General features: G+C 69.4%; 50 protein-coding genes, 1 tRNA gene and 1 pseudogene (1 of these 52 only partly in view). 12 read left to right on the forward strand and 40 right to left on the reverse strand.

What is annotated here, in order from left to right:
- From DYS74_RS10960 to DYS74_RS10970, 3 genes are all read right to left on the reverse strand, one after another.
- On the reverse strand, positions 1-199 hold a 199-nt coding region (locus tag DYS74_RS10960), incomplete at its 3' end, for a CoA-transferase (protein WP_281272446.1).
- A complete protein-coding gene (locus DYS74_RS10965; RefSeq protein WP_121533741.1) occupies positions 196-1,485 on the reverse strand; it encodes an RNA polymerase factor sigma-54 in 1,290 nt (429 codons plus the stop codon). The genes DYS74_RS10960 and DYS74_RS10965, both read right to left, overlap by 4 nt.
- Before the next feature lie 60 nt (positions 1,486-1,545).
- On the reverse strand, positions 1,546-2,796 hold the full coding sequence (locus DYS74_RS10970) for a CobW family GTP-binding protein (RefSeq protein WP_220668842.1): 1,251 nt from the start codon (positions 2,794-2,796) through the stop codon (positions 1,546-1,548).
- 427 nt (positions 2,797-3,223) lie between these two features.
- On the opposite strand from DYS74_RS10970, the gene DYS74_RS10975 reads away from it, so the two are divergent.
- Positions 3,224-5,203, forward strand: coding sequence for a sigma-54-dependent Fis family transcriptional regulator (locus DYS74_RS10975; protein WP_121533743.1), 1,980 nt, complete (start codon positions 3,224-3,226; stop codon positions 5,201-5,203).
- A 91-nt stretch (positions 5,204-5,294) separates the two neighbouring features.
- On the opposite strand, the gene DYS74_RS10980 is transcribed toward DYS74_RS10975, so the two are convergent.
- The 8 genes from DYS74_RS10980 to DYS74_RS11015 all read right to left on the reverse strand — a co-directional run bounded on the left by DYS74_RS10980 (position 5,295) and on the right by DYS74_RS11015 (position 14,952).
- Positions 5,295-6,125 (reverse strand): hypothetical protein, encoded by an 831-nt coding sequence (locus DYS74_RS10980; protein WP_121533744.1) that lies wholly within the window; start codon positions 6,123-6,125, stop codon positions 5,295-5,297.
- Positions 6,122-8,392, reverse strand: a complete 2,271-nt coding sequence (locus DYS74_RS10985) for a hydantoinase B/oxoprolinase family protein (RefSeq protein WP_121533745.1) — start codon at positions 8,390-8,392, stop codon at positions 6,122-6,124. The genes DYS74_RS10980 and DYS74_RS10985 overlap by 4 nt, the downstream gene beginning before the upstream one ends.
- A gap of 55 nt (positions 8,393-8,447) precedes the next feature.
- Positions 8,448-10,604 (reverse strand): hydantoinase/oxoprolinase family protein, encoded by a 2,157-nt coding sequence (locus DYS74_RS10990; RefSeq protein ID WP_121533746.1) that lies wholly within the window; start codon positions 10,602-10,604, stop codon positions 8,448-8,450.
- 99 nt (positions 10,605-10,703) lie between these two features.
- Positions 10,704-11,108 (reverse strand): acetone carboxylase subunit gamma, encoded by a 405-nt coding sequence (locus DYS74_RS10995; protein ID WP_245965265.1) that lies wholly within the window; start codon positions 11,106-11,108, stop codon positions 10,704-10,706.
- 3 nt (positions 11,109-11,111) lie between these two features.
- Positions 11,112-13,046 (reverse strand): hydantoinase/oxoprolinase family protein, encoded by a 1,935-nt coding sequence (locus DYS74_RS11000; protein ID WP_121533747.1) that lies wholly within the window; start codon positions 13,044-13,046, stop codon positions 11,112-11,114.
- A 331-nt stretch (positions 13,047-13,377) separates the two neighbouring features.
- Positions 13,378-13,656 (reverse strand): SH3 domain-containing protein, encoded by a 279-nt coding sequence (locus tag DYS74_RS11005; protein ID WP_121533748.1) that lies wholly within the window; start codon positions 13,654-13,656, stop codon positions 13,378-13,380.
- 68 nt (positions 13,657-13,724) lie between these two features.
- Complete coding sequence (locus tag DYS74_RS11010) at positions 13,725-14,663, reverse strand: hypothetical protein (RefSeq protein ID WP_121533749.1); 939 nt, start codon at positions 14,661-14,663, stop codon at positions 13,725-13,727.
- 212 nt (positions 14,664-14,875) lie between these two features.
- Positions 14,876-14,952: transfer RNA gene (locus DYS74_RS11015), tRNA-Met, on the reverse strand.
- Positions 14,953-15,153: 201 nt separating this feature from the next.
- Between DYS74_RS11015 and DYS74_RS11020 the strand changes: the two genes are divergently transcribed.
- Complete coding sequence (locus DYS74_RS11020) at positions 15,154-15,861, forward strand: DUF1796 family putative cysteine peptidase (protein WP_183077511.1); 708 nt, start codon at positions 15,154-15,156, stop codon at positions 15,859-15,861.
- A gap of 19 nt (positions 15,862-15,880) precedes the next feature.
- Here the strand turns inward: DYS74_RS11020 and DYS74_RS11025 are convergent, their stop codons facing one another.
- Positions 15,881-16,498: a L,D-transpeptidase gene (locus DYS74_RS11025; protein WP_121533751.1), complete on the reverse strand. Its 618-nt coding sequence runs from the start codon at positions 16,496-16,498 to the stop codon at positions 15,881-15,883.
- A gap of 113 nt (positions 16,499-16,611) precedes the next feature.
- Positions 16,612-16,821 carry a YgaP family membrane protein gene (locus DYS74_RS11030; RefSeq protein ID WP_121533752.1) on the reverse strand — a complete coding sequence of 70 codons (210 nt, stop codon included), beginning with the start codon at positions 16,819-16,821 and terminating at the stop codon, positions 16,612-16,614.
- A gap of 147 nt (positions 16,822-16,968) precedes the next feature.
- Here DYS74_RS11030 and DYS74_RS11035 point away from each other — a divergent pair, with 147 nt between their 5' ends.
- Positions 16,969-19,401 (forward strand): heavy metal translocating P-type ATPase, encoded by a 2,433-nt coding sequence (locus DYS74_RS11035; RefSeq protein WP_121533753.1) that lies wholly within the window; start codon positions 16,969-16,971, stop codon positions 19,399-19,401.
- Positions 19,402-19,437: 36 nt separating this feature from the next.
- Here the strand turns inward: DYS74_RS11035 and DYS74_RS11040 are convergent, their stop codons facing one another.
- The 3 genes from DYS74_RS11040 to glpD all read right to left on the reverse strand — a co-directional run bounded on the left by DYS74_RS11040 (position 19,438) and on the right by glpD (position 23,040).
- Positions 19,438-19,827, reverse strand: coding sequence for a tautomerase family protein (locus tag DYS74_RS11040; RefSeq protein WP_121533754.1), 390 nt, complete (start codon positions 19,825-19,827; stop codon positions 19,438-19,440).
- Between the two features lie 136 nt (positions 19,828-19,963).
- A complete protein-coding gene (gene glpK, locus DYS74_RS11045) occupies positions 19,964-21,442 on the reverse strand; it encodes a glycerol kinase GlpK (protein ID WP_121533755.1) in 1,479 nt (492 codons plus the stop codon).
- 20 nt (positions 21,443-21,462) lie between these two features.
- Positions 21,463-23,040: a glycerol-3-phosphate dehydrogenase gene (gene glpD / locus DYS74_RS11050; protein WP_121533756.1), complete on the reverse strand. Its 1,578-nt coding sequence runs from the start codon at positions 23,038-23,040 to the stop codon at positions 21,463-21,465.
- A gap of 299 nt (positions 23,041-23,339) precedes the next feature.
- On the opposite strand from glpD, the gene DYS74_RS11055 reads away from it, so the two are divergent.
- Positions 23,340-23,684, forward strand: coding sequence for a lytic transglycosylase domain-containing protein (locus DYS74_RS11055; RefSeq protein ID WP_342769162.1), 345 nt, complete (start codon positions 23,340-23,342; stop codon positions 23,682-23,684).
- Between the two features lie 57 nt (positions 23,685-23,741).
- Here the strand turns inward: DYS74_RS11055 and DYS74_RS11060 are convergent, their stop codons facing one another.
- Both DYS74_RS11060 and DYS74_RS11065 read right to left on the reverse strand, forming a co-directional pair.
- Positions 23,742-26,240: an ABC transporter permease gene (locus DYS74_RS11060; RefSeq protein ID WP_121533757.1), complete on the reverse strand. Its 2,499-nt coding sequence runs from the start codon at positions 26,238-26,240 to the stop codon at positions 23,742-23,744.
- Positions 26,237-26,908 carry an ABC transporter ATP-binding protein gene (locus DYS74_RS11065; protein WP_121533758.1) on the reverse strand — a complete coding sequence of 224 codons (672 nt, stop codon included), beginning with the start codon at positions 26,906-26,908 and terminating at the stop codon, positions 26,237-26,239. The genes DYS74_RS11060 and DYS74_RS11065 overlap by 4 nt, the downstream gene beginning before the upstream one ends.
- Between DYS74_RS11065 and DYS74_RS11070 the strand changes: the two genes are divergently transcribed.
- The gene (locus DYS74_RS11070) at positions 26,907-27,599 is read left to right on the forward strand and encodes an arylesterase (RefSeq protein ID WP_121533759.1); all 693 of its coding nucleotides are present in this window, start codon (positions 26,907-26,909) and stop codon (positions 27,597-27,599) included. The genes DYS74_RS11065 and DYS74_RS11070 overlap by 2 nt on opposite strands.
- A 2-nt stretch (positions 27,600-27,601) precedes the next feature.
- Here DYS74_RS11070 and DYS74_RS11075 read toward each other — a convergent pair.
- The 3 genes and pseudogenes from DYS74_RS11075 to hemC form a co-directional block, all read right to left on the reverse strand.
- Positions 27,602-28,828 (reverse strand): annotated as a pseudogene (locus tag DYS74_RS11075) (MFS transporter); the annotation flags it as partial.
- 54 nt (positions 28,829-28,882) lie between these two features.
- Positions 28,883-30,259, reverse strand: coding sequence for an FAD-binding oxidoreductase (locus DYS74_RS11080; protein WP_121533761.1), 1,377 nt, complete (start codon positions 30,257-30,259; stop codon positions 28,883-28,885).
- Positions 30,260-30,353: 94 nt separating this feature from the next.
- Positions 30,354-31,298, reverse strand: a complete 945-nt coding sequence (gene hemC / locus DYS74_RS11085) for a hydroxymethylbilane synthase (protein ID WP_121533762.1) — start codon at positions 31,296-31,298, stop codon at positions 30,354-30,356.
- Positions 31,299-31,413: 115 nt separating this feature from the next.
- Between hemC and hemE the strand changes: the two genes are divergently transcribed.
- Positions 31,414-32,445: a uroporphyrinogen decarboxylase gene (gene hemE, locus DYS74_RS11090; RefSeq protein WP_121533763.1), complete on the forward strand. Its 1,032-nt coding sequence runs from the start codon at positions 31,414-31,416 to the stop codon at positions 32,443-32,445.
- 90 nt (positions 32,446-32,535) lie between these two features.
- Here the strand turns inward: hemE and DYS74_RS11095 are convergent, their stop codons facing one another.
- The 3 genes from DYS74_RS11095 to DYS74_RS11100 form a co-directional block, all read right to left on the reverse strand.
- Positions 32,536-34,563, reverse strand: a complete 2,028-nt coding sequence (locus tag DYS74_RS11095) for a DEAD/DEAH box helicase (protein WP_121533764.1) — start codon at positions 34,561-34,563, stop codon at positions 32,536-32,538.
- Positions 34,564-34,661: 98 nt separating this feature from the next.
- The gene (locus DYS74_RS18670) at positions 34,662-34,811 is read right to left on the reverse strand and encodes a hypothetical protein (protein ID WP_183077512.1); all 150 of its coding nucleotides are present in this window, start codon (positions 34,809-34,811) and stop codon (positions 34,662-34,664) included.
- A gap of 80 nt (positions 34,812-34,891) precedes the next feature.
- Positions 34,892-35,122, reverse strand: coding sequence for a MarR family transcriptional regulator (locus DYS74_RS11100; protein ID WP_147435492.1), 231 nt, complete (start codon positions 35,120-35,122; stop codon positions 34,892-34,894).
- Positions 35,123-35,132: 10 nt separating this feature from the next.
- On the opposite strand from DYS74_RS11100, the gene DYS74_RS11105 reads away from it, so the two are divergent.
- Positions 35,133-36,383 carry an MFS transporter gene (locus tag DYS74_RS11105; protein WP_245965267.1) on the forward strand — a complete coding sequence of 417 codons (1,251 nt, stop codon included), beginning with the start codon at positions 35,133-35,135 and terminating at the stop codon, positions 36,381-36,383.
- Between the two features lie 28 nt (positions 36,384-36,411).
- Here the strand turns inward: DYS74_RS11105 and hemF are convergent, their stop codons facing one another.
- Positions 36,412-37,296 carry an oxygen-dependent coproporphyrinogen oxidase gene (hemF, locus tag DYS74_RS11110; protein ID WP_121533767.1) on the reverse strand — a complete coding sequence of 295 codons (885 nt, stop codon included), beginning with the start codon at positions 37,294-37,296 and terminating at the stop codon, positions 36,412-36,414.
- Between the two features lie 102 nt (positions 37,297-37,398).
- Between hemF and DYS74_RS11115 the strand changes: the two genes are divergently transcribed.
- A complete protein-coding gene (locus DYS74_RS11115; protein WP_121533768.1) occupies positions 37,399-37,809 on the forward strand; it encodes a hypothetical protein in 411 nt (136 codons plus the stop codon).
- Positions 37,810-37,828: 19 nt separating this feature from the next.
- Here the strand turns inward: DYS74_RS11115 and DYS74_RS11120 are convergent, their stop codons facing one another.
- Genes DYS74_RS11120 through clpS form a run of 3 tightly spaced genes read right to left on the reverse strand, consistent with a single transcriptional unit; the run spans position 37,829 to position 40,106 of the window.
- Positions 37,829-38,638 (reverse strand): SDR family NAD(P)-dependent oxidoreductase, encoded by an 810-nt coding sequence (locus DYS74_RS11120; protein WP_121533769.1) that lies wholly within the window; start codon positions 38,636-38,638, stop codon positions 37,829-37,831.
- 42 nt (positions 38,639-38,680) lie between these two features.
- On the reverse strand, positions 38,681-39,742 hold the full coding sequence (locus DYS74_RS11125) for a methyltransferase (RefSeq protein ID WP_121533770.1): 1,062 nt from the start codon (positions 39,740-39,742) through the stop codon (positions 38,681-38,683).
- A gap of 22 nt (positions 39,743-39,764) precedes the next feature.
- Complete coding sequence (clpS, locus tag DYS74_RS11130; RefSeq protein ID WP_113899604.1) at positions 39,765-40,106, reverse strand: ATP-dependent Clp protease adapter ClpS; 342 nt, start codon at positions 40,104-40,106, stop codon at positions 39,765-39,767.
- Between the two features lie 121 nt (positions 40,107-40,227).
- Between clpS and DYS74_RS11135 the strand changes: the two genes are divergently transcribed.
- Together DYS74_RS11135 and DYS74_RS11140 are read left to right on the forward strand one after the other, a co-directional pair.
- Positions 40,228-40,923, forward strand: coding sequence for an HAD family hydrolase (locus DYS74_RS11135; protein WP_121533771.1), 696 nt, complete (start codon positions 40,228-40,230; stop codon positions 40,921-40,923).
- A gap of 260 nt (positions 40,924-41,183) precedes the next feature.
- Positions 41,184-42,836, forward strand: a complete 1,653-nt coding sequence (locus DYS74_RS11140) for a D-alanyl-D-alanine carboxypeptidase family protein (protein ID WP_245965268.1) — start codon at positions 41,184-41,186, stop codon at positions 42,834-42,836.
- 72 nt (positions 42,837-42,908) lie between these two features.
- Here the strand turns inward: DYS74_RS11140 and ccoS are convergent, their stop codons facing one another.
- The 8 genes from ccoS to ccoN all read right to left on the reverse strand — a co-directional run bounded on the left by ccoS (position 42,909) and on the right by ccoN (position 50,983).
- Positions 42,909-43,067 carry a cbb3-type cytochrome oxidase assembly protein CcoS gene (gene ccoS, locus DYS74_RS11145; protein ID WP_121533773.1) on the reverse strand — a complete coding sequence of 53 codons (159 nt, stop codon included), beginning with the start codon at positions 43,065-43,067 and terminating at the stop codon, positions 42,909-42,911.
- 12 nt (positions 43,068-43,079) lie between these two features.
- Positions 43,080-45,299 (reverse strand): heavy metal translocating P-type ATPase, encoded by a 2,220-nt coding sequence (locus DYS74_RS11150; protein WP_394342956.1) that lies wholly within the window; start codon positions 45,297-45,299, stop codon positions 43,080-43,082.
- Between the two features lie 31 nt (positions 45,300-45,330).
- Positions 45,331-45,786: a FixH family protein gene (locus tag DYS74_RS11155; protein ID WP_121533775.1), complete on the reverse strand. Its 456-nt coding sequence runs from the start codon at positions 45,784-45,786 to the stop codon at positions 45,331-45,333.
- A 10-nt stretch (positions 45,787-45,796) separates the two neighbouring features.
- A complete protein-coding gene (gene ccoG / locus DYS74_RS11160; protein ID WP_121533776.1) occupies positions 45,797-47,239 on the reverse strand; it encodes a cytochrome c oxidase accessory protein CcoG in 1,443 nt (480 codons plus the stop codon).
- A gap of 268 nt (positions 47,240-47,507) precedes the next feature.
- A complete protein-coding gene (gene ccoP / locus DYS74_RS11165) occupies positions 47,508-48,401 on the reverse strand; it encodes a cytochrome-c oxidase, cbb3-type subunit III (RefSeq protein ID WP_121533777.1) in 894 nt (297 codons plus the stop codon).
- A gap of 12 nt (positions 48,402-48,413) precedes the next feature.
- The gene (locus tag DYS74_RS11170) at positions 48,414-48,629 is read right to left on the reverse strand and encodes a cbb3-type cytochrome c oxidase subunit 3 (RefSeq protein ID WP_121533778.1); all 216 of its coding nucleotides are present in this window, start codon (positions 48,627-48,629) and stop codon (positions 48,414-48,416) included.
- An 11-nt stretch (positions 48,630-48,640) separates the two neighbouring features.
- Positions 48,641-49,369: a cytochrome-c oxidase, cbb3-type subunit II gene (gene ccoO / locus DYS74_RS11175; protein ID WP_121533779.1), complete on the reverse strand. Its 729-nt coding sequence runs from the start codon at positions 49,367-49,369 to the stop codon at positions 48,641-48,643.
- 12 nt (positions 49,370-49,381) lie between these two features.
- Positions 49,382-50,983 (reverse strand): cytochrome-c oxidase, cbb3-type subunit I, encoded by a 1,602-nt coding sequence (ccoN, locus tag DYS74_RS11180; RefSeq protein WP_121533780.1) that lies wholly within the window; start codon positions 50,981-50,983, stop codon positions 49,382-49,384.
- 253 nt (positions 50,984-51,236) lie between these two features.
- Between ccoN and DYS74_RS11185 the strand changes: the two genes are divergently transcribed.
- The gene (locus DYS74_RS11185; RefSeq protein ID WP_121533781.1) at positions 51,237-52,076 is read left to right on the forward strand and encodes a universal stress protein; all 840 of its coding nucleotides are present in this window, start codon (positions 51,237-51,239) and stop codon (positions 52,074-52,076) included.
- A 59-nt stretch (positions 52,077-52,135) separates the two neighbouring features.
- On the opposite strand, the gene DYS74_RS11190 is transcribed toward DYS74_RS11185, so the two are convergent.
- Together DYS74_RS11190 and fnrL are read right to left on the reverse strand one after the other, a co-directional pair.
- Entirely contained in the window at positions 52,136-52,462 is a 327-nt protein-coding gene (locus DYS74_RS11190; RefSeq protein WP_121533782.1) for a YnfA family protein, read from the reverse strand.
- A 31-nt stretch (positions 52,463-52,493) separates the two neighbouring features.
- Positions 52,494-53,240: a transcriptional regulator FnrL gene (gene fnrL / locus DYS74_RS11195; RefSeq protein WP_121533783.1), complete on the reverse strand. Its 747-nt coding sequence runs from the start codon at positions 53,238-53,240 to the stop codon at positions 52,494-52,496.
- 58 nt (positions 53,241-53,298) lie between these two features.
- On the opposite strand from fnrL, the gene hemN reads away from it, so the two are divergent.
- Positions 53,299-54,654 carry an oxygen-independent coproporphyrinogen III oxidase gene (gene hemN, locus DYS74_RS11200; protein WP_121533784.1) on the forward strand — a complete coding sequence of 452 codons (1,356 nt, stop codon included), beginning with the start codon at positions 53,299-53,301 and terminating at the stop codon, positions 54,652-54,654.
- 171 nt (positions 54,655-54,825) lie between these two features.
- Here the strand turns inward: hemN and DYS74_RS11205 are convergent, their stop codons facing one another.
- Positions 54,826-56,052, reverse strand: coding sequence for a glycosyltransferase (locus DYS74_RS11205; protein ID WP_121533785.1), 1,227 nt, complete (start codon positions 56,050-56,052; stop codon positions 54,826-54,828).
- On the reverse strand, positions 56,049-56,091 hold the end of the coding sequence (locus tag DYS74_RS11210) for an ABC transporter ATP-binding protein (RefSeq protein WP_121533786.1). It continues 1,550 nt past the right edge of the window; only the last 43 of its 1,593 coding nucleotides appear in the window; the start codon falls outside the window, past its right edge; its stop codon occupies positions 56,049-56,051. The genes DYS74_RS11205 and DYS74_RS11210 overlap by 4 nt, the downstream gene beginning before the upstream one ends.

Here is a 56,091-nt window from a genome sequence, read left to right on the forward strand (position 1 = left end):
CGAGCAGCTTGCCGAGGCCGAAGCCGTCGACGCCGCAATTGTTCGAGGCGATGGTCAGGTCCTTGACCCCGCTTGCGACCAGCGCGTCGATCAAGAGTTCCGGAATGCCGCACAGGCCGAACCCGCCCGCCGCAATCGTCATCCCGTCGACCAGAAGCCCGTCCAGGGCCTCCGACGCCGAGCCGTAGATCTTTCTCATGAGGTCCGTCCTCCCTTTCCTCTGTCGCGGGCCGGCGGAATGCCCGCCCGGGCCCGATGATTGGCGACCGCGCGGCGCGAGAGCGCGATGCCGCGCCCGGCCAGAACCGCGACGAGCGCGTCGTCGCCGAGTGGCGCCGCCGCCGGTTCGGCGGCAATGATCTCGGCCAGCAGGGCGCGCAGCGCCGGCGCCGGCACCCGCCCCTGCCCGCGCGAGCCGGTGCGCGCGAAGAAGGCCTCCATCGGCAGCATGCCGCGCGGCGTCTGCAGCAAGAGCCCGCTGCGCACCCGGCTGATCGTGCTGTCATGAAAGCCGAGCGCGCGCGCCACCTCGGCGCAGGTCAGCGGCACCAGCGCCGCCGGCCCGGTTTCCACAAACGCCTGCTGGCGCGCGACGACATGGGCCGCCACCTCGAGCACCATGCGGTTGCGGCGCGACAGCGTGCGCGCGATCCATTTCGCGGTGGCGAGCGCGCCGGGCGACGCGCCCTGATCGGTCACCGACACCGCCGGCAGCGCCTCGCGGTTCAGCGCGACCTGCCAGCCGCCGGCCGCGCGCGTGACGATCAGGTCGGGGGCGCGGCGCAGCTCGGGGGCATCGCCGAAATGCGCGCCGGGCTTCGGATCGAGCCGGCGCAACTGCGCGACGAGCGCGGCGAGGTCCTCGGCGCCGACACCGCAGCGCGCCTGCAAGCTGGCCGCCTCGCCGCGCGCGAGCAGCGGCAGGTTCTCGAGCAGGCGCTGCATCGGCGCGCTCAGCGCCTCGCGGTCGGCGAGCTGCAGCGCCAGGCATTCGGCGAGCGTGCGGGCGAAAAGCCCGGCGGGCTCCATCTGCTGCAGCCGGGCGAGCACCGCCTCGGCCTCGGCCAGCGTGCAGCCCGCCCGCGCCGCCAGGCCTGAAAGCGGCGCACCGAGCCAGCCGCTCGGCTCCAGCGCCTCGGCCAGCACGGCGGCAATCGCCGCCTCGCGCGGGGAGCGGACCAGAAGGCCGATCTGGCGCGCGACATGGGCATGCAGTCCGGGCGCGGCATCGGCCATCCGCTCGGCCTCGCCGCCATCGCCGCCCGCCTGCGGCCGCCAGCGCGGCGGCGCGCGGCCCGGGCGCGGCGCGTCAGGCTCGGGATCGGGCAGCGTGACCTGCAGGCAGGGGTTGTCGGCCGCCGCCGCGACCAGGGCCCCGCACAGCCCGGCACTGTCCATCTGCAGATACTCGAGCGCCTGCCGCATCGCCTGCGACATCTGCACCGACATCTTCTGCCCGAGCCCGAGGCCCGTCACTGCGCGCATCTGCCCCTCCGCCACCGCGGGCCACAGTAGCGCCCGACGCCGGCCGGGCAAGCTCCGGTCTCAGCCATGGCGGCGGATCTCGCCCAGGAACCGCGGCTGGACGATGAACGCCTCGGAGGCGAACCCCTGCCGCGGGGTGAGCGGGACGCGCTCGGCCAGCCAGCTGCGGGTGGGCAGGCCCGGGGTGGTCGCGGCGCGGCGCAGCGCCTCGCGGTCGCCGGGCGTCGCGGCCAGGCGGGTGCGGATCGCGGCCTCGTCGGCGGGGGCGAGATCCTCGCCGATGAAGACGAGGCGGCCGCGCCGGTCGGAGAGCGCCCCGCCGCGCGGCCAGGCCGGCAGGCGCACCGGCAGGCAGGCGGTACCGTCGACGCATTGCACCACCACCGGCACCTCGAGCCCGGGCACCGCCATCAGCCCCTTCACCCGCAGCAGCCGGCCGCTCCAGGCCTCGAGGATCTGGCCGAGCGCGAGGGCAAAGCCGCGCCAGCCCGGCGCCTCGTGGAACTCGACGACGAAGCTGCGCACCCGCCCCGAATGCGACGGCGCATGGCCCTGCCCCGGAGTGGGGAACGGCACGGGCTGCGGCGCGCGCAGCGCGGTCACCGCGCCAAGCCAGTCGGTCGCGTCGGCGGGCACCGCCTCGGCGGCATAGAGCCCCGCGCCGAAAATCGCGGCGGGATCGGCCTCGCCCTCGGTCAGCAGGATCTGCGGCGCACCGGGGTTCAGCGCCGCAAGTTCGCGGCGCACCGCGGCGGTCTCGACCTGCCCCGCCAGCGCCGATTTCGACAGCAGCAGCCGGTCTGCGAGGCTGACCTGCACCCGCGCCTCGCGGTGGCGCGGCAGCTGCATCCGCGCGCGCTCGCAATCGACGACGGTCAGCACCCCGTCACAGCGGAACCGCGCCGAGACCAGCCGGTCCTCCATCAGCGCGCGCAGGACCGGCGCCGGGTCGGCGAGCCCCGTCGTCTCGATCAGCACCCGCGTCACCGGTGCAATCTCGCGCCGCGACATGCGTTCGTGCAGGCGCATCAGCGCGCGCATCAGGTCGCCCTGCACGGTGCAGCACAGACAGCCCGAATCAAGGATGACGAGGCTGTCGTCGATTCGCTCGACGAGGTGGTGGTCGATGCCGATCTCGCCCAGCTCGTTGATGAAAACCGCCGCGCCGGCCATCTCGGGCCGGGCCGTCAGCGCGTTCAGAAGCGTCGTCTTGCCGGCACCGAGAAAGCCCGTGAGCACCGTCACCGGCACCCGTCCCCCCGCTTTTGCCGCAACCGCAAAGGGTGCAGAGCCGTTCTTGTCCATCGTCATTCCTCCCTCTCCCGAAGGAACAGGAAGCAGGTTTCTTGCCAGTTGACCAAGCGGCAACGAAGACCGGGACTTACTGCGGCGCGGAGGCCGCCCGCCCGCCCGGCACCGGACGAGGACCGGACGGCAGACGCGGCCGGGCGTCCGGTTTCCGGACGCGGCGATCGGCCCGGCGCATGCCGGGAACCGGACCCGCCCCTCTGGAATTGCCGCGCCGCAGCGTCGCGGACCCGGGCTGCGGACCCGCCCGGGGAGGGCGCCCCGCCCCCTTCGCGCAAGAGAATTTCCCTTTTCGCAAAGGGGAATGCTAAGCTGCGCGCGAGGAGAGGAGACAGGCCCGGCACGACCGGGCACCTGCCGCAGACGTCTCGGGGAGGAGACGGGCGCAGCAGGGGGCGACCGGCCCCTGTCTCCAGGGAGGAGAAGTCACATGCCACAGACGATGCTGCGTCAGCGGTTGTCGCGCCCCGAGAACGACACCCAGATCATGACCTCGTGGGAACGGTTCATGGAGGGGCAGGAACCGGGATCGGACGCGCTGCGCCGGCTGATCGACGATTCATGGCGGCGCTGTCACGGCGCGGTCGACCCGGGACGCCAGAGCGCGCCCCTGCCCGCCATGGGCGACGCGCTGCACGACCTGCTCGCCGACAGCGAGGACCTGATGCAGGCCGGCGCGCCGGTGATCGCCTCGGCCCGCGACTTCCTGTTCGAGACCGGCACGGTGATGGTGCTGACCGACTGCGCCGGCAAGGTGCTCAGCGTCGAGGGGGACAATGCCCTGCGCGACCCGAGCGAGGCGATTCACCTGATGCCCGGCGCCGACTGGAGCGAGACCGCCTGCGGCACCAACGCGATCGGCACCACGCTGCAGATCGGCCAGCCGATCCAGATCCACGCCGCCGAGCATTACTGCTCGGGGATCAAGCACTGGTCGTGCTCGGCCGCGGTGATCCGCGAGCCGGTGAGCGGCGCCACGCTCGGCGCGATCGACATCTCGGGGCTGAACGAAAGCTACAGCCGGCACAGCCTCGCGCTCGCCATCGCCGCGGCGGGGCGGATCGAGAACCGCCTGGTGCAGCGCGAGCTGAAGCTGCGCTATCAGCTGCTCGACCAGTGCCTCGAGCGGCTGCGCGGCCCGGGGCGGGACGGGCTGATCGTCTTCGACCGCTCGGGCCGGCCGATCAAGACGAACGAGCGGGCGGCGGCGCTGATGGCGGAACTGGCGAAGACCGGGGCGGAGGATGCGCAGTCGATCCGCAACCTGCTGCTGCCCTGGAAGAAGGGCCGCGTCGCCCCCGAGAACATGCCGGGCTGGATCGACCACGACTGGATCGAACCGGTGCATCAGGAGGGCGAGCGGCTCGGGGCGGTGCTGGTGCTGCCCGACCGCGCGGCAACGGTGCGGCGCGCCGGGCTGCGCACCGTCGCGCCCCGTCCGGGCGTCGATCCCTTCGACCGGCTGTCCGGAACGGCGCCGGCCTATCTCGAGGCAATCCGCCGCGCCCGGCTCCTGGCAAAAAGCCCCGCGCCCGTGCTGTTGCTGGGCGAGACCGGGGTCGGCAAGGACGCCTTCGCCCAGGCCCTGCACGAGGCGGGCCCGCAGGCCAGGGGCCCCTTCGTCGCGATCAATTGCGGCGGCTTCTCGCGCGAGCTGCTGACCTCGGAGCTGTTCGGCTATGCCGACGGCGCCTTCACCGGCGCGCGCCGCGGCGGCATGACCGGCAAGATCGAGGCGGCCGACGGCGGCACGCTGTTCCTCGACGAGATCGGGGAGATGCCGCTCGATCTGCAACCGCATCTGCTGCGCGTGCTGGAAACGGGCGAAGTCTACCGCATCGGCGAGAACCGGCCGCGCAAGGTGAAGCTGCGGCTGATCGCGGCGACCAACCGCGACCTGAAGACCGAGGCGGGCGAGGGCCGGTTCCGGCTCGACCTGTTCTACCGCATCGCCGTGACCTCGCTGAAGCTGCCGGCACTGCGCGAACGGATGTCGGACCTGCCGGCGCTTGCCGCGCATCTGGTGGCCCAGATCGCCGCGCGCTACGAAAGCCCGGTGCCGGCGATCGCGCCCGCGGTCCTCGTGGCGCTGGCGGGCCACGACTGGCCCGGCAACATCCGCGAGCTGCGCAATGTGCTCGAGGGGATGTTCCTTGAAAGCGAGGGCGCGATCCTGCGGCCCGAGGCGCTGCCGCCCGAGCTGCAGCTCACGCCCCGGCTGATCGGCCTGGCCGAGGCGCTGTCGCCGCTCGACCGGGCCGAGCGCGACGCGATCGCCGCCGCGATCCGGCGCCATCAGGGCAACATGACCTCGGCCGCGCGCGATCTCGGCATTGCCAAGAGCACGCTCTACGTCCGGCTCGACAAGCTCGGACTGAAGGACCACATCGCGCAGCTGCGCGAGGGCTGAAACGGGAAACGGCACCCGGGGTCCCGGGTGCCGTCCCTGCAGCGCGCCCCCTGGAGGAGGAATGGCAGGCGCCGCAAAGCGCGTGGGGCCCTCAGGCCGGAACGGTGCCGCGCAGGCGGGCGACGGCCTCGAGCACCGCCTCGGGCGCATGGGCGACCGGCACTTCGGCGAAAAGGAACTGCCCCGCACCGGTCTCGGGCAGCGGTTCGCCGGCGAAGAGCGCCGCCGTCACATCCCGCCCGGTCGCCGCCGGATCGGTGCCGATCACCGCATCGAAGCCGCCCTGCCCCGGCGCCGCGCCGCGCCCGACCACCGCCCAGCGGTAATGCCGCGCGGCGTTCAGGATCGGCGCATAGCGATCGGCCGGACCGGGCTCGGCCCCTTCCTCAAGAAGCAGCCCGCCCACCGGCCGGCTGGCGACACAGCGGATGAAATCGGCCATGTACATCGCCGCATCCTCGACCGCGTCGGCATCGACCTCGGCCTCGCGCCCGGCCGCGACCTGCGCCTCGGCCAGCCACGTCCCCGGCGCCGGCATCGCCAGAACCAAAGGCACCTGGCCCTGCAGATGGGCGCCGACCGCCACCGTCACCTCGTCGAGCAGCGCCCGCGGGCCCTCCTCCTCGAGCATCCGGCGCAGGGGATAGGGGACGCGCTTCTTCGCCCCCATCTCGGCCGCAAGCCCCGGGTGACGCGCCCGCCAGGAACGGAACATGTCGCCCACGTCGACCACCGCCACGTCGCCGCGCAGCAGGCCCCGGGCCTGGGTGAACCACGACAGGTATTTCGCCGCGCCCTCGGCCCAGGGGTCGCCCGCCTCGCCCAGCAGAAGCCGCCGGGCATAGCCCGACGACTCCAGCCAGACCCGCAGCGCCTTCGTGCCCGAACCCTTGGGCAGATCCTCTGCGAGAGACTGGCTCATTGCTTCTCGTCTCCCGGCACGCCCGCCGCCGCCAGACGCGCCTCGAGCTCGGCGATGCGCACGTCCTTCGGGTGGACCATGTAGTTCGGCTTCGGCTCGTCGCCGCGGCGGGTCTTGTCGGGCGAGCCCATGTAGAGCGTCTCGACATCGTCCCCCCAGCAGCCGAAATAGGGCAGATGCGCCGGGGGCTTGGGCTGGTTCCAGCCCTTGACGAACTCGGCATAGGGCACCGAGCGGGCGATGCGCGCCTTGCGCTCGTCGGCGCGCGCCTTCTCGGTCGCCTCGAAGTCGATCGCCAGCGTCGCCGGGTCGAACACCACCTTGTAGAGCCGCGCCGCCACCTCGGCCGACATCAGCCCCTCCTCGATGTCCTTCACCACGCCCACCGGGTCGCGTTCGAGCAGGTCGCCATAGCCCGCACCGGCGCCCTGGCTGATCATGTAGAGCTCGCCCCGCTTCGAGATGTCGAAGCCCATGCCCATGTGATGGGTGGTGTAGCGCGCGCCCTCGAAGGGCTGCTCGTTCATGATCTCCTCGATCGAGTGGCGGAATTTCTCCGGCTCGTTCAGCATCACGTCATAGACGTCGACGCCCTGCACCTTCGACAGCGGATAGGTGCCGCAGGCATAGCCGCCGAAGAGACCCTGGATCGGCGGGATCTTCGCCCCCTGAGCCGTGGTCATGAAGCCCCACTGCTCGCTGTCCTTCGTCGCCACCATCATCGTGTAGCCCTGGCCGCCGCGATACTTGCCCGGCGCGATGGCGTCGCGCGTCATCTTCTTCGAGACGAGCTGCAGGAACGGCACGTCTTCCTCGTTCACCTCCTGCTCGCCAATATCGGCCATGGTGGCGAAGATCGGCGCCAGCGCATGTTCGCCATCGCGGTTCGAGGTCGCCCCCGCCCCCATGCCGTTCAGGTCGGCGCAGAGGTTGCCGAGCGTCTCGCCATGCTGGCTGACCCCACCCCAGATGAAGGTGTTGATCATGTTGAAGGCCGGCGCGTGGACCTTGGTGAACTTCTCCGGGCAGGAGTAGAGGAACTTCGCCACCGCGTGCTGGCCCGCGGTGAAGCCGGTGAAGATCGACATCAGCGACTGCGAGTTCGGCGCGTCATAGGAACAGTTCAGGATCGAGTGCGGATCGGTGATCACCTCGATCGGCGCCATCGCCGCCTGACCGCGCGGCAGGTCGGGCCAGATGTAGCACAGGAAGAGCTGCGACAGCATCCCCTTGAGCCCGCCGAGGATGGTGTTCGTCGCCCGGTTGGTGAACTCGGGGCTCGAGCCGCGGAAGTCGAAGGTCAGCTGGTCGCCCTTCTTCGTCAGCGTGCAGTTCACCTTGACCACGCAGTTCTCGCGCAGGGTCGAGTCCTGGATGATGTAGGTGCGCACCGACATGTCCGGCCATTCCGAGACCCGGCGCTTCACCTCGGCGCGCACGTCCTCCATGGTCAGCCGCAGCGTCGAGATCAGCGCGTCGGCGCCGTCCGTCTTCAGCGTCTCCTCGATGCGCTGCTTGATGCGCAGGCAGGCGAAGAGCTTCACCTTCATGTCCTCGAGCTGCAGCTTCGGCTCGCGCACCGAGTTCTGCAGGAAGGTCAGCAGGTCGCGCTTGATCTGATAGTTCTCGACCACCTTGAAGGGCGACATCTTCAGACCCTCGTCCGAGGGGCTTTCCGCCATCGACGGCATGCCGCCCGGCTCGATCGCGCCGTTCTCGCCCTCGTGCACGGTCGAGGCGACCCAGCACACCAGCCGGCCCTCGTGGAAGATCGGCAGGATCATCGACTGGTCGGTGTTGTGCACGTTGCCATAGCGGCTGTCGTTGTGGATGAAGCCGTCGCCGTCGCGCACGCCCACGGTGGGCTCGTTCATCCAGTTCTTGACGATGAACTTGATCGGGTGGTGCACGACCGACGAGAACAGCAGCACGCCGCCCGCCGAGGCGATGGCGAGGTCGCCCGAGGCCGAATAGATGCCGGTGATGACATCGCCCCATTTCGCGCCGGGCGCCGCGCCCATCTGCTCGACCATCTCATAGCCCTCGTCGCAGCCGGCCTGCAGCCGGTCGCGGATCTTGGCGATGGTATGGGTGTCGGGGACATTGGCGATGGCGTGCTCCTCGTCGGCCGAGCGCGGCATCAGGTCGTGGTTTTGCATGATCTCGGGATCAGGACCAAGGAACAGCGTGGTGTCCTCGAGGAACTTCTTGATCAGCTTCATGTCTTCGGCAGAGGGCGCCGGCCCCCCGGTGGTCATGTCTTTCATGGGAACTCCTCCTGTTGGAATGGGCCCCGGCGCTCCTCTCGCCGGGGCACGCGTGTCAGTGCTTGGTGACCGGGGCCTCGTTGCGCAGGAACCAGGTCGCGCCCTGCTTTGCCGCGACCAGCGTCCAGCCCGGATTGACGAGGAAGGTCGTCACTTCCGAGGCGACGATCGCCGGACCTGCGATCTCGACGCCGGGGTCGAGGTCCTTGCGGGCCCAGACCGGGGTCTCGAAGGCCTCGTCATGGCCGACGAAGTGGCAGGTGCGGTGCCCGCTCGGGGCCGGGGGGGCCGAACGTTCGGGCTTCGGCAGCGGCTTGATGTTCTGGAACTGCACCGTCTCGTGCTGGCGATAGCTCGACACGCGGATGGTGTTGATCCGGATCCCCGCCTCGGGCGCCTGGCTGCCCTCGCCGAAGCGCTTGCCATAGTCGGTCGAGAACTGGTTGATGACCTGCAGCACGTCGCTCGGGCTGTTCAGCTCGTGGATCGGGATCACCGCCGTGGTCTGCACCAGCTGGTTGCCATAGCGCATGTCCAGTTCCAGGTTGTGCTGGATCTGCTCGGCCGGCACGCCCTGGCGCAGCAGGTCCTGACGGCCGCGTTCCTTCAGCTCGGCCACGATGCCGTTGAACCGCTCGTAATCGCTGAAGATCCGCCGGGTGTTGCTGTCGTAAAGCACCATGTAGAGCGACTTCTCGTGGATGTGGAGCTGGTGCATGTTGCCCGCCCCCACCGCCGAGAACACCGAGCTGAGCGGCGGCGCCAGGATCTTGTCGATCGCCAGGTTCTGCGCGATGCCGCAGCAATGCAGCGGCCCGTTGCCGCCATAGGCGAGCATGGTGAAGTCCTTCGGATCATAGCCGCGGGCACGCAGTTCGGTGAAAAGCCCGTTCGCCATGTTGGCGTCGACCTTCTCGCGGATCAGCTTGGCCGCCTCGATCACCGAGACATCGAGATCGTCGCACAGCGCATCCTCGACCGCCGCCTTCGCCCGGCGCGGGTTGAGCGGGATCGAGCCGCCGGCATAGTTCTCGGCGTCGAGATAGCCGAGCAGGAGGTCGGCGTCGGTCACGGTGGGCTTCATCCCGCCGCGGTCGTAGCACGCCGGCCCCGGGTCCGAGCCCGCGCTTTCCGGGCCGCATTTCACCGTCTTGTACATCCGGTCGTAGGCCGCAACCGAGCCACCGCCCGCGCCCAGCGTCACCAGATGCACCATCGGCACCGAGACCAGCCAGCGGTCGATGACCGGGTTGAAGTCATAGTGCTTGATGCCGCCCTCGACGACGATGCCGATGTCATAGGAGGTGCCGCCCATGTCGGTCGCCACGACGTTGCCAAGCTCGGCCTGCAGCGACAGGTGCTCGGAGGCGCCGATGCCCGAGACCGGGCCCGAGTGGATGGTCTGCAGCGCGTCGGTCGAGTTCAGCTGCGCCATGCCGCCCGAGTTGTGGATCACCAGCATCGGCTTTTCGTAATTGTGCACGCGCAGGTTCTGCTCGAGCGCGGACAGCGCGTGATACATCGTCGAATGCAGATAGCCGTCGACGATCGCCGAGGTGGCGCGGACGTATTCGCCCTTCCGGCCCGCGACCTGATGCGACAGGATCACCGGGATCGCGCCGAGCAGATGCGAGGGGTATTCCTCGAGCACGATCTCCTCGATGCGCTGCTCGTGGGCGGGGTTCACCACCGAGTTCACCAGCGCCACGACGATGATCTGGGCGCCGCGGTCGACGAGTTCGCGCAGCTGGCGGCGGACGTCTTCCTCGTCGAGGCCCATCACCAGCTTGCCCTCGAAATCGAGCCGCTCGCGGATGCCGCGGATCATGTGCGCCTCGACCAGCGGGTCGGGACGCTGGGCATTGGGCAGATCCTGCTTGCCCATGTCGTCAAGCCCCTCGCCATAGCCGCGCGCGCGGCTGAGCGGCACGGTGGCCTCGTAGCCCGCGGTGACCAGCATGCCGATCTTCGGCCCCTTGTGCTCGATCAGCGCATTGGTGCCGAGCGTGGTGGCATAGCGCACCGAGTCCACCTGCTGCAGGATGTCCTCGAGTTCCAGATCGAGGACCTTGCAGGCCTTGCCCAGGGCCTCGTTGAAGCCCATCGCAAGGTTGTGGTGCGTGGTCAGTGCCTTGGTCTCGATATAGCGCCCACCCCAGACGACGAAGCAGTCGGTGAAGGTGCCGCCGATATCAACGGAAACGCGTTTCATGCTCTCTCCCTGTGCATTGGGTCCGGGGGCTGCCCTCCTCCGGCAGCCGGTCCCGGCAATGGTTGTGCCCCCCGCGCGCGCCGCGGAGGGCGGCGTCGGTCAGTGCGCGTGGCCGCGCCCGGGCACCACGGCGGGGCCGGCATCGGGCAGCATCGCCGGACCGCGGCTCGCCCATTGCGCCTTCAGCGCGGGCACGTCGACCTGCATGTCCCACAGCGGCGGGTGACCCGGGGTCGCGTATTCCGTCTCGATCTGGGTGCCGCATTTCGGGCAGCAGAATTCGAGGATGCGCACCCATTCCGGATCGGGGCAGAAGGTGTAGCGATACTTCGCCGGGTCGATCACCGGCGGATGGATCTCGCGCGGGTCGCGGTTGTGCACCAGCAGCCCTTCCTTGTAGTTGCCCGCGGCCGGCGCGATCACGTGATCGCAGACGCGGCACTCCCATTTCTCGGTCTCGAGGTCGATGCGCAGGTATTCGGTCATCGGCACTTTCATCGTCATGGCTTATTCCTCCCGGTCCAGAATGACGTCGCCCGCTTCGGACACGGTGAGGGTCCACCCCGCCGGAATGAGCGCCGTGAAGTAATCCTCCTCGAGGATCGCGGGCCCCTTGGCCCAGTCGCCCGCCGCCATGCCGTTCAGCCGGTAGACCGGCAGATCGGTGCGGCCCTGCCCGGCAACCAGCACCTCGCGCGTGGCTGCCGCCTCGGCACGGGTCCGGCGGTTGACCGCGACGGTGCGGGTCTCGCCCCGGCGCAGGCTCTTCGTCGCGACGAACTCAAGCTCGACCGCGCCCGCCTTCGCCAGATCGGCGGGGAAGCCCTCGCCCTCGGCCAGCTCGTGGACGACCTCGCCCTCGGTGGTCTCGGTCACCAGACGCGCCGCAACGGTATAGCTGCCCGCCTCGAAGCCTTCGGCGAACATGTCGCGCGCGGCCTTCTGCGCCAGCGCCTCGCGCGCCGTGGCAAGCGCCGCGCTGGTGTTTTCGGGCAGCGTCACCGCATAGCGCTGCGAGACATCGCAGGCGCCGATGCCATAGGCCGAGAACACCGCCGCCATCGCCGGCATCGCCACCCGCGTGATCCCCGCCTTCTCGGCGACACCACAGGCCAGCAGCGGACCGGCGCCGCCGAAGGCCATCATCACCGTGTCGGGCGAGATCGTGGTGAAGCGGTGCAGCTCGGCCGCGACCTTCGCCTCGAAGGCGTCGGCCATCATCGTCACCGCGGTCTCGAGATCGACGCCCAGCGGCTCGGCGATGTTGGTGCGGATCGCCGCCTCGGCGCGCCCCGCATCAAGCCCCATGCCACCGCCGAAATAGGAGGCGGGGTCGAACAGGCCGGCGAGAAGGCTGGCGTCGGTGATCGTCGCTTCCTTCCCGCCGCGGCCGAAGCATGCGGGGCCGGGGAGGGCGCCCACGCTGTCCGGACCGATCACGATCTTGCCATCCTTCACCTTGAATACCGAGCTGCCGCCGGCGCCGGCCGAGATGATCTCGCACAGCGGGAAGGAGACCGAGATCCCCTCGACATGTCCGCGACGGATCTCGGCGACCTTGCCCTCGGTGCACTGGCCGATGTCGGTGGTGGTGCCGCCGACGTCGATCGAGACCGCATCGCGGAAACCATAGAGCGCGGAGAAGGCCTTCACCCCCTCCATGCCGCCGCGCGGGCCCGAGGAATAGGTCTTGATCGCCACCGTCTTCGCCACGCGCGAGGCGTCGCCGTCGTTGCGGAAGATCAGGAGCGGGTTCTTCGTGCGGTATTCGCGCAGCCGGTTCTCGGCCTGGAACAGGAAGGCCTCCATCGACGGGTGCAGGAAGGAGTTGATCAGCGCCGACCAGGCGCGGCGGTCGGGGTTGCGGTCGACGGTGAGGTCCGAGGCATAGAGCACCGGCACCGCCCCCAGCAGGTGGCGCGGATACTTGCGCAGCACGATCTGCTTCACCCGTTCCTCGGCCTTGTGGAAGCCCTCGCCGGTGAAGCAGATCACCAGACGGTTCGCGCCGGCGGCGGTGAGCTGGTTGATCGTGCGCACGATCGCGACCTCGGCCTCGGGCGTCTCGAGCGCGTCGGTCTCGACAAAGCCCACCCGGTCACCGACGAGCGCGGCCCAGACCTCGGCATCATGGGTGGCCAGCTGCGCGGGCAGATCCTCGGCGCCCGTCGCGAGAATCAGGCCGAGCTTCGGCCCCTTGCGCTCGCAGATCGCGTTGGTGCCCTGCGTCGTCGAGTAGCGGATCAGGTCGACTTCCTCGAGCAGCCGCTTCACGTCGGTCGCGCCATAGACGACCTCCGAGGCCTTCTGCAGCCCCTCGAAGAAGCATTTCGACAGATCGTAGGGCGTGGTCAGGACCTTGGTCTTGGTCACGCCGTCATCCGACATGATGCAGACGTCGGTGAGAGTCCCGCCGTTATCAATGTTAATCTGAAATGCCATTGCGCATTTCTCCTCCCATACCTGTTGCGACGGCGCCTCCTGCGCGCCGGGGCCTCGGCAGATGCGGGAAAGGCTCCTCCCCCTCCACGCGCCGACGAACCTGTCAGCGAAGGAAGCAGGGTTGATGCCAGATCGGGCCGGTTGCTGCGAAAATCGCACAACCTTCGGTTTTCGAAAGATTTTATAAAATCATGCAGAGCGGGAGGGCCGGGCCGGGGGCCGCGACCATCCGGCTTTCGGTCACCGTCCGCCACGCGGGCGGACGCCCGGACGGATCAGCGCGCCCGGCACGGACGGGCACACGCGACAGGGGGGGGCAAGCAGATCGCCGTCAGCGATGCGCGAGATACTCCGCCGAAACATATCCCGAGACACTGGGCTTGTCGGTCAGATAGACCTTGCACCAGACCTTGCCGTTGTTCGTCACACAGTTCTGACGGGTAAGACGCGTTCCGTCCGGCAGGCCGATGATGATCTTGCGGTCAAGGCCCGGACCCTCGCGAAGCTTCAGAAGGTCATCCGGCCCGGCGCCTTTGACGACGGCACCGGAACCGAGCGCACATCCGGTTGCGATCACGAGGGCGAGGAGCGCAGCAAAATGAGGTCGCATGATCTGTCCTGAATCGTTTCGCCACCGATCAAACCGCTGAGCATCCAAACCTCGGACGAGGGGCCAAGTCAGGCCACCGCCGCGAGCAGGTCCTGGATCACCGAGCGCTCCCATTCCACACCGGCGGGCGAGTTGTAGTCCTTAATCGCGCTCCAAGAATATCCCTCGGGATAGGGACGACTGACAAGCGTGACTTCCTCGGAGAGCCGATGCAGCCCCGGAGAGAACTTGTCAGGCTCCATATCGATCACTACCAGCCGGGGTGTTGCAGCCCCGGCCTCAGCGATGACCCGCAGCAGTCGTTCGAGATACCCCCCGCAGGTCTCCGGGCGGAAGGGCTTCCAGCGGCTCACCACGTGAACCGCTCCGGGCTTGCGACTTGCCGTGTAGAAATTCGCTGCGAGCCTCTGCTGCTCGTCATAAAACCGCACGAAGCCATCGGAACACCAAGCCTCTCCGCGATGGTGGTTCCAGGTGATGCCCTGAGCGTCATTCACCGCCATGGGTTCCTTCGACGCGCGATGGATGCGCGTGCCCACACTGGCAGGATGGGCGTAGCCGGCAAAACGGTTTTCCAGGATCTCGACCAGCCCCGGCATGCGGTGGACGCCAAGGCAGAGGGGATTCAGATCCTCAAGGCTGTCGCGGAAGCCCCATCGATTCAGTATCACCCATGGATGGCATTCGCACCCCATGGGCACAAAGGTGCGTGAATTCAGCTCGTCGGCATGGACCTCACGGAACGCCTGGCGAGCGGCGACATTCGGCCCCAGCTGGCTGGCAAGAACCGCCATTTCCCGGACCGGAACACAACTCTGTTCAGCAGATTCGCTCAACCAGAGGGCGGTTTGCAGGTCTGGCATTTCGCCAGTTTCCTCCATTTTCCGCAGGCTGTCGCGGGCGAGATGGCGCAGGTCGTCCCAGCGATGCTGGCGCACCATCCCCTGCAACCCATTGAGGAGTTCGCCTTTGGTAAAAACCGGCGTCTGGGACAGTTCGCTTGCCATGGTGATCTCGCATTCCGAGGACGTGCCAGCTCGTCCCAAGACGAAGTTAGCTGCAGACTTCCAACATGTCTAGCGATGGGCGCCAAGCATCTGTCGGATCAGTCTCGGGGGAGGACGCCGCGGGGGGAGGGCCGTCAGACGAAGGTGTAAACCCGCCCCGACGTTCAAACCGGACAGGCAGACTACTTCTCTTCAAAAGCTGGGGGAAGTTTTGGTGGCGAGGGGGGGACTCGAACCCCCGACCCCGTGATTATGAGTCACGTGCTCTAACCTGCTGAGCTACCTAGCCACGCTGTGGCGCGTAGCTATGCGATGGCGCGCGGGGCGTCAATAGGCTTGCGCGAAAAATCTGCGCCCGCCCCGCGCGGCGGGCATCGGCAGGCCCCTGCCCCGCCCCCGGCACCGCCAGCAGGCCTTCGGCGGTGGATTTCGGCCCGGAAACCCCCTAGCCTCGGCGGACAGCCCCCGATCCCCGAGCACGAGACCCGCAGTGACCACAGCCAGCCCCGGCGTCGCCTTCTATTCGATCGGAGAGAACTGTCTTGGCCACGGCGTCTTGCAGCGCCACGGCGTCGCGCCGCTGCTTTCCACGCCGTTCAGCCACGCGCGGTCGAACATCGACTATGCGACGCAGCTCGTCGAAACCGATTTCGTCGACATGCTGACGCCGCGGTTCCTGCACCACGAGCAGCGCAACAAGACGCGGATGCCGGTCCATTCGCTCTATACCTGCGAGGCCGGACTCTATGAGAAATCCGTCTGCAACGGCTTCGAATTCTCGCATCATGACGTGATCGACGATGCCGAGAACCGCGCAAGCTACCTGCGCAAGGCGCAGCGGTTTCTCGACGGGCTGAGCGGCACCGGCCCGGCGTGTTTCCTCTATCACCACCGGCTGCACCGCACTCAGGACATCGCGCGGGTGGCGGCCAAGCTGCGCCGGTTTCAGGAGCTGTGCCGTGCCCGCTCCGGCCGGCCGATCTCGGTCACGATGTTCACCCAGCGCCTCGTCGGCAGCGACGATCAGCGCCGGGTGGAGTTCCTGCGGCCCGACGGCATCCCCGTGGCGATCCTGCACACCCGGCACAAATGGTGCGGCACCGATCCCGAGCAGTTCTGGGGCCGGGTCGACGACGATCTCTTCGCGCGGATGATCGGCGCCTTCGAGTTTCACGCGGCGACGGCCGGGACCTTCTGACCCCGGCCCGGGGCCCGTCTCAGTAGACCGTCACCGGCGTGCCGACCGGCACCGACTGGAACAGCTCGATGACGTGGTCGTTGACCATCCGCAGGCAGCCGTTCGACACCGCATGACCGATCGAGCTCGGCTCGGTGGTGCCGTGGATGCGGATCGCGGTGTCGCGGCCGTCCTGATAGAGATACATCGCCCGCGCGCCGAGCGGATTGTTCGGGCCGCCGGGCATGCCCGTCTCGGCATATTTCGCGTAATGGTCGGGCGAGCGCTTGACCATCTCGGGCGTCGGCTTCCAGCTCGGCCATTCGACCTTGCGCCCGACATAGGCGGTGCCGCGGAATTTCAGCTCGTCCTTGCCCACCGCCACGCCATAGCGCATCGCCTTGCCCGGCGCGATGACGTGGTAGAGGAAGAACTTGTCCGAGACGATGATGATCGAGCCCACGGCCAGCTCCGGCCGGACGTTCACCTCGGTCGGGTAATAGCGCTTCGCGATCGGCCATTGCGGCGCCGGTTTCTCCGGCGGCAGAACCTCGACCGGGTTCGAGGCGGAAGAGCCGGTGGCGGTGGTCTGTGCGGCCAGGGCAGTGCCCGCGAAGGGCAGCACGGCGAGGGTGGTCAGAAGGGTGCGGCGAAGCATCGCGGTCTCCGGTTATCGTTGGGGCAAGGCTATCAGGGCGCCCTGCCCCCCTCAACGGAAAAGGAAAAGGGCGGGTTCCCCCGCCCTGTCCCGAAATCTGTCCGGCGCGGGGCTCACTTGCCCTGGAAGGCGCAGCCGGTCTTGAAGCCGAGCTTCGAGAAGATCATCGCCGCCGGGCAAAAACCGGTGAAGGCCGACTGCAGCAGGTTCAGGCCGATGAAGACGGTGAACCACAGGAAGTAATGCGAGACATACCAGGTCAGCAGCACGCTGATCAGGACCATCACGCCGGCAAAGGCGAAGATCGTGCGGTCGAGGTTCATGGGGGGACTCCGTGACGGGGGTGGATCGGTTGGAAGGCGCTTTCGCCCCAGCTAGCATTGCCGCAACACAAATTCAAGTTCAGGAATGTTTTCCGAAGAGTTGACCCGGGCGGGGGCGCGCTCCAAGTGAAGCATCGGAGGTGCCCCATGTCCAAGACCACGTTCACCATCGACGGAATGCATTGCGGTGCCTGCACCGGCCGCGTCGAACGCGCGCTGAGTGCCGAGCCGGGCGTGACCAGCGCCACGGCGAACCTGATGGCGCGCTCGGCCCGGGTCGAATTCGAGGCACCGGCCACCCCCGCCTCGCTGGCCGCGGCGCTGGCCAAGGCGGGCTATCCGGTCAACCGCGCCGAGGCGACGCTCGACATCACCGGCATGACCTGCGCGAGCTGCGTCAGTCATGTCGAGCACGCGCTGACCGCGCTGCCCGGGGTGATCGAAGCCTCGGTCAACCTGGCCACCGAGACCGCGCAGGTGGACTATGCCCAGGGCGCCGTCGCCCCCTCCGAGCTGGTGAAGGCGGTCGAGGGCGCGGGCTATGGTGCGCGCGTCGCCACCGCCGATGCCCCCGCCGCGCCGGTCGCCGAGCGTCAGGCGGCGGAGGCCGCGAAGTTGAAGCGACAGGTGCTGATCTCGGCCGCGCTCACCCTGCCGGTCTTCGTGCTGGCCATGGGCACGCATCTGATCCCCGGCTTCCACATGGCGGTGATGCACACGATCGGCGAGCGCGCGAGCTGGTGGATTCAGCTTGTCCTCACCGCGCTGGTGCTGGCCTTCCCTGGCCGGGTGTTCCTGCGCATCGGCATCCCGGCCCTGCTGCGCGGCGCGCCCGAGATGAACTCGCTCGTCGCCATGGGGGCGCTGGCAGCGTTTCTCTATTCCGCGGTGGTGACCATCGCCCCGGGCCTTCTGCCGGTCTCGGCCCGCTCCGTCTATTTCGAGGCGGCGGCGGTGATCGTCACCCTGATCCTCGTCGGCCGCTGGCTCGAGGCGCGGGCAAAGGGACGCGCGGGCGAGGCGATCTCGCGCCTCGTCGCGCTGCGCCCGGCAACGGCCCGGGTCGAGCGGGAAAGCGGCCCCGTCGAGCTGCCGGTCGAGGAGCTCGCCCCGGGTGACATCGTGCTTCTGGCCCCGGGCGAACGCGTCGCGGTCGACGGGCTGGTGACCGAGGGCCATGGCTGGATCGACGAATCGATGCTGACGGGCGAGCCCGCCCCAATCGAGAAGACGCCGGGCGCCGAGATCACCGGCGGCACGGTGAACGGGCAGACGGCGCTCGCTTTCCGCGTCACCGCGACCGGCACCGACACGGTGCTCGCGCGCATCATCGCGCTGGTCGAGGAGGCGCAGGGCCAGAAGCTGCCGGTGCAGGCGCTGGTCGACAGGATCACCCGTGTCTTCGTGCCGGCGGTGATGGGGCTGTCGCTGCTGACCTTCGCGATCTGGATGCTGGCGGGGCAGGGCTTCACCCATGCCCTCGTCGCGGCAATCTCGGTGATGATCATCGCCTGCCCCTGCGCGATGGGGCTGGCGACGCCGGTCTCGATCCTTGTCGGCACCGGGCGGGGCGCGGAACTCGGCCTGCTGTTCCGCCGCGGCGATGCGTTGCAGCGCCTGTCCGAAGTGAAGACCCTCGCCTTCGACAAGACCGGCACGCTGACCCTTGGCCACCCCGAGCTGACCGATCTGATCCCGGTCGCGGGCATCACTGCGGAAGACGCACTTGCCACCGCCGCGGCGCCCGAGGCGCGCTCGGAACATCCGCTGGCCCGCGCGATCGTGGCGGCGGCCGCGGCGCGCAGCCTGCCCCTGCCCCGTGCCCGCAAGGTCGAGGCCCTGCCCGGCCGCGGCCTCTCGGCCGAGGTCGACGGCAAGACCGTGCTTCTGGGCAATGCCCGCGCGATGACCGAGGCGGGCGTCGACATCGGCCCGCTCGCGGCACAGGCGCTGGCGCTCGCGGGTGAGGGCAAGACGCCCATCTACCTTGCCCGCGACAGCGCGGCGATCGCGCTTCTGGCGGTTGCCGACCCGATCAAGGAACACGCGGCCGAAGCGGTCTCGGCGCTGCAGGCGGCCGGCATCGAGGTGGCCCTCGTCACCGGCGACGCGAAACCCACGGCCGAAGCGGTGGCGCGGCGGCTCGGCATCACCCGGGTCGAGGCCGAGGTCCTGCCCGAGGGCAAGGTCGCTGCGGTGAACGCGCTTGGCGGCAAAGGCGCCGTGGCCTTCGTCGGCGACGGTATCAACGACGCGCCGGCGCTTGCGGCGGCGGATGTGGGGCTTGCGATCGGCACCGGCACCGATGTCGCGATCGAGGCGGCCGAGGTGGTGCTGATGGGCGACGACCCGCGCGGCGCGGCCCGCGCGCTCAAGCTCTCGCGCGCGGTGATGCGCAACATCCGCGAGAACCTGTTCTGGGCCTTCGCCTATAACGTCGCGCTGATCCCGGTGGCCATGGGCGTGCTGCGTCCCTTCGGCGGGCCCGGCCTGTCGCCGATGCTGGCCGCGGGCGCGATGGCCTTTTCCTCGGTCTTCGTGGTGACGAACGCGTTGCGCCTGCGCCGCGCCCGGTTCTGACCGGAAGGGGGGCGGTCACCGCCCCCCCGCCTGCGCTTACAGCTCGCCGGTCAGGAACTGTGCCCGGCCATGGCCGAAGGACCAGTCCTCGTCGCCGTTCTCGGTGAAGGAGATCATCACGTCGCTCGGCGCGATGCCGCATTTCGCCTGCAGATCGGCGCAGAGGTTTTCATAGAAGGCCACCTTCGCCTCGCGCCCGCGCGGCCGCGAGACCACGTGCAGCATCACGAATTTCTCGGTGCGCGGAATGCCCAGCCCGGTGTCGAGCGCCTTCAGGTGGCTCGGCGCGTGCTCGGTCAGGATCTGATAGCGGTCGCCCTGCGGCACCTTGAAGGTGCGCACCATCGCCTCGTGGGCGGTGTCGAGCAGCAGCTCGATCTCTTCCGGCGTGCGGCCCTTGATGACGTGGTATTGCATGAGAGGCATTCGGTCTTGCTCCTGTTGGGTCTTTCTCCCCCCCGTTGCGGAACCCATGCCTCCCCGCCATGGCAGGCCCGCCCGGCGGGCGCACCCGTGCCCGGGCTACGCCCCTGCCCCGGCGCTGTCGAGCCGGCCGCGCCGATCAGACCGAAATCGTTGCCGCGACGGCACGGCGCCAGCGCGCATAGGCCGCCGCGCGCGGCGCCTCGGCCATCGCGGGCTCGAACCGGCGCTCGAGCGCCCAGTGCCGCCCGACCTCCTCGGGCCCCGGGCACAGCCCCGACTGCCAGCCCGCAAGCCAGGCCGCGCCAAGCGCCGTGGTCTCGGTCACCACCGGCCGGTCGACCGGGGCGCCGAGGATGTCGGCCAGGAACTGCATCGTCCAGTCCGAACGCGCCATGCCGCCATCGACGCGCAACACGCCCAGATCGAGCGTGCCGGCATCGGCCCGCATCGCCTCCCACAGGTCGCGGGTCTGATAGCCCACCGATTGCAGCGCGGCGCGGGCGATCTCGGCCCGGCCGGTGCCGCGGGTCAGGCCGAAGATCGCGCCCTGCGCCTCGGGCCGCCACCAGGGCGCGCCGAGGCCGGTGAAGGCGGGCACCATCAGCACCTGTTGCGCGGGATCGGCGGTCTCGGCCAGCGCCTGAGTCTCGGCTGCGCTGTCAATCAGCTTCAGCCCGTCGCGCAGCCATTGCACCACCGCCCCGGCGACGAAGATCGAGCCCTCGAGCGCGAAATGCGTGCGCCCGGCGAAGCGGCTTGCCACCGTGGTCAGCAGTCGGTGCCCCGAGGCGATGCGCGCCGCGCCGGTGGTCAGCAGCGCAAAGCAGCCGGTGCCATAGGTCGATTTCATCATCCCCGGCGCGAAACAGCCCTGCCCCATCGCCGCCGCCTGCTGATCGCCCGCCACGCCGCGGATCGGCAGCGCCCGGCCGAACAGCGCGGGGTCGGTGGCGCCGAACTCGGCCGCGCAATCGCGCACCTCGGGCAAGAGCGCCATCGGCACGCCGAAAAGCCGGCACAGATCCGCGTCCCACTCCCCGCGCTCGATGTCATAGAGCATCGTGCGCGCGGCATTGGTGGCGTCGGTCGCATGCACCCGCCCGCCGGTCAGCCGCCAGATCAGGAAGGCGTCGACGGTGCCGAAGGCCAGCGCCCCCGCCTCGGCCCGCGCCCGCGCGCCCGGCACCGCATCGAGCAACCAGCCGATCTTCGTCGCCGAGAAATAGGGATCGAGCAGCAGTCCGGTCTTCGCCGTCACCTCGGCCTCGGCGCCCGCATCGCGCAGGGCGGTGCAGGCCGGGGCGGTGCGGCGGTCCTGCCAGACAAGCGCATTGGCGATCGGCGCGCCGCTCGCGCGGTCCCAGATCACCGTCGTTTCGCGCTGATTGGTGATGCCGATCGCCGCCACCGCGTCGCTCATCGCCGCGCGTGCGCAAGACAGCGTCGTCGCCCAGATCTCCTCGGGGTCGTGCTCGACCTCGCCCGGGCGCGGATAGATCTGCGCGAATTCGCGCTGCACCGTCGCCACCGGGGTCAGCCCGCCCGTGCCCGTCACCGCGAAACGGATCGCGCGTGACGAGGTGGTGCCCTGGTCAAGGGCCAGAATCTCGCTCATCCTCTCCTCCCGGCCTCTCCTCAGGCCTCCGTCATCCCGGCTTCCGCACGGATCTGCGCCAGCATCCCCGCCACCGCCTGCACCTGCGCCGGGCTCAGCCGCAGGCCAAGCTTGCTGCGCCGCCACAGCACGTCCTCGGCCGTCACCGCCCATTCGCGGATGGCAAGCCAGCGCAGCTCGGCCTCGGTCAGGGTGGCGCCCAGATCCGCGCCCAGATCCCCGGCCGTGCGCGCATCCCCCAGCCAGGCGCGCGCCTCGGTGCCATAGCTGCGCACCAGCCGCGCGGCCCAGGGCGCGCTCAGGAACGGATAGTTGCGGATCAGATCGGCGGCGAGTGCGGGCCGGCCATCCACCGGGAAATCGCCGCCGGGCAGCGCCGCGCCGGCGGTCCATGGCCCCGTCGCCGACGGGAAGAAGGGCGCAAGCTTCGCCAGCGCCGCCTCGGCCAGCCGCCGATAGGTGGTGATCTTGCCGCCGAAGATGTTCAGCAGCGGCGCACCCTCGGCATCGAGGCGCAGCACATAGTCACGCGTCGCCGCGGTGGCCGAGCTGGCCCCGTCGTCATAAAGCGGCCGCACGCCGGAATAGGTCCAGACCACATCGGCGGGGGTCACGGGTTTGGCGAAATACTCCGACACGAAGGCGCACAGATAGGCGACCTCGTCCTCGCTGCACTGCGCCGCGCCCGGGGCGCCGCGATGGTCCTGATCGGTGGTGCCGATCAGGGTGAAATCGTCCTCGTAGGGGATGGCGAAGCAGATCCGCCCGTCGCGCCCCTGGAAGAAATAGGCCCGGTCGTGATCGAAGAGCCGCCGCGTCACGATATGCGAGCCGCGCACCAGCCGCACCCCCTCGGTCGAGGGCACATGGATGGTGGTGCGGATCACCTCGCCGACCCAGGGGCCGGCGGCATTCACCAGCGCCCGCGCCCAGACGCTGCCCGCCGGGGTGACCACGCGCCACAGCTCGCCCTCGCGATGCGCCTCGGTCACCCGGGTGCGGGTGCGGATCTCGGCGCCGCGCGCGGCGGCATCGCGCGCGTTCAGCACGACAAGCCGCGCATCGTCGACCCAGCCGTCGGAATATTCATAGGCCCTGGCAAAGCCCGGCCGCAGCGGCGCGCCGGCCGGATCGCGGCGCAGGTCGAGCGCGCGGGTGCCGGGCAGCGTGCGCCGGCCGCCGAGGTGGTCATAGAGGAACAGGCCCGCCCGGATCATCGCCGCCGGCCGCTTGCCCTTCAGCCAGGGCAGGAACAGCCCCACCAGCCGGCCGACCGGGGTGTCGGTCGGAAAGCGCATCGCCGGGTCGATCGGCAGCACGAAGCGCATCGGATGGCTGATGTGCGGGCTCGCCGCAAGCAACACCTCGCGCTCGGCCAAGGCCTCGTGCACGAGGCGAATCTCGAGATATTCGAGATAGCGCAACCCGCCGTGAAACAGCTTGGTCGAGGCCGAAGACGTGGCCTGAGCAAGGTCTGCCTGCTCGAAAAGCAGCACCGAGAGGCCACGACCGGCCGCATCGCGGGCAATGCCGCAGCCGTTCACGCCACCGCCGATGATGCACAGATCGACGGGATTTTCCTGCGTTGCTAAGGACATGACACCTCCTGGGATGGTCAGAGTGGGCCCGAGGTCGTGGCAGATGTCAAAGCCTTTCGGCGAGATCCCGCTCATCGGCGCACAGGGGCCCCGCTGCGCGCTAGGCGGCTTTCTCACGTGATTGTATCAATGTTGTAATCAAATGAGGAATGGAGCAGTTCCCGATGATGATCCGCCGCAGCCTGCTGCTGACGTTGCCCCTGGTTATCGCCCTCGCCGCCTGCGGCGCAGATCCCCGCGCGTCTTCGAAGGGCATGTCCCCGGATCAACTGCCGCTCCAGCCCGGCGAAAGCACCGAAATGCGGGGCCTCATCAACAAATACGCCGATCACTACGAGGTGCCGCGCACGCTGGTGCACCGCATCGTGCAGCGCGAAAGCGGTTACAACCCGACGGCGCGCAACGGCTCCTACATGGGGCTGATGCAGATCGACCCGCGCACCGCCTCGACCATGGGCTTCTCGGGCTCGTCGCGCGAGCTGCTCGATGCCGAGACGAACCTGAAATACGCGGTGAAATACCTGCGCGGTGCGTGGCTCTGTGCCGATGGCAACGAGAACGAGGCAGTGGGCTGGTATGCGCGCGGCTACTATTACGAGGCGAAGCGCCGCGGCATCCTGAAAGATGCCGGCCTGCGCGGCTGACCCCTCTCGCATGACGACGCCCCTGCTCCGGGGCGGGATGGCCGCCCCCGGGCGGCCTCATTCGTTTTCGCGCAGCACCCGGGCCGGGCGGGCCGCCAGCGGGCGCAGCGCGAAGACCAGCCCCGCGAGCAGAACCGCGCCGATGCCCCCCAGGGCAATCGCCACGGCCGGGCCGGGCGCAAAGCGATAGCTTGCCTCCATCACGAAATGCAGCACCGCCCAGCCGGCGAGCGCGCCGACCGCGACGGCGATGATCCCGGCCGCGGCGCCGGCGAACGCCGCGCGCAGCGCAAAGGAGCGCAGGATCATCCCCCGCGTGGCGCCCAGCGTCTTCAGAAGCGCCGCCTCGCGCGCCCGTGCCCCCTCGCCCGCCGCCGCCGCGCCGATCAGCACGGTGAAGCCGGTCGCCAGCGTGACCGAAGCCGCGAGCGCCACCGCCCGCGCGATGGTGGCAAGCGCCTCGCTCACCCGCGCGATGGCGTCGCGCACCCGGATCGCGGTGATGTTCGGGAAGGCGCGCGCCAGATCGCGCAGGATCGCCGCCTCGCTCGCCTCGGGGGCGTAGATCGTGGCAATGTCGGTGTGCGGCGCGCCCGCCAGCGCCGCGGGGTTCAGCGTCAACACGAAGCCGATGCCGGCGGTCGAGAAATCGACATCGCGCAGCGAGGTGATCGTCGCCTCGATGTCGCGGCCAAGGATGTTCACGATGACCCGGTCGCCCAGTTTCAGGCCGAGTTCCGCCGCCTCCTTCGCGGCAAAGCTGGCCTGCGGCGGACCGTCATACCCCTCGGGCCACCAGGTGCCCGCCGTCAGCCGCTCGCGCGGGGTGGCGGCGAAGGTCACACCGCGATCGCCGCGCAGCACCCAGTGATCGCCCGCCACCTCGCGCGCCGGACGGCCGTTGATCTGGGTGATGACGCCGCGCAGCATCGGCGCGGTGTCGACGCGGCTCACCTCGGGGAAGGCCCGCAGCCGGGCGAGCAGCGGATCCAGCTGATCGGGCTGGATGTCGATGATGAAATAGGCCGGCGCCACCTGCGGCAGGTCGCGCGCGATGGCGCCGCGCAGCCCGGCGTCGATCTGGCCCACGGCCGACAGCACCGACAGCCCGAGACCAAGCGACAGCACCACCGGCAGCACCTCGGAGCGCGGCCCGCCGATCGCGGCCAGCGCCGCATGCAGCGCGGGCCGGCCCTGTGCCAGCGGGATCGCCGCGCGGGCAAGCCCGCGCAGGCCAAGCGCCGCAAGCGCCAGCAGGCCAAGCGCGCCCGCGACGCCGGCAAAGGCCGCCAGCGTCAGCCCGACCTCGCCCGAAAGCGTGGCCGCCGCCCCGACCAGCACCGCCACCAGCGCGCCGATCAGCACCAGCGACCCCGCGGGCGGCAGACTGCGCCCGCGCCCGGTGCTGCGATAAAGCGTCGCCGCGCGCAGCGCCGACATCCGGCCCAGCGGCCAGAGCGCGAAGATCGCGGCCGTCAGCGCGCCGTAAAGCGCCGCCTCGAAGAGCGGGCGGGCCGACAGCCCGACCTCGACCGGCACCGGCATTGCCCGCGCGATGGCCCCCGCGGCGGCGAGCACCGCCCCCGCCCCCAGGATCAGCCCGGCCGCGATCCCCGCCGCGCCCAGCACCGCAAGCTGGATCAGGAAGGCCGCGCGGATCGTGCCCGAGGTCGCGCCCAGCGCGCGCAGCGTGGCGATGGTCTCGGCCTTGCGCTCGATCCAGGCCGAGACGGTGGCCGAGATCCCGACGCCGCCCACCGCAAGCCCCGCCAGCCCGACAAGGACCAGAAAGGTCGCCAGCCGGTCGGTGAACCGCTCGGCCCCCGGTGCGGCGCGGCGGCTGTCGCTCCAGCGCATCCCCGCCCCCTCGAACCGGGCCAGCGCCGCGGTCTTGAGCCCGTCGAGCCTCGCGCCCGCGGGCAGGGTGACCCGGTATTGGGTTTCGTAAAGCGAGCCCGGGGCGAGAAGCGGCCCGGCCTCGATCGCGGCGAGCGAGACGATGCTGCGCGGCCCGAAGGCGATGCCCCCGCCGGTACTGTCGGGCTCGCGCACGATCCGCGCCATCATCACGAAATCTTGCCCGCCCAGGGTGAAGCGGTCGCCCGGTTTCAGCCCCAGCCGGTCGGCCAGCACCGGATCGAGGAAGGCGCCCGGCACGCCGCCCTCTCCTGCCAGCGCCGCGGGCGGCAGCGGCGGGTCGAGCACCAGCGCCCCGGTCAGCGGATAGGCGCCATCGACCGCCTTCACCTGAGTGAGCGCATAGTCGTCGCCTGCGTTCAGCATCGAGCGGAACTCGACCAGTTCCGACAGACGCCCGGCATGGGCGGTGATCCAGTCGCGTTCCTCCGCCGTGGCGCGGCGATAGGTGAAGTCGTATTGCGCGTCACCGCCGAGCAGCACCGCGCCCTGATCGGCCAGCCCCGCCCGGATCGCACCGCGCACCAGCCCGACCGCGGCAATCGCCGCGACACCGAGCATCAGGCACAGCAGGAAGACCCGGAAGCCCCGAAGCCCGCCACGCAGCTCGCGCCGGGCGATGCGCCAGGCAAGGCTCATGCCCGCACCCGCCCGTCGGCGATCTGCACCACCCGGTCGCAGCGCGCCGCAAGCTCGGGGGCATGGGTAACAAGGACGAGCGTCGCCCCGTGCCGGTCGCGCAGACCGAAAAGCAGGTCCATGATCGCCGCGCCATTCGCCGCATCGAGGTTGCCGGTGGGCTCGTCCGCAAGCAGGATCGCCGGGCGCGGCGCCACGGCCCGGGCCAGCGCCACGCGCTGCTGCTCGCCCCCCGACATCTCGGACGGATAATGGCCGCGCCGATGCGCAAGACCCACGGCGGCAAGTTCGGCCTCGGCCCGCGCCCGGGCATCGCCCACCCCCGCGATCTCGAGCGGCAGCGCGACGTTTTCGAGCGCCGTCATCGTCGGCACCAGATGGAAGGACTGGAACACGATCCCCATCGTGCCGCGGCGGAAACGGGCCAGCGCGTCCTCGTCCATCGCCGTCAGGTCCTGCCCCAGCGCCGTGACCCGGCCGCCGCTCGCCCGCTCCAACCCGCCCATCAGCATCAGCAGCGAGGACTTGCCCGAGCCCGAGGGGCCGGTCAGCCCGACGCTCTCGCCCCGGTTGATGTTCAGCGAAATGCCGCGCAGGATCTCGACCGGGCCGGCATTGCCGTCAAGGGTGAGCCGGGCGTCGTCGAGCGAAAGGACCGTGTCCGTCATGAGAAACCATTTTTCCGTGCCTGTCTTCGGATATGGGCCCCGCGCGCGGCTGTGCAAGCTGGCGGCGGCGGCTTTCCTCGCCCTCGCCCTGCCTGCCGCGGCGGAAGTGCCCGAGGTGCTGGCCTTCGGCGACAGCCTGACCCAGGGCTACGGGCTGATGCCGGGCGAGGGGCTGGTGCCGCAGCTGCAGGGGTGGCTCGCCGCGCAGGGGAGCGCGGTGCAGGTGGTGAACGCCGGCGTCTCGGGCGACACCACGGCCGGCGGGCGGGCGCGGATCGACTGGTCACTGACGCCCGGGATCGACGCGGTGATCGTGGAACTTGGCGGCAACGACCTGCTGCGCGGCCTGCCGCCCGCCGCGGCGCGCGCGAACCTGGACGCGATTCTGGCCGCGGTGACGGCACGCGGGCTGCCGGTGCTCTTGGTGGGGCTGCCGGCGCCCGGCAATTACGGCCCCGCCTACAAGGCCGAGTTCGACGCGATCTGGCCCGCGCTTGCGGCGAAGTATCACGCCCTGCTGCTGCCCGATCTGCTCGCGCCGATTGCCGCGCTGCCGCCCGAGGAGCGCGCCGCGCGCGGGCTGATGCAGGGCGACAACATCCACCCCTCGGCCGCGGGGGTGAAGCTGGTGGTGGCGGAACTTGGCCCGAAGGTGCTCGAACTGCTGGCAAAGGCGCAGCCCGCGCCCTGAGCTCAGACCGGGCGGCGGTCCATCCACCACAGCATGCCGGCGCCCAGCACGCCCAGACCCGCGCCCAGCCCGGCCACGAGCCCATAGCCGCCAAGCGTGGTGCCGATCGCGAAGGTGGCGGCGCAGATGCCGTCGCCCGCAAGCTTTTGCAGCGCCATCAGCGAGGCGCCGGCACCTGGGCGGTCGCTGAGCAGCTCCTGCAGATAGGCCATCGGCTGGGTCAGCACGATCGCCCCCCCCGCGGCGCCCGGCAGCATCAGCAACCAGACGAAGGGGGTGCCGGCCAGAAGCGGGATGCCGGCGAGGTGGACGGCGTAAAGCGCCATGCCCACCCAGATCAGGCTGCGCGCCTCGACCCGGCCCAGAATGCGCGGCAGCGCCAGCATGAAGGGCACCTCGAGCCCGGCCATGATGCCCGCGTAAAGCGCCGTCGCCCCGGCGCCCCGCCCCGGCACCGCCGCGAAGACAAGGCCGATGACGACGAGGTAAAGCGTCACCGCGCCATGGATCGTGCCGAGCGCCAGCACCCGCGCCAGCACCCGCCCGCCGGCGATCTCGCCCAGCGACTGGCGGAAGGTGAGCCCCGAGCGGGTGTCGCTCCAGCGCGTCGCGCCATCGCGGGGCCAGAACAGCGCGGTGAGGGCGAGGATCGCGACCGAGAGCGTGAGGCACACGGGATAGACCGCGGTCAGCGGCGTGCCGGCGCGGAAGGCCACCGCCCAGACCGGCAGAACCACCACCCACGGCACCGCGAAAAGCGCGCGCAGCGTGCTTTGCACGGCGCGGCGGTCTTCCTCGGGGTGGGTGGAGGCGGCAAGACGGGCCAGCGCGAAAAGCTGGCCGAAGAACGAGCCCGACAGCGGCAGGAGCAGCGCATGGGCAAACGCGAAGCCCGGCGCGTTCGGCGCAAGGATCACCATCCCGGTGCCCAGCGTCAGGAACGCCCCGGTGACGAGCGCGATGCCGCGCCGGTTCGCGCGCTGATCGGCGAGGATGCCGAACACCACCGAGGACGAGACGGCGATCGCCGAGGCCACGACCAGCAGCACCGAAAAGGCACTGTCGCTCAGGTGAAAGACGGTGACCGCCAGCGCCGAGACATAGGGGGCCATGGTCGCCGCATGGGCGCCATAGAGCACCAGAAGCGCGGCGGCGAGCAGCAGCGCGGGGTCACGCAGGATCGGTCGGAACGGGGCAAGAAACGGCATTGTCACCTCGGGCAATGCCGCCTCATGCGCCGGGGCGCGGCGTGATGCAAGGGGGCGCCGGGGGCGCCCTGCGGCTCAGGGCAGCATCTTGCCGGGGTTCAGGATCCCCTTCGGATCAAGCGCCGCCTTGATTGCCGCCATCACGCTCAGCGCGACCGGGTCCTTGTGCGCGGCAAGCGTCGCGCGTTTCGACAGCCCGACCCCGTGCTCGGCCGAGAAGCTGCCGCCAAGCGCCACCGCCTCGCCGGCGATCGCGGCGCGGATCGCGGCCAGATGGCTCGCCTCGTCGCGGCCCGGATAGACCGAGTAATGGATGTTGCCGTCGCCCAGATGCGCCACGAGGAAGACCTCGGCCTCGGGGTCGAGCGTGGCAAGCCGCAGCTCCATCCGGGTCAGGAACTCCTGCAGCCGGTCAAGCGGCAGCGCAACGTCGGTGTCGACCATCACCGGCTGCACAAAGGTGATCTCGGCCGCGGATTCGCGCATCGTCCAGAGCCGGCGGCGCTGTGCCTCCGAGGTCGCGACCACCGCCTCGGTGAGCGAGCCGTCCTCGAGCGCGCTCTCGAGCAGGGTCTCGAGCCGCTCGACCGGATCCTCGCCGGCGATCGTGGTCGCGATCTCGACCATCACGTTCACCGCGCAGGGCTCGAACGGGCAGGCAAGCTCGGGTTTCAGCCGGCCAAGACGCTCCATGTAATGGGCGGGCATGAACTCGAAGGCCTCGACGGCGCCGCCGCTGCCGGCCTGCAGCCGGTGCAACAGCGCGAGCGCCCCCTCGAGCGTGTCCATGCCCAGAAGCGCGGTCGCATGGGCAACCGGCGCCGGCGCCAGCTTCAGCACCGCCGCGGTGATGACGCCGAGCGTGCCCTCGGCCCCGATCATCAGATCGCGCAGATCATAGCCGCTGTTGTCCTTGTGCAGCCCGGTCAGCAGGTTCATCACCCGCCCGTCGGCCAGCACCACCTCGATGCCCAGGCACAGCGCCCGCGCATTGCCATAGCGCAGCACGTTCGAGCCACCGGCATTGGTCGAGAGGAACCCGCCCACCATCGCCGAGCCCTTCGCCCCGAAGGTCAGCGGGAAGACAAGCCCGTGGCGCGCCGCCTCGTCGTGCAACGTTTCAAGGATCACCCCCGCCTCGGCGGTGATCGTGCGCGCGGCGGGGTTCACCTCGCGCAGCCGGTTCATCCGTGCGAGCGACAGCATCAGCGCCCCCTCGGCCGCGGCGCCGCCGTTCATCCCGGTATTGCCGCCCACCGGCACCACCGGCGTGCCGGTCTCGCTTGCAAGCCGCAGCACCGCGGAAACTTCCTCGGTCGAGCCCGGGCGCAGCACCGCAAGCGGGGTCCAGTGATAGTGCCCGGTCCAGTCGTCGCGGTAGCCCGCGGTGTCGTCACCGGTCAGCACATGGGCGGGGCCGATCAGGTCACGCAGGCGGTCGAGAAGGGTCATGCGGGTCTCCCGTGGATGCGGCGGCCGCCACCCCGGGGCGTTCGGGCGCTGTCCGCGCCAGTGCCCCCCGGAGGCGACCGTCATCGCGGCCGGCTCAGCGCCAGTCGAAAAAGCCTTTCGGCGCCTGCGCGAGCAGCCGGCGCGCCAGATCGGCACCAAGCGCGGCGCCTTCGGTCAGCGGCCCGTGCGCCTCGCCCGGGATCGACTCGGAACCATCCGGGCGCAGGATCTCGCCGCGCAGCCAGAGCCGGTCGCCGACAATCTCGGCAAGCCCCGCAATCGGCGTCTCGCACGAGCCGTCGAGCGTGGCGAGGAAGCTGCGCTCGGCCGCAAGACGCACCCCCGTGGGCCGGTCGTGGATCGCGGCGAGCAGATCGGCGCAGCGCGTGTCGGCCGTGCGCCGCTCGATCCCGATGGCGCCCTGCGCGACGGCGGGCAGCATCTCGTCGGGGCCGATGGCAGAGCGCGCGACCTCGGCCTTGCCCAACCGGTTCAGCCCGGCCATGGCAAGGAAGGTGGCATCCGCCACCCCGTCCTCGAGCTTCTTCAGCCGGGTCTGCACATTGCCGCGGAACTCGACCAGCTTCAGATCGGGCCGGCGGTTTGCCAGCTGCGCCCGCCGGCGCAGGCTCGACGAGCCGACGACCGCGCCCTCGGGCAGATCGGCGAGGCTTGCATAGCGCATCGAGACGAAGGCGTCGCGGGTGTCCTCGCGCGGCAGGAAGCAGTCGAGCAGCAGCCCCTCGGGCTGGGCCGTCGGCATGTCCTTCATCGAATGCACCGCGATGTCGATCGCACCCGAGACGAGCGCCTCCTCGATCTCCTTGGTGAACAGGCCCTTGCCGCCAAGCGCCTTCAGCGGCTGGTCGGCCGCGATCAGCGCGGCATTGTCGCCGGTGGTGCGGATCACCACGATCTCGAAGGCCTCCGGCGGCAGGTCATGCGCCGCACTCAGCCGCGCGCGGGTCTCATGAGCCTGCGCGAGCGCGAGCGGCGAGCCGCGGGTGCCGATCTTCAGCGGGTCCGTTGCGGAGGGCATCTGTTTCATGGCCCACGGCATAGCCGCGACCGATTGCCCGCGCAAGCGGGGCGAACGTGCGCAATGCTTGACAATCGGCCGCAGCCCGCGATGAAGAGGGGCAAAGGAGATCCCGATGAGCGACAAGACGATCCTGCGCGCGCTGCGTGGCGAGGTGCTGCCCACCCCTCCGGTCTGGATGATGCGGCAGGCGGGCCGCTACCTGCCCGAATATCGCGCGACCCGGGCGCAGGCGGGGGATTTCCTCTCGCTGTGCTACAATTCCGAGCTTGCGGCCGAGGTCACGCTGCAGCCGATCCGCCGCTATGGCTTCGACGCGGCGATCCTGTTCGCCGACATCCTGCTTCTGCCGCAGGCGCTTGGCGTCGATCTGTGGTTCGAGACCGGCGAAGGCCCGCGGATGTCGACCACCACGACGCCCGCCGAGCTGGCCGCGCTGAAGGGCTGCGACGACATCCACGACACGCTTGCCCCGATCTACGAGACGGTGCGGATCCTGCGCCGCGAACTGCCGTCGGAGACCACGCTGATCGGTTTTGCCGGCGCGCCCTGGACCGTCGCGACCTACATGATCGCCGGCCACGGCACCCGCGACCAGGGCCCGGCGCATGCGCTGAAGGCCACCGATCGCGCCACCTTCGCCGGCATCATCGACCGGCTGACCGAGGCGACGGTCGAGTATCTGGCAAAACAGGTCGAGGCCGGGGCCGAGGTCGTCAAGCTCTTCGACAGCTGGGCGGGCAGCCTGAAGGGCCAGGATTTCGAGGATTTCGCGGTGGCCCCCACGGCACGGATCATCGCGGAGCTGAAGGCGCGCTTCCCGGGCCTGCCAGTCATCGCCTTCCCGCGCGAGGCGGGCGAGGGCTATGTCGGCTTTGCGAAGAAGACCGGCGCCGATTGTGTCGCGATCGACAATTCGGTCTCGGCCGACTGGGCGGCGGCGCATGTGCAGAAGGACGGCTGCGTGCAGGGCAACCTTGACCCCCGTCACATGGTGACCGGCGGCGACGCGCTGGTCGAGGCGACGCGCGAGGTGGTGCGCGCCTTCTCGAAGGGGCCGCATATCTTCAACCTCGGCCATGGCATCACCCCCGACGCCGATCCCGAGAATGTCGCGCTGATGGTCGAGACGATCCGCAAGGGATAGGGCCCGCGACCGCCGGGGCCGGCCCCGGCGAAGATGCGTATTCATGCGAAGAAAAAAAGGGGCCGCGAGGCCCCTTTTGTCATTCGCGGATCATTTGCCGCGGAAGGTCTTCGGCCCGGGCTTGCCACCGGGCTTGCCGGCGAACTTGCCCGCGGGCTTTCCCGCGTATTTTTCGGCGGGCTTGCCGCCCTTGGCGTATTTCGCCTTCGGGGCAGCGTCCTTCGCGGCGGCGCCATGGCCGCCCTCGCGTGCCCAGGGGGCGGCCTTGCGGGCCTTCGGCGCGCCGCCCTCGCCTTCGGGGCGGTCGAACTTGCGCGCCGGGCGCGGGCCATCGGTGCCCTCGGCCCGCTCGAACTTGCGGGGCGGGCGCGGCGCGCCCTCGCCCTCGGCGCGGTCATATTTGCGTGCGGGCTTCGGGGCACCCTCGCCCCAGCCCTGGCCCTTGCGGTGCGGCTTGCGCGGACCGCGGTCGTCGTCGCTCTTCGACCAGCGCGAGGGGCGCGGCGCCGGACGGTCGAGCCCTTCGGGGGCATCGGCCAGCGGCGTGACGGTGCACTTGTCTTCCATCACCATCGAGGGAGCGAGCGAGCCCTCGAACCGGTCCGCGGCCTCGGCGTGGATCTGCACGAAGGTGTGGTCCTGCATCACCCGGATCATGCCGATGTCGCGGCGGGTCAGGTCGCCCGCGCGGCACAGCATCGGCAAAAGCCATTTAGGGTCGACCCACTGGTCATGCCCCATGGTCAGCCGGAACCAGCGCGAATTGCCGAATTCCTCGCGGGCGCGCGGCTTCGGCCCGTCGAGTGTGACCGGCACCAGATCCTCGGGCGCCGAGCGCGCGGCGCGGAAGTTGCGCAGCACGGCAGCGGCCAGCGCGCGCGGCTCGAAAGCTTCAAGCAGGCGCTCGATGCCGTCGAGCTCATCGGCGGTCGGCGCCTCGGTCAGCACTGCCTGCTGCAGCATCCGCTCCTCGTCGCGGGCGAAGATCTCTTCGGGGCCCGGCGCGCTTTCCCAGGTGGCGCTCACGCCCGCCTCGCGCAGCAGCCGCTCGCCCTTCGAACGCAGGTTCAGCGGCACCACCAGCGCCGAGATCCCCTTCGCGCCGGCGCGGCCGGTGCGGCCCGAACGGTGCAGCAGCGCCTCCTTGTTCTGCGGCAGGTCGGCGTGGACGACAAGTTCCAGCCCCGGCAGGTCGATGCCACGCGCCGCGACGTCGGTCGCAATGCAGACCCGGGCCCGGCCGTCGCGCAGCATCTGCAGCGCGCGCGAGCGTTCGTCCTGCGTTAGCTCGCCCGAGAGCGCCACCACCGAGAAGCCGCGGTTGAGCAGCTTGCCGGTCAGGTGCGTGACCGCGGCGCGGGTCGAGCAGAACACGATCGCGCGTTCCGGTTCATGGAAGCGCAGCAGGTTGACGATGGCGTTCTCGCGGTCGGTCTTGTCGACGACGAGGGCGCGATAGTCGATGTCGGCATGCTGGCTGCGCGCGGCGATGGTCGAGATCCGCTCGGCGTCGCGCTGGAAGGTGGCGGCAAGGCGGGCGATCTCGGCCGGCACGGTGGCCGAGAACATCAGCGTGCGGCGGGTCTCGGGCGCGGTCTCGAGGATGAACTCGAGATCCTCGCGGAAGCCGAGGTCGAGCATCTCGTCGGCCTCGTCGAGGGTGACGACTTTCAGCTCGCTCAGATCGAGCGCGCCGCGACGGATGTGATCGCAGATCCGGCCCGGGGTGCCGACGACGATATGCGCGCCGCGTTCGAGCGCGCGGCGCTCGGCCCGCGCATCCATGCCGCCGACGGCGCCAGCGATCACCGCCCCCGCCCGGGCGTAGAGCCAGCTCAGTTCGCGGCTGACCTGCTGGGCCAGTTCGCGCGTCGGCGCCACGACCAGGGCCCGCGGCAGATCGGCATAGGGCGGGATGCCCTCGTCGCCGATCAGCTCGGAGGCCATGGCAAGACCGAAGGCCACGGTCTTGCCCGAGCCCGTCTGCGCCGAGACCAGAAGATCGCGCCCGGACAGGCCCGGATCGGAAACCGCCTCCTGCACGGGGGTGAGGGCGGCATAGCCCTTCTCGGCCAGCGCCTCTTGAAGCGCGGCGGGAAGGTGATCGAACTGGGTCATGTCAGGGGCTTTCGCAACGGCGGAAAGCGCGGGTTCTAGCGGCTTTCGCCCAGGAAGGAAAGCCCTTTCCGAACGGGCCCGCCGGGGCTGCGCGAAGCTCAGCCGAGGTCGGGCTCTTCCGGGGCCGTGCGGCCGCGCCCGATCACCTGCGCGTTGAAGCGCGCGATGTCGGCGGCAAAGCGCTGTCGCTCGGGTTCGCTCCAGTCGGCCAGCATCTCCTCGAGGCGGCTCAGCCGCAGCGCCTGCATCTCGGCGCAGCGCGCCCGCCCCGCCGCCGTCGCCTCGATCAGCGCGCTGCGGCCATCAAGCGGGTTCGGCCGTTTCGCGATCAGCCCACCCTTTTCCAGCGCCGCAATCTGTGCGTCACCGTGGAATGATCGAGCGCCAGCGTGGCCGCCAGATCGCCGCTCGGCCGCGCCCCCTCGCGCAGCGCCAGCAGCAGCAGGTATTGCGCCCGTTCAAGCGGATACTTGCGCGAGCGGTAGAGCCCCTCGAGCGCGCGCACAAGAACGGCAAGGTCATGCTCGATCGCCTTCCGCGCCGGCTGGGGATTGGGCAATGCCTTCTTCGTGGTCACTGCACTGTCGGTTCTGGTCGCGGTGACGCGCGGCGGCACCGGGCGCGCGGTGCTGATCTACGAGGCGGCGATGGGGCTGGGCCTCTCGGTCGGCCCACTTCTGGGCGCGGCGCTTGGCGCGCAGTCCTGGCGCTGGCCCTTCTTCGGCACGGCAACGCTGATGGCCGTGGGGCTGGTCTCGGCGCTGGTCTTCCTGCCCTCGCGGCCACGGCCGGCACAGAAGACGGCGCTGAGCGCACCGATCCGCGCGCTTGCCCACCCGGGGCTTTTCACCGTGTCGCTTGCCGCCTTCTTCTATTACTTCGCCTTCTTCGCGGTGCTGGCCTTCGCGCCCTTCGTGCTGGACCTGTCGGCCCACGCGGTCGGCGCGATCTTCTTCGGCTGGGGGCTGATGCTGGCGCTGTTCTCGGTCTTCGTGGCGCCGCGGGTCGAGGCGCGCTTCGGCCTTGTGCCGGTGGTCGCGGTGGCGCTTGTGGCGCTGGCCGTGCTGCTCGTCGTGATGGGATCGGGCAACAAGCCCGCGATCGCCGCGGCGGTGATCCTGTCGGGGGCGATCATGGGCGTGTGCAACACGCTCTTCACCGAGCTCGCTCTCGAAGTGTCGGACGTGCCGCGGCCAGTGGCCTCGGCGGGCTACAACTTCCTGCGCTGGTTCGCCGGGGTGGTGGCGCCCTGGGCGGTGCCGACGATCGCCGAGCATGGCTCGGTGCTGGCGGCCTTCTCGCTCGCGGCGCTGGCGGCGCTGCTCGCGCCCGCGACGCTGTGGCTGCGCCGCGGCTCGATCGCGCATCACAAGGCGGTGCCAGGCACCGCCCCGGCGCCGGGGCTGGTCGTCGCCGCGGTCGATGGCAGCGATGCCGACGCGCGGGTGATCGACCGCGCCGTGGCGCTGGCGAAGGCCACGGGCAAGCTGGCGGTGCTCGCGCTCCATGTCCGGGTCAGCGAAGTGCTTGACGGCGCCGAGACCGAGACCGAACCCCGCCCGCAAGCCGCGGCGATCGTGGCGCGCGCCCGCGCCCGGATCGCGGCGGCGGGGGGTGCGGCGCAGGGCGAGGTGCTGCACGCAACGCCCGGCCAGGCGGTGCGCGCCACCTTTGCCCGGGCCGAGGCGGGCGGTGCCGCCCATGTGGTGATCGGCGCGCCGCACGCGGGGGCGCTCGACGACCTGCTGCATGGCAGCTTCGCCCGGGCCGCCGAGGCGGCGGGGCGTCAGGCGGCGATCACGGTGGAAACGGTCGACTGAGGCGCAGCGAGGTGAGTGGCCCCGCCCCTCAGACCCATTTCGCCAGCGGCGGCAGGCTCATCAGCACCGCGTCTGCATTGTGCCCGGTCTCGAGCCCGAACTTGGTGCCGCGGTCGTAGACGAGGTTGTATTCGGCATAAAGCCCGCGGTGGATCAGCTGCGCGTCACGGTCGGCCTCGGAGGCGGGAGTGCCGAGGCGGCGCTCGGTCACCGGCAGGAAGGCAGGCAGGAAGGCCGCCCCCACGTCCCGGGTGAAGGCGAAATCCGCGTCCCAGTCGCCGCTGTTCAGATCGTCATAGAAGATGCCGCCGACGCCGCGCGCGCGGTGCCGGTGCGGGATGAAGAAATACTCATCCGCCCAGGCCTTGAAGCGCGGGTAATAGGCCGGGTCATGCGCATCGCAGGCGGCCTGCAGCGCGGCATGGAAATGCGCCGTGTCCTCGGCATATTCGATGCAGGGGTTCAGGTCGGCGCCGCCGCCGAACCACCAGGCGCCGGGCGTCCAGAACATCCGGGTGTTCATGTGCACGGCCGGCGTGTGCGGGTTGCGCATGTGGGCGACAAGCGAGATCCCCGAGGCCCAGAACCGCGGGTCGGCCTCCATCCCCGGCACGCCGCGCGCCGCCATCGCCTTTTGCGCCCGCGGCGCGAGCCGGCCCCAGACCGTCGAGATATTGACGCCGACCTTCTCGAAGACGCGCCCGCCGCGCATCACCGACATCTTGCCGCCGCCCTGATCCTCGCCATCGGCGCCGGTGCGGGGGGTGGGCGTGACCTCGAAACGGCCCGCGGGCAGGTCGCCCGCCCCCTCGACCCCGTCCTCGAGCGCCTCGAAGGCCGCGACGATGCGGTCGCGCAGGGTCGAGAACCAGGCACTGGCGGCGGCCTTGCGGGGCTCGAATGTGTCGGTCATGGCGATCTCCCTTTTTGCGCCGTCCTAGCAGGCAAGGCGCGAGGGGGGAATTGCGTTTTCCGCCCGACCGGAGAAGAATGCGGCATCAGCCGGAGACCCGCCATGCGCAAGACCGCCGCCCTTCTCGTCCTGCTCGTCCTTGCCGCCTGCGGCACGCCGCAGGAGCAGTGCATCAACCGCGCCACGCGCGAGACCCGCACCCTGCAGTCGCTGCTGGCCGAGACCGAGGGCAACCTCGCCCGCGGCTATGCCTGGGAAGAATACGAGGTGCCGACGACGCGGTGGGAGGTGTGCGGCTATGACACCTACACCAAGCCGAACGGCCAGGTGATCCAGAAGCCGCGGATGTGTCTCGAGGATGACACGATCACCCGCCGCCGGCAGGTGGTGATCGACCCGTTCACGGAAACCCGCAAGCGCGACAACCTGCGCGCCAAGATCCGCGCCCTTGCACCGCAGATGAATGCCGAGATCGCGGCCTGCCGGGCCGCCTATCCGGAAGAGCCGAAGTAAACGCGCCGGGGCGTGTCGATCAGTAGACCGGCACGCGCACCGTGTCGGCGATGCCGCGGCCGCCGTCGACGGTGACGATCTGGCCGGTGACGAAGCCCGCCCCCGACGAGGCAAGGTATTGCACCGTCTCGGCAAGCTCGGTCGGCGGCGCGATGCGGCCAAGCGGCGTGCCCGCGGTGATCGCCTCGCGCCAGTCGGCATTCTCGCGCAGCGCCGCGTGCAGCGAGGCGCTCATCATCGAGGCGAAGGCGACGCCGTTCACCCGGATCCGGTGCGGCGCGAGCGCAAGCGCAAGCCCGCGCGTCGCCTGATCCTGCGCCGCGCAGGCGATGGAATAGGCCAGAAGCTCGGGCTGGGTGCGCTGTGCGGCAAGGGTCGAGACGTTGACGATGCAGCCGACCTCGCCGGTCCGGCGCCCGTCCTTCTCGGCCAGCGCGATCATCCGCTTCGCCGTCAGCTGCGACAGCCGCAGCCCGGCCTTCATGTTGTGCCGCAGCATCGATTCCAGCACATCGGCATCGGGTTCGAGCGGATCGCAGGGGGTGAAGCTGCGCGCGGCGTTGACCAGGATGTCGATGCGATCGAAGGCGTCGATGGTGGCCGACAGCAGGTTGGCGATGGTCAGCTTCTCGCACAGATCGCCCGAGAAGACGCGCGCCGGGCCCTCGGCCTTGGCGCTTTCGCCGAACTCGGCCATCAGCTTCGCCTCGTCGATGTCGGCGCACATCACCTGCGCGCCGCGGTCCAGGAAGTGACGCGCGATGGCAAGGCCGATGCCGTTGGCGGCGCCGGTGATGATCGCGGTCTTTCCGGTGATGGCCAGAGACATGGAGGCTCCCTTCGGAGTGGTTTCCGCCCCTGTTAGCGCATTTCAGCGCCGGGGGCGAGAGACACGGCGACGCTGTGACGCGACGGCGGGGGCAGGACGGGCGGCGCCCTGCACGATCGGCCGCTCGGCACGGATCAGGCGGAAGGCGCCGTCCGGGCCGCCGGGCGGCACGATCTCGGTCACCTCGTGGAAGCCGGCACGCAGCGCCTCTTCATAAGGCAGGTGGCGGTTCGCCACCATCCACAGCGTGCCCGACAGCGACAGCATCGAGGCGGCGGCACGGATGAAGGCCTGCCCAAGCGCCGGGTCGGCGGCGCGCGTGCTGTGGAAGGGCGGGTTCATCACCGCCGCGGTATAGCGCGCCTCGGGCTTGAAGACGGTGGCGTCCGCCCAGACGAAATGCGCCCGCGGATCGGGGATGTTGAGCCGCGCGCAGTCAAGTGCGGCATGTTCCGCCTCGATCAGATCGAGGCTCTCGACGCCCTTGCGCGCCAGAACCTGCGCCGCAAGCCAACCCCAGCCGGCACCGATATCGGCCATGCGGGCGGGCAGCGTGTCGGGCAGCGCCGCGGCAAGAAGCGCCGAGCCGCGGTCGATGCCATCGGCCGAGAACACGCCGGGCTGGGTGACGAAGCCCGGCGCCACCTCGCTGCGGTGCCCCTTCCAGTCGTCAAGCGCGCCATGCGCGGCCTCGAGCCGGAAGATCTTGCCATGCGCCTTGGCGATCGGCTCGCCCACCGGCAGCCGCGCGCGCAGATCGCGCAGCATGGAATCGATGCCGTCGGTCTTCAGCCCGTCGACCCAGATCGGCCCGCCCGGCACCACCACCTCGCAGGCGAGCGCGAGGATCGCCCGCGCCTCGGCCTTGGCGCGCGGCAGGAACACCACCGCGGCGGCATAGGGCCCTTCGGGGGCGGGATCAGCCGCGATGCCGCGGGCGCGCAGCGCCTCCCAGTCGGGGCGGAAGCCCTGCACGGCATGCAGCCGCTCGCTGGGCAGATCGCTAAGATCGGTGGCGGCGGTCGGGCGGAACAGCGCGATGCGCCCCGCGGCGGGCAGGGCATCGGGTGCGTCAAGCGCAAGGGAGAGGCGGGGGTGGCTCATGGCTGGCAGAGGCGCGCGCGCCTCACTCCTTTTCCATCGTGCATTGCAGCGGGTGCTGATGGCGGCGGGCGAAATCCATCACCTGCGCGACCTTGGTCTCGGCCACCTCGAAGCTGAACACGCCGACCACGGCGAGCCCCTTCTTGTGCACGGTCAGCATGATCTCGAAAGCTTGCGCGTGGCTCAGGCCGAAGAAGCGTTCGAGGATATGGACGACGAACTCCATCGGGGTGTAATCGTCGTTCAGGAGCAGCACCTTGTACATCGGCGGGCGCTGCGTCTTGGGTTTCGTCTTGAGGGCAACGCCGGCCTCGCCTTCGGCATCGTCCTTGCGGTCGGCCATCATCTCAAGCGGGTGGAACATTGCGCCTCGGTCTTCGGGAATCGCTCACGGTATCGGGGGAATATAGGCAGATCATGGCACAAGGAAAGACTTTGCGGGCGAGGAATCTGCCCGCCGCGGGTCGCTCGGCGCGGAGGATCGGATGAAACTGACGACGATCGGCTTCGACGCCGATGACACGCTGTGGCACAACGAGCGCTTCTTCCGCCTGACCCAGGCCCGTTTCACCGAGCTTCTGGCCGATCACGCCGACAGCGCCCGTCTGGGCGAGCGGCTGCTCGCGGCCGAGCGGCGCAACGTCGGGATCTATGGCTTCGGGGTGAAGGGCTTCACCCTCTCGATGATCGAGACCGCGGTCGAGGTCAGCGGCGGCGCGGTGCCGGGCGCGGTGATCGCCGAGATCCTGGCCGCCGGGCGCGAGATGCTCGCCCATCCGATCGAGCTTTTGCCCGAGGCGCGCGCGGCGGTCGAGGCGCTCGCCGGCCGCTATCGCCTCGTCCTCGTGACCAAGGGCGACCTGATCGACCAGGAGCGGAAACTAGCCCAGTCGGGGCTGGGCGATCTGTTCGACGCGGTCGAGATCGTGTCGGACAAGCGCAAGGCCACCTATACCGAGGTCTTCGCCCGCCACGGCACCGGGGCGGGGGCGGCGATGATGATCGGCAACTCGTTGAAATCCGACGTTCTTCCGATGATCGAGGCCGGCGGCTGGGGGGTGCATGTGCCGCATGAGATGACCTGGGCGCTCGAGGAGGCCGAGGCGCCGCATGGACACCCGCGCTTTGCCGCCCTGCCCTCGCTGTCGGGGCTGCACGAACTGCTCGAGCGGATCGGGTGAGCGCCCGGAAAATGCCCGTCAACGCCTTGAATTTGTGCGGTTTCACGGCTGCGACACCATGCCGCCGGGGCGTTGCCGCCGCCGCCCTCACCACCCCTCGCCGCCGCGCCGGGCGGATCCACGAGATCTGGGGGCACTGCCTGAGTGTCGTAGCGAAAGCGCTTGAAAATAGGCGGTTTTCAGGGGGGAAAAGCCGTGTTAGGCTGGCCTTCAAAGCTCCGGCAAACAACGGGGCACGAGGCAGCACAAGGACAGAAACCGTGACCACGCTCGCGCGATGGGTCCGTTACGGGCTATTTGCACTCTCCCTGATCTTCCTGCCGCTGGCTGCGCTGGCTGCGCCCTTTGCCGCGATGGTGATGGACGCACGAACCGGCGAGGTGCTCTATTCCCAGAACGCCGATACCCGGTTGCACCCTGCCTCGCTGACCAAGATGATGACGCTGTACCTGACCTTCGACGCGATCGAGCGCGGCCAGGTCAGCCTCGATTCCGTGGTCACCGTCACCGCCCATGCGGCAAGCCAGCCGCCCTCGCGGCTTGGCCTGCGGCCCGGGCAGAAGATCCAGCTGCGCTATCTGATCCGCGCCGCGGCGGTGAAATCGGCAAACGATGCGGCGGCGGCGATCGGCGATTACCTCGGCGGCGACGAGGCGGGCTTTGCCAGCAAGATGAACCGGATGGCCAAGGCGCTTGGCATGAAGAACACCACCTTCAGGAATGCCAACGGCCTGACCCGCGAAGGCCACATGTCGACCGCGCGTGACATGACGCTTCTCGGGCGCCACCTGATCTACGACTTCCCGCAGTATTACAACCTGTTCTCGCGCCGCACCGCGGATGCCGGCATCGCCAAGGTGTCGAGCACGAACCGCCGCTTCCTCGATGCCTATGACGGCGCCGACGGGATCAAGACCGGCTACACCGTGCCCGCGGGCTTCAACCTCGTCGCCTCGGCACAGCGCGGCAACAAGCGCATCATCGCCACCGTCTTCGGCGGCACCTCGACCGCGCAGCGCAATGCCAAGGTGGCCGAGCTGCTCGACCTCGGCTTCTCGCGCGCGCCGGGCAGCACCACCGTCGACAAGCCGACGCCGCCCGCGCTGATGGCGGACGCGACCGGCGTCGCGGGTCCCGAGGTCAGTGGCGCCGAAGATGACGCGGACGAGGGCGATGCCCCGGTCGCCGCGGCGAAAACGCTCCGCCTTGCCGGCGCGCCCCCGGCAAGCCCGCGCCCGAAGGCGCGCCCGGGAACGGCCACGGATGACGCCGGGGCGATCGCCATGGCGGCCGTCAGCGCGGCGGCGCCCGCGGCCCCCGCCGCAGCCCCCGTCGCCGCCGTGGCCGAGGTCACCGATGTCGTCGCCCAGGCGGCAGCCCCCGCCGCCCCGGCCCGCACCACTGCTCCGGTCGCCGCGGCGGGCTTCGTGCAGGCCGCTGCGCCGCAGCCCGAGACGCTGGCGATGAACGACTTTTCCGAGGACACGCCGGCCGAGGGCGACGCCCCCGATCCGCGCGAGCCGATGTTCGTGCAGACCTCGACGCCGCAGCCCGAGACGCTGGAGATGGCCGGCCACAAGAACCCGACCGACAACACGGTGATCCTGGCCGCCCTGACGCCCCCCGCCCCTGCCCCGCAGCAGGAGCGCGAGGTGGTCGCCCGCGCCTCGAGCTCGGGCGGGCGCAACTGGGGCGTCAACGTCGGCAAGTTCCCCTCGCAATACGCCGCCGAACGCTCGCTGCTGAAGACGGCGCTGATGGAAAGCGACACGCTCGGCGATGCGCTGCGCAAGGTCGCCCGCGGCAAGACCGGCTTCGAGGCGAATTTCGTCGGCATGACCAAGGCCGGCGCCGAACTTGCCTGCGCGCGGCTGATCGCCCGCGCCTCGGACTGCACGGTGATCGGGCCCTGAGCCCCCTGCCCCGCCGCCAGACAGACAAAAGCCGGCCCAAGGGCCGGCTTTTGCAGTTCTGAGGCGCCCGGATCAGCCTTTCGGGTGATCGTCGTATTGATCCGACAGGATGCGCTCGCTGTCGCCCTTCGGGTCTTCATACTGGCGCGTGCGCAGCGTCCAGAAGAACGCCACGAGGCCAAAGCCGCCCAGGAACAGCGAGATCGGGATCAGATAGGTCAGGACGGACATCGGCGCCTCCGCTCACTTCAGCCGCAGGGAGTTCAGCGACACCGTAATCGAGGACAGCGACATCGCCAAGGCCGCAGCAAGGGGGGTCGCCAGACCGACGAGCGCGATCGGCACCGCGACAACGTTGTAAAGCGCGGAAAGCGCGAAGTTCTGCTTGATCCGCCGCCGCGCCTGCACCGAGATCCGCACGGCATCGGCCACCGGCGCCAGATCCTGGCCGAGCAGCACGATATCCGAGGCGGTGCGCGCCGCATCGAGCGCCGAGGCGGGCGAGATCGAGACATGCGCCGAAGCAAGCGCCGCGGTGTCGTTCAGCCCGTCGCCCACCATCAGCACCCGCGCGCCCTGGCCGGTCATCTCGGCGACGAGCGCCGCCTTTTCCTCGGGCCGGGCCCCCGAGCGCCATTCGGCAATGCCAAGCCGGCGGGCCAGCGCGGCGACCGCGCCCTCGACATCGCCCGAAACCAGCAGCACGCGTTTCTTCTGCGCCAGAAGCGCCGACACCGCCGCCTCGGCGCCCGGGCGCAGGCTGTCGGCAAAGCGCAGCGTGACGGGCGCCTCGGTGCCGATGCGCAGATGGGTCGCGGTCACGCTGCCCGCCTCGGCCCCGACCCAGTCGGCCCGGCCAAGGCGCAGGATCGCACCGTCAAGCCGCCCCTCGACGCCATAGCCCGGCACCTCGCGCAGATCGTCGAGCACGGCGGGCACGATGCCGCGCGCCTGCGCGGCCGCGGCCAGCGCCGTCGCCAGCGGATGCGACGAGGCCCCGCCAAGCGCCGCGGCAATGGCGAATTGCGCGGGCGTCAGGTCGAAGAGGTTCTCGGGCGCCGGCGCGCCCATGGTCAGCGTGCCGGTCTTGTCGAAGACGACGGTGTCGACCTCGGCCAGCCGCTCGAGCGCGGTGCCATCCTTGATCAGCAGCCCCTTGCGGAAGAGCTTGCCCGAGGCCGTGGTGACCACCGCCGGCACCGCAAGGCCAAGCGCGCAGGGGCAGGTGATGATGAGCACCGCCGCGGCGATGTTGATCGCGTGGCGCACGTCGCCACCGGTGATCCACAGCCAGGTCAGGAAGGACGAGAAGGCGAGCGTGTGCACCAGCGGCGAATAGGCGCGCGCGGCACGCTCGGCCAGCGAGGTGTATTTCGTCTTCGCCGATTCCGCCGTGGCGACCAGATCGGCCATACGGTGCAGCGAGCTGTCCTTGCCCGCCGCGGTGACGCGCAGGGTGAGCGGGCCGGTCAGGTTCACCTCGCCCGCCGAGAGCGTCACGCCGGGCCCGGCATAGACCGGCAACGACTCGCCGGTCAGAAGCGAGCGGTCGGTCTCGGACGTGCCCTCGGTCACCGTGCCATCGGCCGGGATCCGGCCGCCCGGCCGCACCCGGATGATGTCGCCCGGCACAAGCTCGCCCACCGGCACCACGACCTCGGCGCCCTCGCGCAGCACCGTCGCGCGCGGCACCTCGAGCGCGGCAAGCTCCTCGGCCGCGGAGCGCGCCACGGCGCGGGTGCGGTAATCGAGATAGCGCCCGACGAGCAGGAAGAAGGACAGCATCACCGCCGCATCGAAATAGGCCTGATGGCCGTGATGCGCGGTTTCGTAAAGTGAGATCGACGAGGCCAGGATCAGCGCCAGCGAGATCGGCACGTCCATGTTGACGCGCCCGCGCCGCAGCCCGGCCCAGGCCGAGGCGAAGAAGGGCTGCCCGGCGAAGACCACCGTCGGCAGCGCGATCGCCGCCGAGATCCAGTGGAACATGTCGCGCGTGGCGTCCTCGGCCCCCGACCAGACCGAGATCGAGAGCAGCATGATGTTCATCATCGCGAAGCCCGAGACGCCGATGCGCATCAGCAGGTCGCGGCCGCGCTTGTCGGTCTCGGTCGCCGACAGCAGGCCCGGGTCAAGCTCGTAGGCCTCATAGCCGATGCCGTCGAGCGCGGCGACGAGCGGGGCCGCCTCCACCCCGGGCTCGGCGTCGATCGAGACGCGCTTCAGCGTCAGGTTCACCCGCGCCGAGCGCACGCCGGGCTGGCGCGACAGTTCGCGTTCGACATCGGTGATGCAGACCGCGCAATGCGCCGTCGGCAGGGACAGCATGATCCGCGCGCCGCGGATGTCACCCGACCTTGCCAGCGCCTCGGCCGAGGGGGCCGCAAGGCAGGCCGGGCAGGCCGAGGCGGAAACGTGCTCCGCCTCCCCCGCCGGCAGGGCGGAAGAGGCGGCGGGGGTCAGACCGTTCGCGGCAGGGGCTACCGTCATCGGCTTACTTGTCCACGAACAGGTCGATGCGCTGACGGAACTTGGTGCCGTCGTGGGCGACCGCGTCGAGGTGGATCAGCCAGGCGCCCGGCGCGAGCTGCACCGGCGCCGAGAAGATCCCGCCCGAGAACGAGAACTCGGGCTCGACGTCTTCGCTGGCCATGGTGGTGCGGCCGACGAGCGCGTGCAGGGTGGCCACCCGCGCGGGCAGCCCCCCCTTGTCGCGGATCACCAGCGAGAGGACGCCGCGGTCATAGGTCGGCTCGACCACCCAGCCGAGCTTTTCCTGCGCGGCACGGTCGGCGTCGAAGGTCTGCGACGCGACATAGGAGTTCGACACCTCGAGGCCGGGGAAGGTCTTCACCGCCTTCACCGCCATGGTGACGTTGACGGCGATGACGATGCCGAAGAAGGCGAGCGCGATCAGCAGGACCTTCCGGCCGGTCAGGGGTTTTCCCATTCTGTGCTCCTCAGTGGTGCTGTTCACGGCCGTTGAACACCGCTTCGGCCGCGGCGCGGTCGGTGCCCTTCACGTCTTCGACCCAGATCCTGATCTCGGACCGGTCCTCGCGCGCCATCTTCGACCCGGCCGGCGCTTCGATGTAGAGCCGCTGGGTATAAAGCTGGTCGGCGGGTGCGGTGACGGTATCACCCGGCTGCCCCTCGAGCGAGAGCTTCAGCGGCGCGTGGTCTTCACGATCCTCTGAAGTGACGAAGATCCGGTAGGTCGTGTCTTCGCCATGCTTGTTGCGCAGACGCAGCGTGTAGATGTTGCGGATCGAGCCGTCGCCCTGCACGACGTAGAGCGGGTCGCGGTTCGGGGTAACGTTGAAGTCGATCGGCGAGCGCATGAAGAGCGCGACGATCAGCCCGATGCCGATGCCGGCCCAGAGGGTGAAATAGAGGATCGTGCGCGGCCGGAAGATGTGCTTCCAGACATTCGTCGGATGCTCGCCGGCGCGTTCCTTCGCCTCGTCCTTCAGCGCGATGTAGCCGATCAGCCCGTGCGGCTTGCCGACCTTGTCCATCATCTCGTTGCAGGCGTCGATGCACAGCCCGCAGGTGATGCACTCGAGCTGCTGGCCGTTGCGGATGTCGATGCCCATCGGACAGACGTTGAAACAGGCCTGACAGTCGATGCAGTCGCCGTTGCCGGCAACGCCCGGCTTGCCGCGCGGCTCGCCGCGCCATTCGCGATAGGCGATGGTGATCGTGTCCTCGTCCATCATCGCGGCCTGGATGCGCGGCCAGGGGCAGGCATAGATGCAGATCTGCTCGCGCGCGAAGCCGCCGAAGGCGAAGGTGGTCGCGGTGGCGACGGCGATCGTGGTGTAGGCCACGGCCGAGGCCGAGCCGTGCAGCAGGTCATGCAGCAGCGTCGGCGCGTCGGTGAAGTAGAAGACCCAGGCGCCGCCGGTGGCAACGCCGATCAGGAGCCACAGCGTCCATTTCGTCATCCGCTTGCGGATCTTTTCGAAGTTCCACTTCTGCCGCAGCAGGCGGATGCGGGCGTTGCGGTCGCCCTCGACGATGCGCTCGACGAGGATGAAGAGGTCGGTCCAGACCGTCTGCGGGCAGGCATAGCCGCACCACACGCGCCCCATCGCCGAGGTGAAGAGGAAGAGCCCGAGCCCCGCCATGATGAGAAGACCCGCGACGAAATAGAACTCGTGCGGCCAGATCTCGATCATGAAGAAGAAGAAGCGCCGGTTCGCCAGGTCGACGAGCACCGCCTGGTCGGGCAGCGCCGGACCGCGATCCCAGCGGATCCACGGGGTGATGTAGTAGATGCCCAGCATCAGGGTCATCAGCACCCATTTCAGGGTGCGGAAATGACCCTTCACACGGCGCGGGAAGACGGGTTCGCGCGCGGCGTAAAGCGGGCCGGATTCACTCGGTTCGGTGGAGCTCACAGGTCTCTCTCCGTTGTCTGATCTCTCAATTCCGGTCCCTTCTGCTATGGCAGGACCGGAAAGGCTTTGACATGCGTCAAAATTGCAGATTTCTGATACAGGATAAGCCGGCCCGGGAAAAGGAAACCCCGCACGCGCAGGCGGCGGGGCGATTGCATCGTCCGGCAGGAAAGAACACCGGCGCCCCCAGGAAACGCGCGAACAGGACGGGGCGCCGGTGCCACCCGGGGGGCTTCGGATCGCTCCGCAGTCCCCCGAATTTCTTGTGTTACTGACCGCCGCCCAGCGAGTGGACGTAGGCCGCGACCGAACGGATCTGCGCTTCGCTCAGACGCGCGGTGCCGCCTTCGGGGGCATAGCTCCACGAGGGCATGACGCCCGCGCGGCCGAATTCGACGGTCTTCGTGATGGTGGCCTGATCGCCGCCATAGAGCCAGATCGCGTCGGTCAGGTTCGGAGCGCCCATTTCCTGCATGCCCTTGGCGTCTTCGCCGTGGCAGGCGGTGCAGTTGTTGGCGAAGACCTCCGCGCCGGCCGTGGCCTTGGCGGCATCGGCCTGCTGGCCCGAGATCTGCAGCACGTATTGCACGACGTCGTCGATCTGGGTCTGGTCGAGCAGACCGTCGGTCAGGTGCGCCGGCATCGCCGCGGCCGGGTTGGTGTCCGGATCCAGCGGGTCACGGATGCCATGCTGCACGTCGGTGTAGATCTGTTCGATCGTGCCGCCATGCAGCCAGTCGCTGTCGAGCAGGTTCGGGAAGCCCGGGTTGCCGCCCGCGCCCGCGCCGTGGCACTGCGCACACCAGGTGCGGAACACCGCGCCGCCGGCGTTGCGGGTGAAGTCGACCAGTTCCGGATCGTTGGCGATCTGGTTCAGGTCGGTCGCCACCAGCTTTTCCTCGATCGGCTTGTTGGCGTCGGCATACTTCTGGATGTCGGCCGCGACATCGGCGCGGGTCGAGCTGTGCAGAAGGCCCGGCGTCGCCCCCGAGGCGAAGATCGGCCAGGCCGGCATCGCGATCGAGTAGGCCACGCCCCAGACGATGCAGGCGTAGAAGGTCCACAGCCACCAGCGCGGCAGCGGGTTGTTATATTCGGAAATGCCGTCCCACGAATGGCCCGTGGTCTCGACTTGCTTCTTGGTGGTCGGTTTTTTGCTCATGTCCACGCCTCCTTACAACGTGGCGCCGTCGTCCTTGCAGCAGCCGTCCTTGCAGCCGCCGCCAGAACAGGCGGGTTTGTCATCATGCCGGAAGGGGATGCTTGCCGTATCGTCATGGACCCGGCGCGAGCCAGGGCGCAGCGCGAAGACGACGGCTCCCACGAAGACAAGGAGCATCGCCAGCGCAGCCCAGCTGTCGGCGAATTCACGGAAGATATGGTAGTCCATCCCCTGCCCCCTCAGCGACTTGCCACGGGTTCGAAGGTCGAGAAGTCGACCATCGTGCCGAGAACCTGCAGATAGGCGATCAGCGCATCCATCTCCGAAATGCCGGGCTGGCCATCGAAGTTGCGGATGTTGACCTTTGCGCCGTACCGCGCGGTCAGGCCGTCGGTCTCGCCGTCAGGATTGACCTGCGCGGCGAAGTCGGCCTTCGCGTTGGCGATCATCTCGGAGGTGTAGGGCACGCCCACGAGCTGATCGGTCTTGAGACGGTCCTCGATATAGGTGGGTTCGATCATGCGGTGCTTGAGGAACCCGTATTTCGGCATCACCGATTCCGGCACGACCGATTGCGGGTTCGTCAGGTGGTCCACATGCCACGCATCCGAGTAGCGGTTGCCGACGCGGGCGAGGTCGGGCCCCGTCCGCTTCGAGCCCCACTGGAACGGGTGGTCATACATCGACTCGGCGGCGAGCGAGTAGTGACCGTAACGTTCCACCTCGTCGCGCATCGGACGGATCATCTGCGAGTGGCAGACATAGCAGCCCTCCCGCACGTAGATGTCGCGGCCCGTCAGCTCGAGCGGGGTGTAGGGACGCACGCCTTCCACCTTCTCGATGGTGTTCTCGAGATAGAACAGGGGCGCGATCTCCACGATGCCGCCGATGGTGACAACGAGGAAGGAGAAGATCAGCAGCAGCGTGGCGTTCTTTTCGATGACGCCATGTTTGTCCAGAAGTGCCATCTGCGGATCTCCTTATTCGGCCGGAACTGCGGCAACCGAGGCGGCGGCAGCGCGCGGCTGCTTGGCGACGGTGGCCCACAGGTTGTAGGCCATGATGCAGGCGCCGGTGAGATACATCACACCACCCAGACCACGCACCACATACATCGGATGCTTCGCGGCGACGGTGTCGGCGAAGGCGTTCACGAGGAAGCCCTGGCTGTCGACTTCACGCCACATCAGCCCTTCCATGATCCCGGTCACCCACATCGACGCGGCGTAGAGCACGATGCCGATGGTGGCGAGCCAGAAGTGCCAGCTCACGAGCTTGGCCGAGTAGAGCCGTTCACGCGACCACAGTTTCGGCACCAGGAAGTAGAGCGCGCCGAAGGTGATCATGCCGTTCCAGCCGAGCGCGCCCGAGTGCACGTGACCGATCGTCCAGTCGGTGTAGTGCGACAGCGAGTTCACCGCCTTGATCGACATCATCGGGCCTTCGAAGGTCGACATGCCGTAGAAGCCGACCGAGACCACCATCATCCGGATGACCGGGTCCGTGCGCAGCTTGTCCCAAGCGCCCGAGAGCGTCATCAGGCCGTTGATCATGCCACCCCACGAGGGCATCCACAGGATCACCGACATCACCATGCCGAGGGTCGAGGCCCAGTCCGGCAGAGCGGTGTAGTGCAGGTGGTGCGGACCGGCCCAGATGTAGAGGAAGATCAGCGCCCAGAAGTGCACGATCGACAGCTTGTAGGAGTAGACCGGACGTTCGGCCTGCTTCGGCACGAAGTAGTACATCATGCCCAGGAAGCCCGCGGTCAGGAAGAAGCCCACCGCGTTGTGGCCGTACCACCACTGCGTCATCGCGTTCTGCACGCCCGAGAACACCTGCACCGACTTCGAACCGAAGATCGACACCGGGATCGCGAGGTTGTTCACCACGTGCAGCATCGCGATGGTCACGATGAAGGACAGGTAGAACCAGTTCGCCACGTAGATGTGGGGTTCCTTGCGCTTGAAGATGGTGCCGAGGAAGGTGAGCAGATAGGCGACCCAGACGATCGTGATCAGCCAGTCGATGTGCCATTCCATCTCGGCGTATTCCTGCGACTGGGTCGCGCCGAGGATGTAGCCCGAGGCTGCGGTCACGATGATCAGCTGCCAGCCCCAGAACACGAACCAGCCAAGGCCGGTGCCGCCGAAGAGACGCGCCGCCGAGGTGCGCTGCACCACGTAGAACGACGTGGCGATCAGCGCGTTGCCACCGAAGGCGAAGATCACCGCCGAGGTGTGCAGCGGCCGCAGCTTGCCGAAGTTCAGATAGCCCTGGGCCCACTCGAAGTTGAGCGCCGGGAAGGCGAGCTGGAAGGCGATGATGACGGCGACGAGGAAGCCCACGATTCCCCAGAACACCGTCGCGATCACGCCTGCGCGGATAACGCCGTCAAAATATTCGCTTTCGGAGGGTTTCGGCCCTCCCATGGTGCGCAGCACCCAGATGAACGCGATCGCTGCTGCCAGCATGATCTCGATCGCGTTCACCATGTACGGAAGATCGCGCGCGTAGTTGGCCGCGATGGCGGCAAGTACCGCCACCAGACCAAGCGCGATCAGCTTGATGTAATCCCACATGTTGTGCGTCCCTTCGTCTTGTCTTCCCCCCGTTCCCAGAATCGGTCGTTCCGGGGCGGGGAGTTTCGACTATCGCTCTTGTGGTCTCAGGGTATGCCTGACGCATTGATCTGTATCAAATCAATCACGAGGGGGTGAGCTCATTCGCCGCAGGATCGTCCCCGCAGGGCCACACCACTTGATCGGGATCAAGGTTTTGCCAACTTCCGCAGGCTAGGGTGCCGGCAGGAAACAGACGCGGAGGACAAAAACAATGGCCTACAAGACCTTGTTGACGATCGTGACGGATGTCGCGGCCGCCAAGGCACAGCTGGACACGGCGGTTGCCGTCGCTCGGCAGCAGGATGCGCATCTCGATGTCCTGTGCATGGGCGTCGACCGCACGCAGACGGGCTATTACTACGCAGGCGCCACCGCCTTCGTGCAGCAGGAGACCCTCGACCGGGCGCAGGAGGATGCGCGCGAGATCGAGGCCGCGGTGAAGACCCGTCTCGGCGCCGAGGACATCCGCTGGAGCGCGGAGGCCGTCGTCGTGCAGATCGGCGCCATCGCCACCGTGGCCGGGCTGCGCGCCCGCTTCGCCGATCTGGTGATCATGGGCCGCCCCTATGGCAAGGGCCGCGGTCAGGAGATCGAGGCGGCGGTCGAGGCGGCGCTCTTCGAGGGCCAGGTGCCGGTGATGATCGTTCCCGACGGCTATTCCGGCGCGGTCGGGGCGCGGCGCGTGGTCGTCGCCTGGAACCAGTCGAACGAGGCGATGAGCGCGATCCGCAAGGCCCTGCCCTTCCTGAAGGCGGCCGAGCTGGTCGACATCACCGTCATCGACCCGCCGCCGCATGGCCCGGAACGCTCGGACCCCGGTGGCCAGCTGAGCCAGATGCTCGCCCGCCACGGCGTCCACGCCGAGGTGTCGGTGCTGGCCAAGACCATGCCGCGGGTGTCGGACGTGCTGATCCGCCACGTGCGCGAGTGCGAGGCCGACATGATCGTGATGGGCGCCTATGGCCACTCGCGCTTCCGCGAGGCGATCCTCGGCGGCGCCACCCGGCACATGCTGGAGCTGGCCGAAGTGCCGGTGCTGATGGCGCATTGACGAAATCCACTCCGCGAACGGAAACGGCGCCCCTCGGGGCGCCGTTTTCACCTTCCGGGTCAGGCAGAGCGGGGCGCCCACAGGATGATCGCCGCCCCCAGCAGGCAGAGCGCCGCACCGAACAGATCCCAGCCATCCGGCCGCTGCCCCTCGACAAGCCACAGCCAGCCGAGCGAGGCCGCGATATAGACCCCGCCATAGATCGCGAAGGCCCGCCCCGCCGCATCGGCCGGGCTGCGTGTCAGCAGATAGGCGAAGGCCGCCAGAGACAGCATCCCGGGCAACAACCACCAGATGCTGCGCTCCTGCCGCATCCAGATCCAGACGGCGAAACAGCCGAAGATCTCGCACAGCGCCGCCGCCAGATAGAGTGCGAAGGCCGCCATCCCCTGCCCTTCCGCGTTCCGCGCCGCGCGCTCAGACCAGGAACCCGCCGTCGCTGTCGTCGCCGGCCTCGATCAGCAGCCGGTCCATGTCCGGCACCGTGACGTGGCGCTTGCCCTCGAGCTCGATCACCCCGTCGCGCTTCAGCGCCGAGATCTGCCGGCTCACCGTCTCGAGCGTCAGGCCCAGGTAATCGGCCATCGCCTCGCGGGTCAGCGGCAGGTCGAAGGTCATTCGCCCGGTCGCCGTGCGCAGCTTGATCGAGGCATCGCGCCGCGCCACGATCGACAGGAGCGAGGCGATCTTCTCGCGCGCCGTCTTGCGCCCCAGCAGCAGCATCCATTCGCGCGCCGCATCAAGCTCGTCGAGGGTCATCTGCAACAGCCGCTGCGCGATGTGGGGCGTGCGCTCCATCATCTCCTCGAAGGGCTTGCGGCGGAAGCAGCACATCAGGATGTCGGTCGTCGCGGTGACGTTGTAGGCGGCGCTCTCGCGGCCCGGGCGGCCGACGAAGTCGGAGGGCAGCAACAGCCCCACCATCTGCGTGCGCCCATCCTCGAGCGTCTGCGTCAGCGTCGCGATGCCCGAGACCACCGAGGCCACGAAATCCATCTTGTCGCCCGACCAGATCACCGTCTGACCAGCCTCGAAGCTGCGGTAATACTTGATCGATTCGAGCTCGTCGAGCTCGTCCGTCTCGCAGCGGGCGCAGACGGCGCGGTGCCGAATCGGACAGTCCCCACAGGCGAGGGAGACCGGATGCACGTCATCGTGAGCCATCGTTGCCACTTGATTTGGGTCAATTCGCGTTTCGTTATCTCCCCCTAAAGATATGCGCATGGAACAGGAATCGCAACTCACCCGGCTCGGGCTCTTCGACGCACGGGTGCCCCGCTATACGAGCTACCCGACCGCGCCCCATTTCTCGACCGAAGTGGGGCCGTCGCTTTTCGCCCAGTGGATCGAGGCGATCCCCGCCGGGTCGCGGATCTCGCTCTACATGCACGTGCCCTTCTGCCGCCGGCTGTGCTGGTTCTGCGCCTGCCGCACCCAGGGCACGCAAAGCGACGAGCCGGTGCGCGCCTATGCCGAGACGCTGCTGAGCGAACTGAAGATGCTGAAGGAGCGGCTGGCGCCGGGCGTCACCCTGTCGCGGCTGCACTGGGGCGGCGGCACGCCGACGCTGATGCCCGCCGACATGATGCGCCGCATCGCCGCCGCGGTCTTCGACGCCGTGCCGATGGGCGAGGGCGCCGAGTTCTCGGTCGAGATCGACCCGAACGAGATCGACGCCGCGCGGATGGATGCGCTCGCGGAAAGCGGGCTCAACCGCGCCTCGATCGGGGTGCAGGATTTCGACCCGCAGATCCAGCAGGTGATCGGCCGCGAGCAGAGCTATGAGGTGACGAAGGCCGCCGTGGACATGATCCGCGACCGCGGCGTCGCCAGCCTGAACGCCGACATCCTCTACGGCCTGCCGCACCAGACGCCGACGAAGATCGCGGAATCGGTGCAGAAGCTGCTCTCGCTCGGCCCCGACCGGGTGGCGCTTTACGGCTATGCCCATGTGCCGTGGATGGCGCGGCGGCAGACGATGATCCCCTCGGACCACCTGCCGACGCCGCAGGAACGGCTGGAACTCTTCGAGGTCGCGCGCAAGCTCTTCGTCGCCGACGGCTATGACGAGATCGGCATCGACCATTTCGCCCTGCCGACCGACGGGCTGTCGGTCGCGCAGAAGGCGGGCAAGCTGCGGCGCAATTTCCAGGGCTATACCGATGACCTCGCCGAGGCGCTGGTGGGCATGGGCGCCTCCTCGATCTCGCGCTTCCCGCAGGGCTATGCGCAGAACGCCCCGGCCACCGGCGCCCATACCGGCGCGATCCGCGACGGGCATTTCTCCACCGCCCGCGGCCATGTCTTCACCGCCGAGGACAAGATGCGCGCGCGGCTGATCGAGGCGCTGATGTGCGACTTCCGCGTCTCGGCGGCCGAGCTGATCGCCGATTACGCCGCCGATCCGGCCGAGCTGGCCGCGATGTTCCGCCGCTGTGCCGCGAAGTTCGAGGACATGGTGAAAGTGACCGCCGCGGGGCTCGAGATCCCGGAAAAGGGCCGTCCCCTCACCCGGATGATCGCGCGCCACTTCGACGCCTATGACCTGTCGAAGGCGGGCCACAGCTCGGCGATCTGATCCACGGCCGAGGGGCGCGCCAGCGGGGCGCCCCTTTTCTGGTTTCACCCCTCCCCTGCCCCGGCCGCGGGTGCCTCCGGCGGGAGAATTTGGGCCAGGAAAAAGCCGATGCCCTTTTCCCTGGAGGAAATACTCCCGGGGGCGCGGCGGCAGGCAGCCCCCGCCGCGGCCTCAGCCTGCGCGCCCGGCGGCCTCGACGAACGCCACCAGCCGCGGCAGGCAGATCGTCTGCAGGTCGTATTTCTCGAGGATCGTTGCGCGCGCGGCCACGCGCAGCGGATCATAGCGCGCAGGATCGGCCAGCGCCTCGGTCAGCACGGTGGACCAGCCCGCGACATCGAAGAAATCGACGAGCCGGCCGTTCACCCCGTCGGTGATCACCTCGCGCAGGGGGGCGGTGTCCGACGCGATCACCAGCGCCTGCGCCGCCATCGATTCCATCAGCGACCAGCTCAGCACGAAGGGATAGGTCAGATAGGCATGCACCCGCCCGATCTGCAGGATCGAGACGAAATCGCCATAGCTGACGCGGCCGAGGAAATGCACCCGGCTCAGATCGAGCCGGTCGCCGACCTCGGCCAGCATCTTCTGCTTCCAGCTTTCCGCGTCCTTCGGTGCGCCGCCATAGCTCTGCCCCTCCTCGCCGACGATCAGCACCTGTGCCGCCGGGCGCGCGGCCATCACCGCGGGCAGCGCCCGCATGAAGGTGTGAAAGCCGCGATAGGGTTCGAGCGAGCGGCTGACGAAGGTCAGCACCTCGTCGCCCGGGTGGAAGGTCAGCGTCGTGCCCGGCACGGTGAAGCGCGCCGCCGGGTCGGGCTTCACCCGCTCGGTGTCGATACCGTCATGGCATACGGTAATCTTCGCGCGCAGCTCGGGCGGGAAGGTGTCGGCCTGGAACGCGGTGGGCGAGAGCGCGGCATCGGCCTGCACCATCGCCTGGATCAGATGCGCCGAGCGCGCGGTGGTCGAGATCCGGCTTTCCAGCCCGGGACGGGCGAACTCGGGGTCGAAATCGGTGTCGAGCCCGGTGGTGCGATACATCAGCTCGGCATAGACGAGCAGCTTCGCCTCGGGCCAGACCTCTTTCAGATAGAGCGTCTCGCCCCAGCCGGAATGGCCGAAGATCACGTCGGGCACATAGCCGTGGTGCTCGCGCAGGGTGCGGGCGGCGAAGGCCGCGCGCAGGCCGCGTTCGCTGACCTCGGCATACATCTTCGTCAGCCGCGGCTCGATCGTCACCTCGGAGGGCTTGCGGTATTTCACCACCCGCACCGGCGAGGGGCGGCCGTTCGTCTCGGCGGTCAGCGCCAGAACCTCGTGGCCGCGCGCCTGAAGGGCCGGGGCAAGGCGGGGAAACTGGCCCGGGAAATTCTGGTGGACGAACAGGATCTTCAAACGGTCTCTCCAAGCGCGGCCGCCATCAGCGCGCGGGTG

Origin of the sequence: Paenirhodobacter hankyongi, from assembly GCF_003664585.1 — a bacterium.
GTDB lineage: Bacteria > Pseudomonadota > Alphaproteobacteria > Rhodobacterales > Rhodobacteraceae > Rhodobacter > Rhodobacter hankyongi.

Bases quoted from the DNA above. Each gene is read 5' to 3' on its own strand.
- DYS74_RS10965 (WP_121533741.1), bottom strand. From the start codon at position 1,485: ATGCGCGCAGTGACGGGCCTCGGGCTCGGGCAGAAGATGTCGGTGCAG.
- DYS74_RS10970 (WP_220668842.1), bottom strand. From the start codon at position 2,796: ATGACGATGGACAAGAACGGCTCTGCACCCTTTGCGGTTGCGGCAAAA.
- DYS74_RS10975 (WP_121533743.1), top strand. From the start codon at position 3,224: ATGCCACAGACGATGCTGCGTCAGCGGTTGTCGCGCCCCGAGAACGAC.
- DYS74_RS10980 (WP_121533744.1), bottom strand. From the start codon at position 6,125: ATGAGCCAGTCTCTCGCAGAGGATCTGCCCAAGGGTTCGGGCACGAAG.
- DYS74_RS10985 (WP_121533745.1), bottom strand. From the start codon at position 8,392: ATGAAAGACATGACCACCGGGGGGCCGGCGCCCTCTGCCGAAGACATG.
- DYS74_RS10990 (WP_121533746.1), bottom strand. From the start codon at position 10,604: ATGAAACGCGTTTCCGTTGATATCGGCGGCACCTTCACCGACTGCTTC.
- DYS74_RS10995 (WP_245965265.1), bottom strand. From the start codon at position 11,108: ATGACGATGAAAGTGCCGATGACCGAATACCTGCGCATCGACCTCGAG.
- DYS74_RS11000 (WP_121533747.1), bottom strand. From the start codon at position 13,046: ATGGCATTTCAGATTAACATTGATAACGGCGGGACTCTCACCGACGTC.
- DYS74_RS11005 (WP_121533748.1), bottom strand. From the start codon at position 13,656: ATGCGACCTCATTTTGCTGCGCTCCTCGCCCTCGTGATCGCAACCGGA.
- DYS74_RS11010 (WP_121533749.1), bottom strand. From the start codon at position 14,663: ATGGCAAGCGAACTGTCCCAGACGCCGGTTTTTACCAAAGGCGAACTC.
- DYS74_RS11025 (WP_121533751.1), bottom strand. From the start codon at position 16,498: ATGCTTCGCCGCACCCTTCTGACCACCCTCGCCGTGCTGCCCTTCGCG.
- DYS74_RS11030 (WP_121533752.1), bottom strand. From the start codon at position 16,821: ATGAACCTCGACCGCACGATCTTCGCCTTTGCCGGCGTGATGGTCCTG.
- DYS74_RS11035 (WP_121533753.1), top strand. From the start codon at position 16,969: ATGTCCAAGACCACGTTCACCATCGACGGAATGCATTGCGGTGCCTGC.
- DYS74_RS11040 (WP_121533754.1), bottom strand. From the start codon at position 19,827: ATGCCTCTCATGCAATACCACGTCATCAAGGGCCGCACGCCGGAAGAG.
- glpK (WP_121533755.1), bottom strand. From the start codon at position 21,442: ATGAGCGAGATTCTGGCCCTTGACCAGGGCACCACCTCGTCACGCGCG.
- glpD (WP_121533756.1), bottom strand. From the start codon at position 23,040: ATGTCCTTAGCAACGCAGGAAAATCCCGTCGATCTGTGCATCATCGGC.
- DYS74_RS11055 (WP_342769162.1), top strand. From the start codon at position 23,340: ATGCGGGGCCTCATCAACAAATACGCCGATCACTACGAGGTGCCGCGC.
- DYS74_RS11060 (WP_121533757.1), bottom strand. From the start codon at position 26,240: ATGAGCCTTGCCTGGCGCATCGCCCGGCGCGAGCTGCGTGGCGGGCTT.
- DYS74_RS11070 (WP_121533759.1), top strand. From the start codon at position 26,907: ATGAGAAACCATTTTTCCGTGCCTGTCTTCGGATATGGGCCCCGCGCG.
- DYS74_RS11065 (WP_121533758.1), bottom strand. From the start codon at position 26,908: ATGACGGACACGGTCCTTTCGCTCGACGACGCCCGGCTCACCCTTGAC.
- DYS74_RS11080 (WP_121533761.1), bottom strand. From the start codon at position 30,259: ATGACCCTTCTCGACCGCCTGCGTGACCTGATCGGCCCCGCCCATGTG.
- hemC (WP_121533762.1), bottom strand. From the start codon at position 31,298: ATGCCCTCCGCAACGGACCCGCTGAAGATCGGCACCCGCGGCTCGCCG.
- hemE (WP_121533763.1), top strand. From the start codon at position 31,414: ATGAGCGACAAGACGATCCTGCGCGCGCTGCGTGGCGAGGTGCTGCCC.
- DYS74_RS11095 (WP_121533764.1), bottom strand. From the start codon at position 34,563: ATGACCCAGTTCGATCACCTTCCCGCCGCGCTTCAAGAGGCGCTGGCC.
- DYS74_RS18670 (WP_183077512.1), bottom strand. From the start codon at position 34,811: ATGCAGGCGCTGCGGCTGAGCCGCCTCGAGGAGATGCTGGCCGACTGG.
- hemF (WP_121533767.1), bottom strand. From the start codon at position 37,296: ATGACCGACACATTCGAGCCCCGCAAGGCCGCCGCCAGTGCCTGGTTC.
- DYS74_RS11115 (WP_121533768.1), top strand. From the start codon at position 37,399: ATGCGCAAGACCGCCGCCCTTCTCGTCCTGCTCGTCCTTGCCGCCTGC.
- DYS74_RS11120 (WP_121533769.1), bottom strand. From the start codon at position 38,638: ATGTCTCTGGCCATCACCGGAAAGACCGCGATCATCACCGGCGCCGCC.
- DYS74_RS11125 (WP_121533770.1), bottom strand. From the start codon at position 39,742: ATGAGCCACCCCCGCCTCTCCCTTGCGCTTGACGCACCCGATGCCCTG.
- clpS (WP_113899604.1), bottom strand. From the start codon at position 40,106: ATGTTCCACCCGCTTGAGATGATGGCCGACCGCAAGGACGATGCCGAA.
- DYS74_RS11135 (WP_121533771.1), top strand. From the start codon at position 40,228: ATGAAACTGACGACGATCGGCTTCGACGCCGATGACACGCTGTGGCAC.
- ccoS (WP_121533773.1), bottom strand. From the start codon at position 43,067: ATGTCCGTCCTGACCTATCTGATCCCGATCTCGCTGTTCCTGGGCGGC.
- DYS74_RS11155 (WP_121533775.1), bottom strand. From the start codon at position 45,786: ATGGGAAAACCCCTGACCGGCCGGAAGGTCCTGCTGATCGCGCTCGCC.
- ccoP (WP_121533777.1), bottom strand. From the start codon at position 48,401: ATGAGCAAAAAACCGACCACCAAGAAGCAAGTCGAGACCACGGGCCAT.
- DYS74_RS11170 (WP_121533778.1), bottom strand. From the start codon at position 48,629: ATGGACTACCATATCTTCCGTGAATTCGCCGACAGCTGGGCTGCGCTG.
- ccoO (WP_121533779.1), bottom strand. From the start codon at position 49,369: ATGGCACTTCTGGACAAACATGGCGTCATCGAAAAGAACGCCACGCTG.
- ccoN (WP_121533780.1), bottom strand. From the start codon at position 50,983: ATGTGGGATTACATCAAGCTGATCGCGCTTGGTCTGGTGGCGGTACTT.
- DYS74_RS11185 (WP_121533781.1), top strand. From the start codon at position 51,237: ATGGCCTACAAGACCTTGTTGACGATCGTGACGGATGTCGCGGCCGCC.
- DYS74_RS11190 (WP_121533782.1), bottom strand. From the start codon at position 52,462: ATGGCGGCCTTCGCACTCTATCTGGCGGCGGCGCTGTGCGAGATCTTC.
- fnrL (WP_121533783.1), bottom strand. From the start codon at position 53,240: ATGGCTCACGATGACGTGCATCCGGTCTCCCTCGCCTGTGGGGACTGT.
- hemN (WP_121533784.1), top strand. From the start codon at position 53,299: ATGGAACAGGAATCGCAACTCACCCGGCTCGGGCTCTTCGACGCACGG.